This is a genomic window from Sphingobium sp. (assembly GCF_033795625.1).
Taxonomy (GTDB): domain Bacteria; phylum Pseudomonadota; class Alphaproteobacteria; order Sphingomonadales; family Sphingomonadaceae; genus Sphingobium.
Genome location: NZ_JARYGI010000002.1, coordinates 1 through 56,255 on the forward strand (window position 1 = coordinate 1; position 56,255 = coordinate 56,255).

The following is a 56,255-nucleotide window of genomic DNA, read 5'->3' on the forward strand; positions in this document are numbered from 1 at the left end:
ATGCTTGATCATCTCGTCGGTCTCCTGTTGCGAGCTCTAATCGCTCAGGTGACCGGCGCAAAACCGTTACAAGTCCATGGCAGCAGGTTTTTACCGGCGGCCGCGGCGTTACCTGGATCGAGCGCGCCGGCAACAAGGCCGTCGCTCTCTGGCCCATGGATCCCTCGCGCACCTCGGTACGCCGTCAGAGCGGCCGGAAGATCTACCGCTTCGACAACAAGGAATATCCGGCGGCCGACGTAATAGACGTCACATACATGTTAAAGCCAAACCAGCTGGATGCCTATGGGCCGATCGCAAAGGGCAAGAAGGCAATTGGTCTGGCTATAGCCATGGCCGATTTTGCCGGCACATTTTTCGCCGGCGGCGGCGTGCCACCGCTAGCGCTGGAAGGACCAATGCCGCAGGGACTCGACGCTTTCAAGCGCGCCCAGAGCGACATCCAACGTGCTATCGACATGGCGAAGAAGGCGGGAACGCCATTCTTCGGAATGCCGCCGGGGCACGCACTGAAGCAAATCGGCTTCGACCCTGCAAAGGGTCAGATGACGGAGGCGCGGCTTTTTCAGCTTCAGGAGATTGGCCGCCTGTACGGTCTTCCGCCCGTTTTCCTTCAGGATCTAAGCACCGGAACGCTCAGCAACACCGAGCAGCAAGATCTTCACCTGGTGAAACACAATATCGGGCAGCATGCCAAGGGCTTCGAAGACGAGCTCAACCTGAAATTGTTCGGCCAGCGCCGGCGCAGCCAACAGGTAAAACATAATCTCGACGGCCTGCAGCGTGGCGACTTCAAGAGCCGCACGGAGGGTCTCGCCCGTGGCATCCAAACGGGCCAGATCACGCCCAACGAGGCCCGGGCACTCGAAAATCGTCCACCCAAGCCGAAAGGCGACGTCCTCTATATCCAGGGCGCGACGGTACCGCTGGGGACGCAGCCGATCCTGAAGCCCGACAAGAACGATGGAGATACTGGCGATGCCGGCGACAAAACCACCGAAGAGTGATGGGCGCGAGACGCGTGCGGTGTCGCTTGGGCTCGAGGTGCGCGCTGCCGCAGTCGATGGCGATGCTCGCACCGCAAGTGGCTATGCGGCGTTGTTCAACAGCGAGACCGATATCGGCGGTTACTGGCGTGAAACTATCGCGCCAGGTGCTTTCACGAAGTCGCTCGCCGAGCGCGACGTGGTCGCACTGCATAGCCATGACAGCGGCCGCGTGGTCGGCCGGAAAGATGCCGGTACATTGACGCTCCGTGAGGACAGCAAGGGCCTCGCCTTCGAAAATGAGTTGCCCGATACCAGCGACGGGCGAGATCTGGCCGTGCAGATCGATCGCGGCGATATCCCCGGCATGTCGTTCGGCTTCGTGACGCGCAAGCAGGAATGGGATGAGACGGTAGACCCGCCACACCGCACTATCATCGAGGCGGATCTTTACGAGATCACTTACACAGCGTTCCCTGCCTATCCCGACACCACGGTCGGCCTGCGCTCGCTGGAGCACGTGCGCAACGAGCGGGACGGGACATGCAACGCCTGCCTCGTGACGCGCAACGCGCAGCGCCGCGCACGCCTGGAGCAGATCGAGCGCAATATCCGCTGAAATCCCGGCCTAGCCGGACCTGGCTCGGAGCATCCCGCTTCTCGCCTTTTGCTGCCCGCCACTGGCGGGCTTTTTCATGTCCAGGAGTATGACATGCCCACATTGACCGAACTGCAGGAGAAGCGGGGCACCCTGGTTACCCAGGCCCGCGACGCTCTTAACGCCATCACCGCCAACACTGACGAAAGCCGCACGGCCGAGCTGGAGCAGCGCCATGACACGATCATGGGCGAATTCGACAAGCTCGAGAAGGACATTGTTCGCGAAGAGCGCCTCGCCAAGATCGAAAAGGACGAGGAAGAGCGGCGCGCCAAGAATCGTCCGATCGGTCCGGACGGCGAAACGCGCGGCCAGGATCCCGGGGGCAACGGCGGTGGCAATGGCAACGAGGGTGCAGCAGCGGAATATCGCTCTGCCTTCGACGCATTCTGTCGTTCCGGTTGCGATGTCTCCGCCCTCGATGCCGAACAGCGCCAGCTGCTGCGCCGCGGCTATGACGCAGAAATTCGTACCCAGGTCGCGGGCACTGCCGCTGCCGGCGGCTACACCGTGCCGGTCGAGCTGGCTCGCGAGATCATCAAGTCGATGAAGGACTGGGGCCCGATGTACGATGGCAACATCGTACGCGAAATCGTCACCGGTTCCGGCAACGAATTCGACATCCCGACGAACGATGACACGGCGGGTTCGGCATCCTCGCTCGCGGAAGGTGCCGACGTCACCGACGACAACAGCGGTGACCTGACGTTTGGGCAGAAGCGCCTCGATGCATACGTCGATGCGACGCCTTGGGTAAAGATCAGCTTCGAGCTGATGCAGGACTCGGTCTTCAATCTCGAGGAATTCCTCGCTGAAGCCTTGGGCGAACGCCTCGGCCGACGCGCGAACTTGCGTCTCACGACCGGGACTGGCGCGAGCCAGCCCAACGGCATCGCCACCGCATCCAGCTTGGGTGTGACCGCAGCGAGCGCCACGGCGATCGCGGCTGACGAAATGTTCAACCTGCAACACTCGGTCAACGCCGCCTATCGCCGCAGCCCAAAGTGCCGCTGGATGTTCGCCGACACGACCCTGTTGGCACTGCGCAAACTGAAGGATGGTCAGGGCAATTTCCTGTGGCAGATGGGCGATATCCGCATCGGCGCGCCAGCAGTGCTGCTCGATAAGCCTTATTCAATCAACGATGACCTTGCAGCGATCGCAACTGGTGCTCGCGCCGTGCTCTTTGGCGACTTCGGCCGCTATTGGGTTCGCAAGGTGGGTAGCCCGCTCATTGGGACGGTCCGGGAGCGCTTCTGGCCAAAGATCGGCCTCGCTGGCCTGATCCGGTACGACGGCGAGCTCATGGACTCCGCCGCCATCAAGCATCTGAAGCTGGCGTAAACGATATCAGGGGGCGGGCGTCGGCTCGCCTCCCGGTTTCTTCAATGGGAGTTCTCAGCATGTCGAATCGACCAGCGCGCGCCCGCGCTCCTTCAGCTGCGCCTGCTCACCCGGCAGTCACTCCCGCAGAGGCACCGCTCGCGCAACAGCCGGCACCGTCTGCCCCCGTGGATGGCCCGAAGTATGCACCCGAAAAGGCGATGCAGGGTTGCGCCTGGTTACTGATGAAAACCGGGCTGACAGGGCCAGAAATCTGCCTGTCCAACGGCGACAAGCACCTGTTCGATGCCACGCCGGGGCCGGAAGGCGAGCCATCTGAGGCGCAGCGCCTCGTGGATGCTGGGTTCGCCGAATATTGCGACGCCCCGGAGGCATAAAGATGCTCAGCGAGCCTGTCACAGTTACTGCCCCCGTCGCGGCCGTGATGAATCTTGAGACAGTGAAGTTGTTCGTCCGCGTCGACGGCTCCGAGCTCGATGCCGAGATCCAGGCATACATGGATGCGGCCGTGGCGGATATTGAGCGGCTCACCAGCACACGCTTGGGCAATCAGGTCGTAGAGGTCCGTGCCGATTCCTTCGATGATCTTATGCACCTTCAGGTGGGGCCGGTGTCGTCGGTCGTTTCGATCAACTATGACGATATCGCGGGATCGCCGCAAATCGTCGCCGCGAACACCTATGAGCTCTTCGGGGCCGGGTTAGAGCGCGGTATTCGGCCGCGCTTCGGCGCTGCTTGGCCAAGTGCCCGTAATGCCCGCGGCGCAATCTCGGTGCAGCTGCAGGTCGGATACGCGACGTTGCCGGCGTCGATCGGGCTGGCGCTGCTGTTGGCGATCCGCGGTCGCTTCGACGGGAGCGCTGTCGATCTGCCAATGCTGCTTATCAACGACCGGATCTGGGGCTAAGCACATGAAGCCGCTCGCCAGCGAAGAGCTTCGCCTTCGTGTCCGGATTGAAGCAGAGACGCGTGGGCCCAATGGACGGGGAGGCTTTACGACCGCCTGGACGCCGCTGGTCGCCGTCTGGGCCAAGAAGGTTCCCCTTCGAGGCGATGAAATTACGCGCGAAAGCATTGTTCGCTCAGTTTCCACGGCGCGCTTCATCATCCGGTACCGGGCCGACGTCTCGCCCCTTCATCGGATTGTAGAGCTGCGCAGCGGGAGGATCTGGAACATCCGCAGTTCCGACGATCCTTACGGCAATCGAGATCGCCTGGAGCTTACCGCTGAGACGGGCGTGCCCACCTGATGGCGCGTCGGCGGAAGCTGGAAGGGACAGACACGATAAAGCGCCTGTTTCGCAACTTGCCGGATGCCGCCCGCTCCGAAATGGCCGAGGTGCTGGAAGATGGCAGCGCCGATATTCAGAAGGCGGTTTTGCGCGAGACGCCACGCCGTAAAGGTGCGCTGCAGAATGCGATCCGCACCAAGGTCCTAAAGCAGACACTTTCCGCCAAGATCGGCATCATCGGTCCGCCGGCAGAACGCCGCAGCGTGTTCTACGGCCGCATCCTTGATCTCGGCCGGCGCGCGCAGGTCGTAAAAGCGGTGCGTCGGGCACCAAGCGGCAAAGTCTCCCGCTACCTCATGAGGGTGCGGGGGATCGCCGCGAAGCGCTTCATCAGCGGCCCGCGCACGGACGCACGTGCGCTTATAGCAAATCGTCTTCGTGGCGTGTGGGACCGCATTCTGAAGCGGTTGTCGGGGGGCAACGATGGTTAGCGCGTCCGACGCGGTCGAAAAGGCCAGCTACGCCACGCTCAGCGCCGGCGGTGACATTGGGGCTCCGGTTTTCCAGCATGTGCCGGAAGACACAGATCCGCCCGTGATCATCATCGGCGATATCGAAGCGACGCCGATCGGCGGGAAGGATGATCCTGACAGGCGCGTAGCGTTGACGGTCATCACCGTCACCGAGGCGGAAGAGCGAAAGCCGCTCCTGGACTTGATGAATGCAGTCGAGACCAGGCTCGACGGCGCGCGCCTTCAGGAAAACGGCTGGAAGCTCAGCTTCACGTTCGTCGGCTCGAGTGCAGTGCTGACGCCTGAGGGCGACGGCTACGTCGGCGAAAGCCGCTTTGAAATTCTGGCGTTCGCCGCCTGACCGCCCCGCACGGTTGCGGGATATACACATAGGAGTGAAAAATGACCAAGCTACTTGGTAACGACTATCGGCTGTGGATCGAGAGCGCTGTCGCCGGCACGTACAACGAGATCAAGGGTGGCACGTCCACCAAGGTCAACAGGCAAGCACAGACCATCGATACGTCAACGAAGGACGACTTTCCTTATGGCACCCAGGCACCGGGGCTGAAGTCGCTCACCCTGGATTCGGAGAACTACCCTAACCTGCCTGATGCGACCGGATATGGCCGCCTTGAGACCGTATCTAAGGGAACTGTGCCTGTCGGGTTCCAGATTCGGAAGGGCGGCTCAGCCGGCGACACTGACGACGTCGTGTTTGAAGCGTCGATGTATGTCGGCAATTTCGATACCGACTTCGGCAAGAACGACGTTGTGAAGAGCACCTTCCAGCTCAGCTTGGCAGCGGCTCCCACGATCGACGAGTTGAAGTGATGGAGTTCGAAGCGGCCCGCGCGCCGGAACAGGCGCGCGGAGAACTTTCGCTACGCATCGATGGCGGCGAGATGGGCCTCCGACCGAGCTTCGAGGCGATCACCGCCTTCGAGCGTGAGACGGGCAAAGGATTGCTTCTGCTCGCGCGTGAGGCGCTGTCCGGCTCCTTGACCCTGGGCGAGACTGCGCAGATTGCATGCCAATGCATTCGCGCTTGGGGCCGTGACACCGGCAGCATCGGCGCGAAGGGCGCTCGAGCGGATCGTATCGCTGAGCTGATTCTCGAAAGCGATGGCGGCATCCGCGAAGCGCTCGCCACCGTTGCTGGCCTGCTCTCGCTCGCTGCAACCGGGGGATATTCCGCCAAGGGGGAAGCGAAGGCGGCGACGATGGAGACGGGGACGCCTCCCGACGCCGCCTGACCGGCCTCGCCAATGCTGCATTGGGCTGGCGCCCAGCAGAGTGGTGGGCAAGCACCCCGCATGAGTTCTGGACCGCCTTCGAAGTGTGGGAAGAACTGAACTGCAGCCAAGAAAACTGACGCCGCCCGCGCAAGCTCGCGGCGTCGTTCGTTCGGGAGCACCGTGTGGCAGATGACGTAAAGAGCCTGCTGATCCGCGTGGATGCCACGACGGAGCTTCTCCGTGGCCAGATGAAACAGGCCGAGGTAGCGGTCGGCGACTTCGACCAGGCCGTAGAGCAGAAGCTCAACAAGCTGGAGCAGCGCTTTTCAGGTCTGAACACTGGAAACCTCACCAACTCGCTGAAATCAGTCGAGAAGGAATTTCAGGCCAGCTTCACCACGATCCAGAAGATCGCAGCACAGGCGATTGAAGGACCACGGCTGAAAAGCGGCGATATCGATCTTGGCGCCGGCGCGGCCAGAGTAGCTGCCGAAAATGCGCGGAAGCAGGCGGCAGCTATCGGTCTGGTGGCAGATGCTGCGAAACGTGCCGCAGGATCCGAAAGCGAGCTCACGCGCGAAAACCAGATCTTCATTCAGGCGGCCGAGGCAGCGCGGACCAAGGCAAACCTGCACGCCGCAGCATTGGAAAAGGACGCCGGCGCATTGGAGCGCCTTCAGATCGAGCTTCGCGCCGCCGGTAATGCTCAGCAAGTCCTCGACGGCCATCAGCGCAACGGCATCGTCGTCAGCGGCCAGCAGCGTGCGGCGTTCCAGCAACTTAGTTACCAGGCTAACGACGTCGCGGTAGGGTTTGCAGCCGGGACGCCGGCAATGATCATATTTGCCCAGCAGTCTGGACAGGTTATCCAGGCGCTCGGCCTCATGACCGACGGAGCCAAAGGGTTCCTTGGCTTCCTGGGCGGCCCATGGGGGCTTGGGATCACGACGGCACTGGTAGTGTTGACGCCGTTCGTTGGCAAATTGCTGGAAGGCAACGATGCCCTTGGCAAGGCGGTTGAAAAGCTCAGGGAGGATGGCCGTGAGGCCGAAATCAGCCGCCAGGCGCATGCTGCGTTCACGAGGACCCTGGAAGGCCAGATTGCCGCGCAGCGCGAACTGAACAAGGAACTAGCGGAAGGGATTAAGAGCCAGCGTCAGCTCGCGCGAGAAAAGCTGGACTCTTCACGGTCCGCGCTGAAAGCTGAAGAAACCAGCAAGAATGCGCTCGAGCGTGAGCTCGCCACGGCGCGTGAGCGGGCGAAAAAGGCGGAAGATCGCGTCCGCAACCCTAGCGCGCTCGATGATCCCGAAGGCGCTCAGGCGAACCTCTACGCGGCTCAGGAGGCTGCCCGACGTGTCGCCGCGCTGGAGAGCCGTCTCAAGAAGATCAATGCTGATATCGCGGCAACACGCCAGGGCATACGCGATGCTCAGATCCCGATCGCCATCGATGCCGCGCAAGCCGCTGTGGATCCGATTGCCGCGGTAAATAAGAAATACGATGAGATGGTCGATAGGGCGAAGGCCGCGGCCAGCGCCAATGATCGGCTTACCGCCAGCCTCACCAAGACGCTGACTACGATCGAGCAGCAGCGCAAGGCCGCGCTGAAGAAGGTACAGGACGAAAAGTCAGCGGAACGTCATAGCGAGAGCGACAGGCGCAACGGCCGGTTGACAGCGAACGACGTCGGCGGCCTTCTCAAGGGCGAATTCGGCGGCACCATCACGTCGACGACCGGCGGAAAGCATGTTCCTGGTTCCTACCACTACAAGGGCGAAGCGGTAGACTTCGTGCCCAAGGGCGGCATGGGCTCCACCTCGAAGGCCGACGTCCGCAAGTTCCTTGAAGGGCAGGGCATAACCCTGAAGGAGCTACTCGGCCCGGGCGACAAAGATCACAACGACCACTTCCATGTTGCGTTCGGCAGGAGCAAGGCGAGCCCCGAGTCACTGGCCAAGCGTCAGGAAACTGCTCGGCAGCAGGTCCTGGCTGACGACGTCTCCTTCACTGAGGCAGAACGCCAAGCCCGTCATAAGCTCCTCGATGCCACTGCGCGCACGACCGCGAGCGAGACCGCGCGCGATGCGTTGATCCGCGAGGACATCGACGCGGAGGCGGATGCGCAAAAGACCAAGATCGGGCTTCAGCAGGCGCAGGGGAAAATTACCCAAGCCGAGGCAGATCATCTTCTCGACCTAAACGAACGCACCCGTGCTCAACGCCTGCAGAATGTCCAGGTCGAGCGGCAGTCCCAGACCATTGCCGACCAGGCGCAAGCACAGGACCGCAGCCTAACGGCCGATATCGCGCTTCTGCAGATTCAGCAGGATCTGGCCAAGACGACGGCCGAGCGCCGCCGCCTGGCGGAACAGATCCTCGCGAAGGAACAGGAGCAAGCTCGGCTCCGCCTTCAGCAGGTCCTAGACGATCCGAAGTCGAGCGATGGTGCTAAGGGACAGGCGCGCACTGACCTAGCCGCACGGCCTGCCATTGAGGCGGGCCAGCGGGCGCAAGTTGACCAGCAGAATGAAGGCCCGCTCGAAAGGTATAGACGCGAAATCGCTGACGTCGCCAACAATCTGGACGACAGCATAGCCGAGATCAAAGTTCGTGGACTGGAAAGCCTGACTGACGGGCTCACTGACGCAATCCTTCACGCCAAATCGTTTGGCGATGTTTTCAAGAACGTTGCACAACAGATTATAGGCGACCTGATCCGCATTGCCATCCAGCAGACGATCGTAAATGCGCTGGCAAAGTCCCTGGGCAGCATCTTCGGCGGAATCGGTGGCGGCGTTGGTGGCGGCGGTGGCGATATCGTCATGGGCGGTGCCTTTACCAAATTCGCCGGCGCCAGGGCAGGGGGCGGTCCGGTCGCCAGCGGCAAGACCTATCTGGTCGGGGAAAACGGCCCGGAGCTCTTCACCGCGCCGGGGAATGGAAACATCATTCCCAATCATGATCTTGCCGCTTTGCGCAGCGGCAATTTTCGCGCTCCTTCCGCCTCGCGCGCAACAGCCGCTGCAGCTGCTGCCACTCAGGGCGGTGGGGTGGTCAGGATCGAGATAGGCGAGGGCGGGCTGTTCGAGGCGCGTGTCACCGGGATCTCCGGCAGAGTTTCCGCGCAAGTGATGTCCACGACCGCGCCCGCCTTAATCGGCGCAGCGGCGAACAAGGCCGACGCAGGCGCTGCACGTAGGGCACGAGGGACAATACGTTAGTGGCATCGATCATACTGCCGGCGTCGCCCGGTGTCCGCAACGCGAAGCCGATGCAGCTTTCGTTCGGCGGGATCCTGACGCCTTTTCTCGGCGGTCCTACACAGCGGATCAACCGGCTCGGCACGCGTTGGGCAATGCGCTTTTCTATGCCGCCGATGGCGGCAGAACTTGCGCGTCGTTGGGTGGCGGCACTCGCACAGGGCGTTGACCGCGGCGCCGTGATGGCGATTCCGCAGGACATTGATGTCGGGGATCCGGGAGCACCGCTGCTATCGGCGAGTGTGACGGCGGGAACGACGCTGCCCCTGAAGGGGATGTCGGCAGGATATGGGGTTAAGGCCGGGCAGTACCTGTCCATAATCCACTCTGGGCAGCGCTACGTCCATATCTTCGGGGCCGACGCCAACGTGAGCGCTGGCGGCACCATCAATGCGAGCGTGTGGCCGATGATCCGGACAGGACTGTTTGTTAACGACGTGGTGGAAATCGCCGCGCCCAAGATCGAGGGCTGGCTCGACGCTCAGTTCGAATACGACATTCTTCAGCTGCCTTACGTGCAGCTGCCGGACTTCACGATCACCGAACGCGCCTGAGGGCACGATCACAATCGAATGCTGATGGGGCGGCCTGCGGGTCGCCTTTTTGTTGGGGGTTCCCTTGGACGCAACCTTGAAAGCCGCACTGGCCCAACCGGCTCCGTGGATGTTCGGCGCCGTGAAGATCGAATTTCCCGGCTACACCCTCCGTCTGCTGGATGGATCCGCGCAGCTGAATTTTGGCGGCGAAACCTATATCGGCATAGATCCCACCTTCGGCACGATCGATTCAATCTCCGAGATCGAGGAAGAGCTTGGCGATAGTGCGCCTGAGATCACGCTCAGCCTTTTTCCGCCCGATCTGAGCGCCACCGCCGCACTGTCGCATCCCGACATGCAGGGATCCACAGTCAACCTCATGCTTGGGGCGGTCGATCCGATATCCGGATCGGTCCTGGGCACACCGGAGCCGATGTTCCTGGGGGAGATCGATGTCCCGACGGTGACACTCGAAGAGAGCGGTCAGCGATCAGTGAGCTATAGCATCGTCAGCGTGTTCGAGCGCCTATTCGAGACCGAGGAAGGCCAGCGCGCATCCAACGGCTATCACCAGTCGATTTTCCCTGGTGAGCTCGGCCTGGACTTCATGACCGGCACCGACGTCAATCTCTATTGGGGATCCAAGCCGCCCGCGGCGAGCAAACCGTCCACTTCTGCTGTCCTCAAGCAGATCTTCCGATGAAGACGCCGCTCGAGCGCCGCCATGCCGCCATCGAGGCGACGATGGCGAAATATCGCGACCGGCCTTTCGCTTGGGGAAAGGTGGATTGTGCCCGGGTCGGCGCATTTCACCTCAAGCAGCTTGGTCACAAAATCAGCATCTCGAGAGGGGGCAGCTACACCAGCGCTCTTGGCGCGCAGCGGGCCATCAAGAAGTTCGGCGTCACCACCTTGCCCGAACTGATCGAAAGCCTGGGCCTTACCGAAATTCCCTATTCGCGCATGTTGCTTGGGGACCTGGCTCAGATCGAGGGCGATAGCCCGATCGGCACGATCGGCATCTACACGAGCAATGGTAACCTATTCGGTTTCCATCAGGACCACCCCGGCTTGGTGACTCTGCAGCCGCATAATATCTTGCGCGCTTGGTCGGTGCTATAATGGCGAAGGCCCTGAGAACCGCCGCACTCGTTGTCGGCGCCGTAGCTCTCGTTGCCACCGGCATCGGGGCCGCAGCTGGCGCAGGTCTACTTGGCACCGCGGCTGCCAGCGCGGGCGGAACGGTGCTCGGAATGTCAGTGGCCACTATATCCACGATCGGCACGTTCGCGTCCTTGGGAGCGGCCGCGCTCAGCCTAGGGGCGGCACTCGCCACCCCCAAGCCTGGCATCGGCGGTAATGCCACCACGTTCGCCACCAATCCGCAGTCAGGGCTTCCTTACGCGATGGGGCGGACCAGGATGTCCGGGCTGCGCATATTTGCCAAGACGAACACATCGCCGGGATACACAAAGTTCGACGACCTGCTCTGGTTCGGTGCGCTGCTGTCGATTGGCGGCCAGATCGAGGGCATCGAGAAATTCACGGTCGATAACGAGGTTGTAACGTTCAACGGCTCCGGTCATGCCGTGGGCCGCTTTGCGAATTATATGTCGCAGAAGGTCCACCTGGGCGGCCCACAGGCGAGTGGCCTCAACGTAAGCCTCAACGGAGGCACAGCGCCCGGCTGGACCGCAGCGCACCGTCTGTCCGGCATGACCCACGCCATGTGGGGCCTACGTTTCAACAAACAGGGCGAGCTATTCGGTGCAGGGCCTCCAGAACCGGCGTGGGTCGGGAAGTGGGTCAAGGTTTACGACCCCCGGCTGGACAGCACCCATCCTGGCGGGAGCGGATCATGCCGCCCATTGGTGGAGAGCAGCTATGTTTGGAGCCAGAACCCTGGCCTTCATGCCTTAACCTGGGCACTTGGCCGATGGGAGAACGGCAAGCGCACCTGTGGGATAGGCGCGCCCATTGCTAACGTCCGCGTCCATGAATTTGTAGAATGCGCGAACGTCTGCGACGCCAATGGCTGGAAGGTCGGAGGTGTCGAGTGGACCACCGATAGCAAGTGGGACACTTTCAAGAGGATCCTGCAGGCTGGCGGCGCGGTACCAACGAAGACCGGCGCGATGATCGGTTGCCTGGTCAGCATGCCCCGTACGGCGATCGCGACGATCGAAACACACCATCTCCTTGACCAATTCCGCTTCCCTTCGACCAAGAGCCGGCGCGACCGGATAAACACGGTCATCCCCCGTTATATCGACGAGGCAAGCGACTGGGCGACGATCAGCGGGTCGGCAATCTCGGTATCGCAGTTCATCACAGCTGATCGTGGACAACGCACAAAGGAAGTCGATTTCCCGCTCGTCCAGGTGTTTGAAGGTGAGGTTGCGACACAGCCGGGCCAGCTCGCCGCCTATGTGATCGTCAACAGTCGGGAGGCCGGTCCCTTCACATGGACTACCGGCCCGGAGTTTGCCGGGTTGAAGACGGGCGATGTGGTCTATCTGAACGTGCCCACTGAGGGGCTGGTGAATCAGCCAGTTCTCATCACTAGGCGTGCGCCGGATCCAGCTTCCGGGAAGGTAAGCTTTGCAGGCGAAACAGAGACATACTCGAAGCACGCATACGCGCTAGGGCAAAGCACGACACCGCCATCGCCGTTTTCGCTGACGGCGCCCGACCTTAAGCCTACCGCCCCCTTGCAAACCAGCTGGACCGTTTCGGGCGTCACTTCGGGGGAAGGTTTCCCGGCGCTTGTGGTATTAGGCACGAGCGAAATGCCTTCAGCCGATGCAGTAATCATCGATTACCGCAAATCCGGCGTGGAGACGTGGACCAATTCCGCAATCCTCTCGGCCATAGAGCCGGTCAGGCATGTCATTTCGCCCTTGGAGAGCGAGACCGCTTACGACGTGCGAATTAGCTACCGGGTAGGCACCATCGACGGAAATGCCACGCTTTTTGCCAACGTCATCACTGGCCGCGGCAAAATCACGGTTATCGAGGGGCAGCTGACCGACCTGCATGACGGGGCGCAGGAAGTTGTCGACGGCATGATCCGCAACTCGCTGACTATCGCAGAGGAGGCGTTGCGCGACGGCACCTGGCGTGCGCAGGCGGACGATATCCTGAAGCTTCCAGGAGGCGCGACGCTGCGGCAGCTGGTCGAGCAGCTGGGCGTCACCGTGGGCGGCGTGACTACCTTTGTCGATTTCCTCCGTTCCGTCGATACCGATGGCAACGCGGTGTGGGCACTGACCGCTCAGAACAGCAACGGCAAAGTGACAGGGGTTCGCAACCTTCTGACCGGCGAGGGACTCGGAACGCTTCAAATGGCGGCCGATACTTTGGAGATCGTCGACCCCGATGGTGGCAACGCGCGCTTCATTCTGCGCTACGGTCTCGATAACCGTCTCATCCTGAGCGATGTCTACGTCGAGAATCTGGAATTCGGATCGGTTACGACCGACAGTATCGCGTTCAACTCGGTTAATTACCCCTATTGGGTGTCGCTTCCAAGCGATGTGCCGATGACGAAGACCGTGGACAACTTCCCTCTCACCCTGAGCGTTCCTGGTGTAGCGGCTGGCGAGCTACTGAAAGTCGTTGGGGCGTTTTCGCTGTTCACGACCAACGATCTTACCGGCAATATCATAGTGCAGCACATTCCGCCCGGCGGCTCGGCCTATGACCTCAGGCGGCAACCCATGCAGCTAAACAGCGACCGCGACACGGCTTCCTCCCTGACGCTTCCAGTGGTCGCGCGCGTAATCGCCGCGCAGGCCGGAACTCACACCTTCAAGCTGGGATACAATCCGACTGGGGTGGGGACGTTTACAGCCAAGGCCGGCACAGAAATCGAAGTAACGCGGCAGCGGAGATAGGCAATGATCCAGGCAATCATCAGATATGCTGACGGCACGGACAAGGGCCGGTACTCCGTCGTGACCGTTGCCGACCTGGAAGCGCAGATCGACCACGAGGCGGGAGAAACCTACGAGATCGAAGTGGTCACGCCCAACGACCCGCAGGGGCCAGTCGCATGAGCTATTCACCCGACCAACTAGCCGATCTGATCGCCGAAATGGTGGGAAAGCTAGACACGGTAATTGATAGTGGATTGCTGGGGGCCACCTACGACATCGCTTTCAGGTTCATGAGCTCGCCCGATCCCAGCGAGGTTGTGGACTTCTGCGTCGTGGCGACCGCGTTCACGCTCAAAGCGGGGATGCCTGGATCGGTGGGCTTCGTCCATACCGTCCCGGTGGCCAATTATGTCCTGACATTGCGGGTAGGCGGTTCATTGTCACCCACGACCGGGACGGCGGTGGGCACTGTCACCATATCGCCTGCGGGCGTGTTCACCTTCGCCACGGCCGGGAGCGGCGACACCATCATACCCGCAGGCTCGCTCATCAAATTGGTTGCACCCGCTACCATCGATGTCGGGATTTCCGGCCTCGCCTTCACTATTAAGGCGTGACCCGATGCCCGCGATGAGAATGCTCGGGCCTCCGAGGCAGCAGTTGCGAAGAACCTACACCATTGCAGGACAGGAATTCCTCGTCCTCACCGGCAACCGGGTGAACACGCGAGAGACCATTTACGACGGTCGTCCCAAAAAGCCATATAACGTCCAGTACGCCCGCTATCTCGGGGAACCCGGATGGGTGCAGTTCGAGGTACGCCCCGGCGACCGCCCTTATGGCGATAGCCTATTGGTAAATCGCATCGGGCTCGACGGCTGGATCGACCCGATGCCGAATGGGGACCGGATATTCCATACAAAGTTTCAGGTCGTCTTCTTGTCCGGTTGCGCGGCTGTCGATTCATCTAACTGGTTGAACTTCTTCGAATTACACGCCTTCAAACTACCGGGCACGCACGAGTTTGAGGGGTCCGGCCCCCTTCGCCTCAGTTATGAATGGAATATCAGCGGCTCCCGGCCGATTTTCCGGGTCTACAATCAGGTCCAGACGTATGACGCAAACGGTCTCGCGACCGGCGGCGTGCAGGAAATCGTGTTCCAGTCCTCCACTCTCGTAAATCCCGCCCACGCGATTGTCGAAGGGGTGAAGTACGAGTTTGAGATCGACGTATATACTCATGAAACGAACGGGTATCTTCACGTCAGGAAAGACGGCGACCTCATCGTCAACATCAATAATCAGCATGTCGGCTATGGTATTGAGAGGCGGCAATATCCCCTATGGCGGATATACCGGGCCAACCGTGACAACATCGCCAAGATGCTTCTGAATATCCAAGAGGTCACCTACCCCAAGGTTCCCGATATGCCCGGCATCACGCGCGGACCGGAAATGATTAGGGACGGTATGTTCAACATCAACTCCGGTGCATGGACGGATGTCGACAGCGACCCAGGTTGCTCAATGCAATGGGAGAGCGACGCTGCCGGGGGCGGCTTGATGCGCGCGCAGACGGGCGGCGTGGCAGGCATTACCAACACCCGGTTCAAGCGGCGGCTGGATATTCTAGAGATCGGCGAAAGATACGAACTCAAGCACAGGGGCACCTTCGGGCTGGGGGCTGGCCGTACCGATGGCGGCTATTTCGGGACGGCAAATCGGTATCTGGAACCCAAATTCAACGTTGATGGGAGCGAGATCACGCGCCAGTTCGTCGCGACTTCGGAGACCCTGTTCTTAGGCTGCACGAACAGCACCAACGGGGCGACGCTCGACAGCGTGTCTCTAAAGCGAGTCATCGCACCCTAGAAACCTCATCGACACCGGTACCGAAAACACCGAGCGATTGCGCAGGCGATCGCTTGGCAGGCGTGCGCGCACGATTTCAATAGAGAGGCACTTCCGATGGCTGAGCAGCCCACCAGTACACTTCAATGGCTGCTGGGTGGCGGCGGCCTCGTGGCGATCGGCGGCGGCGTCAGCTGGCTTTGGACGCAACTTACGGGCTGGAACAGCAGTCGAAAAGCGGAGCTCGATGCTCGCGAAGCAAAACTGAATGAAGAGGAAGCGGCCGCGGTGAAGGATCTGAAGGAGCGGCTCGGCAAAGTCGAAGATACGGTAATGGCCCAGGGTAAGGCGCTGGAGGCGCATCGCATCGCGATCCACGTCCTGGTTGCCAAGGTTGCCCGCGACGACCCCCGCGCCCCGGAGCTGAAGCAAGTCGCTGACATTCTCGGTTCGGCTTTTCCGATCCACCTGCAGGTGCCCGATGACATGACGGCAACACTCCAGCGGACCGGCTGAACATAACCACCATCAAGATTTCACAGGCGCCGCGGGCGCCTTTTTTATTGGGAGAAGCTCATGGCTGACCGTTTCGCAACCTTCGCCGACAGCGTCGAGGATCCTTCCCGGCGACCGTTCGCCATCGTTCCTCATGATGTCAACGCGCTGGCGGATGTGCCGAAGGGCATTTATGTCGGCACAGGCGGCGATGTCACCTTGCGCGGTGTCGATGGCGCGGCCGATGTCACCTATAAGAACCTGCCTGACGCGAGCTACATAGCAGTGCGCGCCAGCCATGTGCGCGCCACCGGCACCACCGCAACCAACATGATCGCGGAGGCATAAGCCATGGGAAGACAATCCGGCGGGGCTGGCGGCGTCACCCGCGGCTCTCTCACGAAGCAAGGGCTCAGCTCAGTAACCTTCCTTCAGGCTAGCAGCGTTTATTTCGCGGCTGACGTGACGATGGTTCAGACAACCGGCTACTACGCGCCTGGGGATGGCGGTGGGGCATCGTACGAGCCTGTCGCGTCGCAGCCTGCGCACCCGGGCAAGTTCCAGGATGCGAGTGGCAGGTGGTTCGAAATCATCGGGCCGGTTTTCAATGTTCGTGCCTTTGGCGCTAAGGGAGACTGCCCGGACGTCTCTGCGATGACGCCTGTCAATCAGACTGCGATCCGCGCCGCCGTAACGGCAGCAACCAATGATATTGCGGCATTTCGCAGCGCCCTCATCGTTTGCAAATATAAAGGCGGCGGTATCGTCGAATACAGCGACGGCATATTCCGTATCGCTTTCTCGGCCGCCATTCCGGGGCTCGGCACACCCTCGAACGTCGAATGGCGTCCGGTCGGTGACGCTCGGCTCGAATTCGATCCGACCTTGCTCGCTGACATCAATACCTATCCCGGCGCTGGCGCGGCTCGTGCATGGCTTGAAAATGAGATTGGTGCCGGAGATCCTGAAACCTGCACGCGCTTTCTGCCGCGGGCCGCGAGCAAAGACGCCTGCATCGTGAGCCCGGGTGGCGCCACCCTTGCTGACTTCGTGCATGACATCACGTTCGAAAAGGTCAGGATTTATGCTCACATCCGAACCTACTGGAAGGCGCTTCCATCGCCGGCGCAACGATGGCGCATGTTCGGGATACGCACTCAGTATGCATACAACATCAAGTTCAATGATTGTTTCGTGCATGGTACGCCTAATGACGGCCTATCCCATGTCGGCGGCTGGAATATTGAGTATGTGAGCCCCAAGACAAGCCTCGTCGGCTATGGTGGCCAGAAGTCCGCAACTGCCAACGGCATAAGCGCCTATGGTATCATGTTCCGGGGATCGCCTGCCCTTAGCAGCCGCGACATTCGAGTAGATGCTCCTACAACGCACTTCACCAAAGACGAAGGCGTTGCAGTCGGAGGATGCGCGCGAGGCGTCTTCGTCAACAACCATTCGTCATTTGGCGATCACGACCGCGCCGTCGAAGGGCCGTTTCCGACGCTCGATACGGCCGCGATCTACGGCGAGGAGATCCCTAACCAGGTCACCATCGACTCTGTTGAATTGGATGGCATTCACGAAGTGGGCACCGGCTCCATCACCGTCGGCACCAATCAGCTGCTCATGCCGGATGCGTTTTACGTTCATCCGAATGATGAGGAAAATAAGCGGGTCGTGTACGTAGCTGGCTCAGGCGCTGGCGGCGTAGATGCGTTCTACACGATCGAGGCTACTGACTATGTGAACAACATAGTCACCTTGGGAACGAATGCACTTACGACGGTCGCCGGCGCGCGAGTTTACGTCAAGAGCATGGGCTTGGTGTCGCTTAACAACGCCAATGAAGGTGACTACAGAGTAACCGGCCTGCGCGGCCGGGACATGCATTGCCTGTATCCTCCAGTCGATATTACCCAGCGGTCCGGCGGCACGGCGACGGTCGATGATATTATTATCCGGGACAGCTACCTGCCGGCGGGCGCCGACGGAATTAGGCTGGCCGTCAAAGAGGCTACTACGGGCGATAGCATCAGCTTCATCAATGTAACCGGCGGCTCAGGTGCATCGGCAGTTCGGGTCGGCAACGCCGGCGCTGGCCTCCCTGGCGCTCAATTGGATACTGCCAGGATCGGCAATTTCTATTTCGATGGCTCTGGCTTCGACCATTATGTCAACGTCGGCAGCCTTGCGGCAGCCAAAGAGCTTAGCATTGGTGAGGTTCGCAGCACGCTGACCTCGACCGTTAATGCAGCGGCCGTACACATCAGCCACAAAGCGTATTGCGGGCGGGTGAGTGTGAAAAACGGCAAGATGCATGGCTTCAACAGCATAGCCTCGGCGACCAATGGGTATGTGTTCTTCAGTGCTGGCAATCTCGCTTCGTTCGGCGAAATAGATATCGGCCTGAATGAGGGAACACCCACTAACCCTCCCTACTGCCCTATTACCGCCAACCCGGCGTTTCCAGCTGGCGCGATCGGCCAGATCAAGGTTCAGCAGAATGACTGGGGTGACGGATATCAATTCCTAGACCCTGCAATCAACTTTACCACCATCTTCCCTGGGTCATTCGGCACCGCTATCTCCGGCGGAGTGTCGGGCGCGCTGATCGACGCGAATAATAACGTGCCTGGTCAGCGTGTGCGAACTTCTGCAGCTGTTCCCACCACGGGTACATTCGGCCAGGGCGATCGGGTCCGCAACACAGCTCCCACGGCAGGCGGCACCTTGGAGTGGGTTTGCGTGACGCCCGGAACGTTCGGTGCTCTGCCTTCTGGAACACCGACCGTCACGACCGTGAACAACCAGCGCGATGCCACGATCACGGACACGACCGGCATCAAGCCTGGCACATATTTGACGATCACCGGAATAGGCGTGCTGCGCGTCGCCAAGGTGCTATCTCCGACGTCTGTCCGCTTTTCGACGAATGCAGGTATAACCGCAACTGCGGCAGCGGTTGCTAATCGCCCCCCGGTCTTCAAAGCGGTGACCGGCGTAGCGCCTTAGTCCGGGCTCCTCAGCTCAGCGCTCGCCAGTTCTGTACGGGCTGGCGAGCCGACGGGCGTGCTTTGCGCTGCCATGAAGATGTTCACCAGCATCGCAATGCCTCCGATCTTGAAGGCAAGCATAGCACCGAAAACGACCTTCTTCATGGTTTCCCCCGAAACGCCCTACCAGATTCGCGGCTAGAGCCACACCCTTCATCTACGATGATACACTGCTCATCGCAACTATCCTCTCGCGAGCGACTGGATGCCTGCGCATCGATCTCTCGGTCGCCAGCGACCGATCATCCACTGCATTTATGGAGAGTGATATGGACCACGCTGGGCTGCAGCGGCGGCTAAACGCGCTTGGCTATGACACCGGCCTCCCTGGATGGGGAGCGAAATGCCGGGCGGCGACGCTGGCGGCGTTGTCGGATGGTCCAGACTGGCCGGTGACTGCCGATGACATAGACGAGGCCGCCGCGCACATAGGCGTCGAACCAGCCAAAATCTGGGCGATCTACGACGTAGAATCGTCGGGCGATCCTTTCATCGATGGGCGGCCCACGATTCTTTTCGAGCCGCACCGCTTCAGCCGATCCACAAACCACCGCTACGACGCCTCGCACCCGCGGCTCTCGTCCAGGAGCTGGAACAGGAAACTCTATCCTGGATCGCAATCTGCCCGATGGGAGCAGCTGCTCGACGCCGTGGGTCTGGACGTGAACGCGGCCTTCATGTCGGCCAGCTACGGCGGCTTCCAGATCCTTGGCGAGAACTTCGCTGTCTGCGGCGCGAACGATCCTTGGTCCTTCGCATGGAAGCAGGCGCAGTCCGAAGGCGACCAGATCGAGGCGTTCGTCCGCTTCGTCGGCGGCCGCGGCCTGAAGAGCGCCCTGCAGCGCGGCGATTGGGCTGCATTTGCCAAAGGATACAATGGCTCGGCGTACCGAGCCAACCGCTATGACGAACGTCTGGCGGCCGCTTTCACCAAGAGGAGTAGCACGTCATGAATATCGGTAAGCTGTTACGTAAGATCGCCACGATCGTCCTGCCCATGTTGCGCGATGCAATTGCCAAGAAGCTCGCGAAGAAGCGGCTCGAAAAAACCGTCGAGTAGGCGCCAAATCCTCGTCCCGGCTGCAAGCTCGGGGCGAGGTTCAACTTTAATCGAGCGGCTTCACGCCCTCCGTTCCGAGCAGATCCTCCACGAAGTCCTGCAGCGGTGAAACTCCGCGATAACCGATCTTTGGTCGGACGATGATGTAATCGTCCCAGCCCCGCGTCAGATGCTCCACGATTTTGCCCGTCTGATCGGGCTCAGGTCGCTTCCTGCCGGTGAGCTTGTCCAAATAGCGTCGATAGTAGACGATCAGCGTGACAGTCATGTTGTGACGGAGATCGTCGGCCGAAATGGCCTCCACCAGGTCATCAGCGCGAATCAGGATGTCCAGGTCCTCAGCAGTGAAGCTGTCCGGATCGTTGGATTGAGCGCGGGTGGGAAGCATATCGCGATAGCGCGCAGCGCGTTCCTTCGCGAGCTTCAGTTTGGTTGTGCTCATCATAAGAACGAAATGAGAACAGTTCGGTCGAGTCGGTCAAGAGCCTATGTTCAATCATGGGGTATGGCTTGGGGTACGGGGACAAAATAGCGCCCTCGAAAACGCCTGTAACACGGGCTTTTCGCTGCACCTCGACGGAGGGGTTGTCCGTCGTCCTTTAGGTTTTCCTCCCTCAGTCTAGCTCTCAAATCTTAAACGAGGCTTTCATGCTCAGTAACGCAGCGGTTAAATCCGCGCGGCCGATGGCGCGCGCCTATAAGATGTTCGATGAGCGCGGCCTCCATCTTTACGTCGCGCCGACCGGCCTTCGCGCTTGGCGCATGAAGTACCGGCATCAAGGCAAGGAGAAGCTGCTGACGTTCGGTCGCTGGCCGGACCTGTCGCTTGCGGAAGCGCGGGAGCATTGCACCGCGGCACGCGATCGTCTCGCCCTTGGCGAAGATCCTTCAGCTTCTCCCGCGACGCGGGCAGACGTGCAAATTTGCACGTTCGAATCGATGGCGCGTGCCTGGCACCAACATCATCGGTCGCGATGGACCGATCGCCACGCCGAGGACGTTCTCGATAGCCTGGTACGCGACGCCTTCCCATCGATCGGGAGCATGGCGATCGGCACGATCACGCCGCCCGACGTGCTCCGCGCGTTGCGCCTGGTCGAGGGACGCGGCAGCGTCGAGACTGCGCGCCGCCTTCGCCAGCGGATCTCGGCCGTCTTCGCCTATGCTATTTCCGTAGGAGAGACGACGCAGGATCCCGCCACTATCGTCGCAAAGGCGCTTCAGCCGCCGGCGATCAAGCGTCACCAGCCAGCGCTCATAGATCTCGACGAGGTGCGCGCGCTCCTCGATGCGGCCGAGCTGGTCGACGCCAAGCCGATCGTGAAACTTGCCTCCCGATTCCTGGCGCTGACGGCCGTGCGCATGGCGGCGCTTCGCGGCGCCACCTGGGACGAGTTCGACGATATCGATTGGGACGGCACATTCATCGGTCCGCTTCGGCCGACCTGGCGCGTGCCGGCGGCGCGCATGAAGCTCGCCAAGGCGAAGAAGGCCAATGCTTCCTTCGCGCACCTGGTGCCGCTCAGCCTGCAGGCGGTAGAGGTATTACGCGCAGCGCGCGCAATAGCCGGCGGGGGTGGACTAGTTTTTCGGGCCGGGGCGAAAAACCTTCCACTAGGTTCGGCGGCGGTCGGCGAGATCTATGTTCGAGCAGGCTTCGCCGGCCGACACGTTCCGCACGGCTGGCGCGCTAGCTTCTCCACCGTCCTCAACGAGAGATTTCCGGACGAGCGCGCAGCCATCGATCGGGCGCTGGCGCATGTGCCCAAGGATAAAGTGGAGGCCGCTTACAATAGGGCAGAGCAACTCGGACGACGCCGGCGTCTTTACCAGCGCTGGGCGGACCTGTTGGGGAAAGCGGCCTAGGCCGCGGGGCCGCTGAAGAGCGGGCACTTGTGCGAGAGGCAATCAGTCGCTGACGACGTAAAATCGATCGTCCAGAGCAGTACAAAGGCCGTGATCAGCGCCACTTTGGCTATATAAGCTAGTCTATCCTTGGTCACGATGCGCCTTCTACCCTCAGGCGCAATATCTAGCAGCGTGTCTGGCATCGAGCACGTGATTAAATGTGCTTAGGCCGAACTTGAGTCCAACCTCGAATTACCTGTGTTAGTGTGTGGTTTGCAGGCGAAGATAAGCCTTTGATATGGTTGACCCATTCAAGATCGAGCGCTTGCGCGAGCTTATACGTCGTGCGGAAGTTGCTCTAGAGCAATCCGACCTAGCCATAAAACGTAGCAAGCGGCGGCTCGAAGAATCCGTTGATCGGATCGGCTGCTTTGCTTCGGCTGAGCCGACGGATCCGGAGTAGCAAGCTAGGAATTCACCTTAAGAGATATTCGCTACTTACTTTCCCACACGTCGTGCATAACAATGCTCCCGTTCAGCGTGTTGCAAACGAGCGTGCGGAGTTTGTACGATGCGGAAATACGCGCGAGGCGAAGTGGTCTCGATCATGAAGATCAAAGCACGACTCGGTTCAGTGTTGGCGAGAGCGCGCTTCGTGAGGCTACAGGGCAGATTAATACGCGAGCTGCTCTACCCGTCATCCAGGCCGCGCAGGCTACGTGGCCCAGACCTGCCGTCAGAATAGGTGCAGCAACGCTCATTCATTTGTGAACGATACAAATTCGAGACTGCCTGAGCGTAAGATTATCAGGAAAGAAATGAGCAACCCGCAGGCGCCGCTGGCGCTGGGAGCGGGGGTGACCGGGCAGCAACCCGGGAACCGACGAGCAAGAGCCTCGCCGCGACACAGCTGGCCGACTGGCCGCCCCGCACCCGCGCATACGGGCGGGGTCTCTGGAGCGATTTCTGATGCACTCGTCAATCCAATCTTTGCAATTTTCCAGTGATATACAATCCGAAACGACAGCTTCCGCACCTCAGTATTGCGGCCGTAGAGCGGCTATCCGCTGCGCTGGCTGCCGCGCACTGCTCTTCAAGGCTGAGCCCGGCGCAATCGCAGGAGTTATCGAGATCAAGTGCCGCCGCTGCGGCCAGTTCAATTGCATGAGGCCACAGAGCCCACCTCGATCGCCAAGAGAGCGACTTTGAGGAGTATCGCCTTGTGGATCTACGTACCCAATCTGAGCCAATTTGCGGGCTCTCCCTCTGTGCCGGATATGGCGGGCTTGATCTTGGCCTGCACGTCGCAGAGCCGGGATATCGGACTGTGGCTTTCGTCGAGCGGGAAGCTCATGCGGCAGCAACTCTCGTGGCGCGGATGGAAGACTCGTCCCTGGCACAAGCGCCTATCTGGGACGATCTTAAATCGTTCAACGGCAAGCCTTGGCGCGGCCGCGTTCATATCGTCACTGCCGGCTACCCCTGCCAGCCATTCAGCCTCAGCGGCAATAGACGCGGAGCCGAGGATCCGCGACACCTGTGGCCTGATGTCGCCCGCGTCGTCGATGAAGTCCGACCCGAATGGGTGTTCTGCGAGAACGTCGAAGGACACATCAGTCTGGGACTTGCCGAGGTCGCGGAATGCCTTCGGGCCATGGGCTACACACCAAAGGCGGGCATGTTCTCTGCGCGAGAAGCAGGCGCTAGCCATCTTCGACGCAGGGTCTTCCTGCTGGCCCACGCCGACAGCGAGCGATGGCGGCTACTTCCCGGATCTGATGATCGAAGAGGGCCGGATGGGGCTGAGATCGCCGTTCGACGTGGCGGACAAGAGCGGCGGACAGTACGGGGCCTCGACGGCAGCGAGGAGCTGGACGGCGTTGTGGTTGACGATCAAGGCCCTCGGCCTCGGTGCGATCCAAGGCCAGCCGGGCTTTTCGCTCCCGGTCCGGGTGAGCTTCAAAAGTGGGAATGGCTCCTTCATGACGAGCCTGGTCTCCAACCCGCGGTTCCACGAGCTGCTGATGGGCTGGCCGACCGGGTGGAGCGATCCCGCGCAGCCGGCAACGGGGTTTGCAGCCTGGCTGCGGCGATCGCGTGGCGCACTCTCAAGGTTGACCACGTCCGAGACGCCATGATGGCTGCGGCCTGAGCCCCGACCTTTCGATCAATACTCGCTCCCGGCCGGTACGGTCGGGGGCGCTTTTCCGGACACGTTCTTACATGACTTTTTCTACAGTGACTGTACTACCCGGGCTTCAACCCGTCTCACCCGTAAGCCCGGCCGCCGGATATCAGGGCGGCAAGCGAAACCTCGCGCGCCGTATCTGCCCCATTATCGATCAAACCGAGCATGATGGTTATGCCGAGCCCTTCGTCGGCATGGGTGGTATCTTCCTGCGCCGATCGGCGCGGCCGCGCGCTGAAATCATCAATGATATCTCCGGGGACGTCGCGACGTTCTTCCGCGTGCTCCAGGAACATTATCCCTATTTGATCGACATGTTGCGGTGGCGGCTGTCCAGCCGGGCGGAATTCAATCGACTGCTGAACATGGAGCCGCGGCTGCTTACCGACCTGCAGCGCGCAGCGCGCTTCCTGTATCTGCAGCGCCTGGCGTTTGGCGGCAAGGTCAGCGGCCGGAATTTCGGTGTCGATACTCGCGCCGGCGGCCGGTTCAATGTGTCAAAGCTCGAGCCGATGCTGGCCGATATTCACGATCGCCTCGCCGGCGTCGTTATCGAGCAGCTGCCCTATGGGGATTTCATCAAACGATACGATCGGCCAGGCATGCTGTTCTACCTCGATCCGCCCTATTGGAATTGCGAAGGCGACTACGGCGCCGGCGTATTCGAGCGCGCCGATTTTGAGCGCCTCGCGGCGCAGTTGGCCGGGGCCGCGGGGAAGTTCCTGCTCTCGATCAATGACACGCCCGGGGTGCGCGCCTGCTTTGCCGGTTTCTCGATGCTCGAGATGGATACGACCTACACGATCGGCACCGCCACAGCGGCTGGGAGCAAGCGGGTAGGGGAGTTGCTGATCAGCAATTTCGACATCACTTAGCGGATTGGGATCGTCCCGCCCGATCGGCGCGGCATGAGCGTCGAGGGGAGGGCGATCCCAACCTCTTGGCCCCCTGGGAAGCCAAGCGGGGAGGCAAAGCCTCTCCGTCCCCTGACGCCGCTACTTGGGGCAGGGGTGCATCATTCTGCATCTTTGCGTGTGAGTGCCGCTAACAGCGCCTGCCGAAGGCAGTCCTTATCCTTCTATAATCCTACAGGGTCCCATTGTGACCGTCTGGTGGACTCGCACCCAACAAATGAAGGCGCATTCGTTCGAGCGTCTCAAAAAGTTCTGGATCGGTAAATTGGGCGGCCTGATCCTCGGGAGTCATGGCCTCGAATTCGGCTTGCACGGCCCGCTGGCGCGTAGCAGCGCGGCTCGCCTCGGTCGGGCGGCGGAAGATGCGGCGAAGCAGCTCAGCGGCCTTAGGGGGCAGCGTGAGGAAGTATGCGTTCGTGATCTGCTGGACGTATTGGCCGCCCGGTTCCGGATCCTCGACTGGCGCCGTGCGGCGCAGCCAATCGACGAAGCCGAGTTCCTTCAGCCGCTTCAGCGCTTCGATGACCGCGGATCGCGCGCGCCGGATGTCCTTCGCGATCGTATCGATCGCCATGTCGAGGCGCCCGTCGAGCTTGCCGCGGCGCCGAAGCATGTAGCGGTATGTCTCCATCTCGACATCGCCGACCAGGCCGCGGCGCTTGCCCTTCATCTTGGTCGATAGCTTGATGTGCTCCAGCGCGGACATGCGGGCGTTATGCTCGGATCGAGGGAACATGTTCGTCTGCCGCCAGCGCCGTCGCTCAAATTCGCTCGCATGGCGGCTGTTGCGCCGCACGTGCTGATCGGTGCGCGGCCGTTGGCTGCGCATCAGGCCGGCTACCAAGCTGCCGACGCTTGCCCCGTCGCGCGCCGTCATGCGCGGAAGTCCAAGTAGCAGGTTGCAGAAACGTCGCGTTTGTGGCGTATGAAGAGCACGGCATGCACTTTCAAACGCAGATCTGAGGGGCAGGTATCTTATAGTTGGTGCCGGCTGAGGGATTTGAACCCCCGACCTTCGGTTTACAAAACCGCTGCACTACCACTGTGCTAAGCCGGCATTACCTGACTCACTTAAGGTGAGCGGTCGGCGTAGATATGTCGGAAAATGGAAAAGCGCCAGCGTATATTTACCTCGTATGGACTGTAGCGGTCGCTCCTCAGGCTGAGCTATGGGGGGGAACTGAGCAGGTCCGAACGTTATTCATCCTGACCCATGATGCACGTTAGCCCCTTTATCCCGCTACATTCGCCGCCCGCGTGCGGTGAGGCGCGGAGAAATCGGCTCGGCGGGTGACTTGATGATCGGCTTTGGCCTGACGCACATGGCTGCCCGCGGGCACGCTTTCGGTGAGCCATACATTACCCCCGATGACCGAATCAGTGCCTACAATGATCCGTCCGAGCACCGTGGCCCCTGCGTAGATCACCACGTCGTCCTCTATGATCGGGTGGCGGGGTACGTCCCTCAGCATCTGGCCGCTCTCGTCTACGGGCAGGCTGCGCGCGCCAAGCGTTACGCCCTGATACAGGCGCACGCGGCTGCCGATGATCGTCGTCTCACCGATCACTACGCCGTTACCGTGATCGATGAAGAAGCCTTCGCCGATGGTCGCGCCGGGATGAATATCGATTCCTGTCTTGGAATGGGCGATTTCCGAAATGATCCGCGCCACGACTGGCGCGCCCAGACGATAAAGCTGATGCGCGAGACGATGGTGGATGATTGCAAGCATGCTGGGATAGCAGATCAGCACTTCGTCAACGCTACGTGCTGCCGGATCGCCGACGAACGCAGCTTCGACATCGGTGTCCAGAAGGACACGCTGAGCAGGGAGACTATCTGCAAAAGCCCCAATTATACGCGCGGCTTCGACATCGACGCTCTCTGCCATCACGTCGCGGACAGTGTAGCCGAGTTCCAGTCGGATCTGCCCATATAATCTGCTGAGCGAGGTCTGCAACGTCTCTGCGACGAAGGCATCCTCGTTATGGATCCTCACGAAACTAGGCCCCAGCCGTAGCGGGAACAGCGCGCCGCAGAGCGAAGCCATGATCTTTGCAAGATTGGCGCGTGAGGGAAAGCCCTCTGCACCATATTCGATATGCCGCTTCTGACTCTGTCGCCAGAGCGTGCGCGCCGTGCTGAGTTCGCCGACGATCCGGTCGAGATCCCAATACCCTTCCTTGGCCTCTGCTGCGTTGTCTCGTATGTCGGTCATGGCCGCCTCGGTTTGCCTCTGTTGCACTGGCTTACCCACACCCCCGATGGAACATGAAGTGCATTTTCCTTGAAAGGGTCAAAGGGATACTGTTCCCGATAATGCAAAAAACAAGCGCTTCTGGCACTTAGGAGAACTCGCCGCGCCTTCAGCACAGTTCATCATATGCGAGTTGTCTACTGCTTGAATAGAGATGATGTTGGATAACTATCCCGGCTTGAGGAGCAGCATCATGCACGAACGATCTTCGTCCACTTCGCCTACGATCCTGACTCTCGCTGGAATGGAACAGCCTGGTCCGTCTCACTGGCTTTCACGGTGGGAAACCGACCGGCCCTGCACGTCCCGCGTTCACCTTGGCATATGGGATCGGCCACACCGGAACAGCTGGGTTACGGCGATCAGCCATGCTGTATCCCATGTAGACGGACCCGTGATTTTGGTCGCGCGTGGGCTAGCTTGCATCGCGGTGGCATGGTGGGCGGCGCTCGAACGACCGGCTTATGGCAGCCCCGTCAGTGGCGCCCTCCTGGTAGCGCCGCCGAACGTAGACTCAGCGGGTGCTGACCTGCGGCTCATGAGCTTCGGACCAGCGCCCAAGACGTTGCTGCCTTTCCCCTCTGCCGTGGTCGCCAGCCGCAACGACCCGCGCATGGACTTCGGCGGCGCGCTCGCTCTTGCACGGTTCTGGGGCAGCTACTGCTTCGATGGCGGCGCGATTGGTTCCGCGAACGCAGCGGCCGACTTGGGCGAGTGGTCGAATGGCGCTGAAATGCTCGACTGGGTGATAGAGGAAGCACTGCCCTCTTCGGGAGCCAGTAAATTCCGCTCGCCCGCGTTGGTGCCTTTGTCGGCTTCTCACCGGCACGATTATGCGAAGGACATTTCGCTTTAGATCTTGCCACCATTCGGCACCGTTAATCCGAACGCATTCATCCTTTCTTGAGCCTCCGGAGCTATCTGCCGTCTGGAAACGGTAAGAGAATTCCGATGCCTATCCGCCTGTTCCTGCTCATATTGTTGAGCGTCGGCCTCTCCGCCGCAGTGCAGCTTTCGCTGAAAGTCGGCATTACGGCGGCGCGCACCGGCAGAGTAGCGGGCGTAGGCAGCGAGCTTTGGAGCATGCTGCTGTCGCCCATGGTCATCCTTGGCCTCGGCCTATATGGAGTTGGCGCGCTTCTATGGCTTTTCGTGCTTGGCCGTGTGCAACTGTCGCTGGCTTACCCTTTCGTCGGGCTTGGTTTCATCCTGACGATGCTGGCAGGCGCTTTGGTCCTCAACGAGCCGCTCGGCTTTTCGCGGGTAGCAGGCGCGTGCCTGATTATCGCTGGGTGCGTGCTGGTCGCGCGAACGGCGTGATCATTAGCGGCTGAGGCGTCCGATCAGGACATCCTTGCCATTGGCTCGCCAGATGCGATAGCCCGCCGGAAGGGGAAGTTCGCGTTGATCAACGCCCCATATCCAGATGCTGTCGAAACGATCACGACCCATTCCGTTCAGGCGCTCGATGAGGCCTTGCCGGTCCATTAGCCCGGCCGGACATAGCGCCTCCACATCCTCGGAAGTGTCGAACCAGACGGCGCGATCGTGAGGGTTGCGGATGGTCACGAGGTCTGCGCCCTCTACCTTGAACATCGTATTCGTAAAGGCGTCGCGGCGAACGCTTGCGAGACTGGGCATTTTCCGGTCGGGGCTGAGTGTCCACGGTGTCCGGCAATTCGAGTGTACCGCCACAAAGCCCATCCGGCTGCCACGCGGAACGCCGTCCAAGATCGTCAGACGGCGTTCCAGTACCGTGCTTGCCTGGCTCCAGCTTGTTGCGATACCCACAGCGCGAGTAACGAACAGCGCTGCTCCTGCCGCGAACAAGAGACGCTCCCGACTCGGATTGGATGCCGGAGTGATCGACAGGAGCAGCAATATCGCGGCCACAGGCGCAATGCGGAAATCCGCGCCCCAGCTTCCCAGTACCGTCGTCGGCACTATGATCGTCAGGAGGCAGAGCGCGAGCCCACCAGCCAGCAGACGCAGATCAAACCGCCGCTGTCCGGCCAAAAAAATGGCCATCATGCCCAGCAGGCCGATCAGCGCTGTCATCCCAAGGTCCGGATAGCGGGACCAGCCCTTCAGAACCATTACGAAGTTCATCGCCTTGGCCCAGATCAGACCCTGATCCAAATAAGCGAAAGCCGGACCGCTTGACGCGCCGCGCCATAGCAAAAGCGGTACGAGCGGGGCGGTGAGGGGGATCATCCGCCTGATGCTGTCGGTCACGGATTTAAACGATCGCCATCCGACGAGTTCGGCGCAGCCTGCAGCCACCACTAAGATCGCCCACCCGCCCAGATGAGCCGTCCACACGATAATGGCCGCAACCGCGAACAGCAGATAAGATAGCAGTGACCGAGGCGGCCATCTGAGAAACGCCGCAAGTGTCATCAGGGCAAGGCCGACGCCAAGGCAGTAATTCACGAAGCCGTAAAGATAGGCTTGATGAAAGGCGAACGGCAGCGCCAGCATCGCACCGGCACTCACGCGCCCGTGCACCACGCGGGACAACGACAAAATCGTCGCCACCATCAACGGAGCGATCACGGCCACCACCAGCCGCGTCGCCGTCTCCGCGTCCAGCCACCGCATCAACACCATGACCGGCAAATCCACACCAAGATTGCCGATCCAGCGCCATTGCACCTCAAAGAAGCGGTCCAGAGGCCCACCGCTTCCGAAGTGATACAGCACATGATGACGCGCAATGTGGTTGGGGAGATCCGCCAATCCCGGCACCCTCGACAACAGCACGGGCGATGCGGCCAAAGCGATCAGGCATCCGAAGAGTAAACGGGTTTGCCAAGTTGCGCGTGCGGAAGCCATTGGGCTTCTATCCTTCCAAACGGAGTAACCGGCGCCGGGGCCTCACCGCTCCATAAGCGGGGGAGCTTTATTTTTCCTTTCCCAAGCCACTCGGGCGCCGATTTGGAATTTAATCAGTCGGGCTTTAACCAAAGGCTCAGCAATGCAGCCTATGCCTCTTGGCCATGGATGCTTGGGATGCTCTTCGATACCGCTCGGGAAGGCCTTATACGCGGGCATATCAAGAGGGCACGCATAGCCATGCTGCATGAAAAGGCGCTTGCGGCGGACGAGGTCGTGCCTCTGTTCGTTGATGTAGACGGCACCCTCACCCATGCTGATATCTCTATCGAGAGCTTCGTTGCCTATGCGCGGAGCAGTCTCGCAAATGCCATTTGGTTGCTGTTCTGGCTGGTCTCCGGCCGGGCCGTCGCCAAGACCATGGCCGCTCGGTATCGCCCAGTCGATCCCGCTCGCCTGCCATATCGGCAAGATGTGCTTGATCTCATTGGTGCTGCGCAGTTGGAAGGTCGACCCGTCATCCTCGCCAGCGCCAGTCACTGGCGCAATGTTACGCGAGTGGCGAGGCACCTGGGGCTCTCTCCGCTGGTTATCGCCACGCGGGGCAGGTTCAATGTCAAGTCGCGCGCGAAACTTGAAGCAATCCGAAATGCGATTGGTAAAGGTGCACCTTTCGATTATATCGGCGATAGCCGCGCTGATCGCTGTCTTTGGGCCGTGGCCCGACAGGGGTGGTCTGTGGGAATTTGCCCCAGGGACATGGCAGTGACGCGACTTGGCACCAAGCCAGCGTCGCCCTGGAAGACTTCGTTGAAAGCTGCCCGACCGCATCAATGGGCCAAAAATGGCCTCGTGCTGGTTCCTGCACTGGCTTCGGGCATGATCTCGTCGCCTGCTATCGCCGGGAAAGCGATCCTTGCGATGCTGCTGATCTCGCTCATCGCATCATCCATCTATCTGCTGAACGATATTCTCGATCTGGATGCAGACCGGGCGCACAAGACCAAGTGGCGGCGCCCTATTGCGCGAGGCGATCTCTCGATCCCTGCGGCGCTTGGTCTCTCGCTGGTTCTCGTCGGCGCGGGGTTGATCGGTGGCTGGATTGTCGGGGGCTTGCCTCTACTGCTTTCGCTGCTCGTATATGTGGCGCTGACGTGCGCCTATTCGTTCCGGATCAAGTCGGCGATGGTGGCTGACGTCATTGCTCTCGCCGCACTTTATACCGTGCGGCTCTGGATAGGAGCGGTGGCGATTGGTGTGCCGCTGTCATTCTGGCTGCTGCTCTTTTCGATATTCCTGTTCCTCAGCCTCGCCTATCTCAAGCGCTATATCGAGCTGCGCGAAGCGATCGACCCGCACCGGCTTCTGAATGGCAGAGGCTATGTGCCGAGTGATCTGGATGTCGTGATGATGGCAGGCGTGGGAGCAGGCATGGTGTCCGTGCTGGTGCTCGCTCTTTTCGCAAACGATCTTGGCACGGCCCGAAGCTACGCTACGCCGCATCTTCTCTGGTTCATCTGCCTGCCGCTACTGTACTGGATCAATCGCATCTGGATGATGGCGCGCAGGGGCGAAGTGGATGGCGATCCGGTCGCTTTTGCCGTACGCGATCCTCGAAGCATCGCCATGGGAGCGGTCAGTGTCATGCTGTTCGTCGCGGCGCAAAAACTAACGCTGCCCTTGTGAAGCCATGGCGGCCATGCAGCATGTAACCGACGCGGACTCCCGCGACAGCAACTTCGGCTCTCGTATCCGTAGCGCCGTGTTCTGGCGCTCTGGCAGTCAGATACTGGCACAGATCGTGTCGTGGGCCGGGACGTTGATCGTCGTCCGGCTGCTCGATCCCGCGGACTACGGCCTGTTCGCCATGACGCTGGTCGTGCTGAACTTCATGAGCTTCATGAGTGGCTATGGCCTAATCAGCGCCTTGGTACAGGCACCTAGTTTGGATATCCGGCAAGTGCGCCAGGCCTTCGGGCTGATGCTGATGCTGAACGGAGGGCTTGCGCTGGCACAGATCGTTCTGGCGGGCTACGCGGCCGATTACTACGGCCAGCCCATGGTCGCCAACCTGCTGCGAGTGCAAGCGCTGATATATCTGGCGACGCCCTTCATTTCGCTGCCGGAGGTGGCGATCGGACGAAGCCTTGATTTCAAGCGTCCTGCGTTGATCAATATCCTGACCGCCATCGTGACCGCCATTGTCTCCCTGACCGGGGCGCTCCTTGGATGGGGCGTATGGACTCTCGTTTTTGCGCCGATCACCGGGTTCTGGGTAAAGGCTATCGGCAACATGATCGCCATGCGGTTCTTCGTCTGGCCAAGTTTCGACTTCAGGGGGACGGGCGGGATGATCGCCTTCGGTTCGTCGATATTGGGCTCCCAATTGCTCATCATGATACAAAGCCAGTCCGACATCCTGATAGGAGGGCGGGTGCTTAGTCCGCATGAACTCGGCCTCTATTCAGAAGCCCTGTTCCTGACGCAGATCTTCGTCTCCCGCTTCATTCCGCCTCTGAACGATGTCGCCTTTCCCGCTTACGCACGGATGCAGTCGGACAAGGACCTGCTCAACCGATCCTTCTGCAGGGCCGTACGGCTGATCCTGCTGGTGGCGTGTCCGCTCTATCTGGGGATGGCGGTGGTTGCCGAACCGCTGATAGAGATACTCTTCGGCTGCAACTGGGCGGGCATGGCACCGCTGGTTTCGATATTGGCCGCATCCATGCCCTGCTACGCGCTGCAAGTCCTGTTCAGCCCCGCGCTCAATGCACTGGGGCTTCCGCGAAAGACGGCCAGCATTTCAGCGATGGGAGCGCTAATCATGCCCACATCGTTCCTGATTGGTGTCAAATATGGCGTGACGGGCCTTGCCCTCGCTTGGGCGTTCGGGGTGCCTTTATTGACGCTGGCCACAATCCGGATTGCTGGAACCGCGATGGGCCTCCGGTTTGGCGATCTCCTGCGGGCAATCTTGCCGTCATTGCTATCGGCTTTGCCCATGACGCTGGTCGTATTTACCGTCGCGGCCGCCCTGCCGCCGATGTCAGCGCTGTTCCGGTTGGCGATCTTGGTGGCGGTGGGATTTGCCACCTATGTCACGATCCTGATGATCTTTTCTCGTGCCACGGTAATCGAGTTGACGCTACTGATCCGCGGACGCACGGCTTCGGCCTGACGCCCGGAGCCGCATCATGCGCTCTTCAGAGCTTGAATAGCCTCCAGAGCGCTGCGCTGATAGGTGAACCCCTGCCAGCGATAGGTGCCGATGTAATGGACGAACCGTACATCGTTCAGCGGGCTTCCCCAGTAGTTCGCGTATAAGACAGGCGGCAACACCTTGGCGCCTACATGATTAGCGATCACGAAGTTGGATGTGATTTGCTCGGTGCCCCATTCCGCCCATCTTCTACTGCCCAGAACCGCACTGGCCGCTTGTGAGAACGCTTCGGCAAGCCTCCGATCGCCGCCACGCATGAACCCGGCGAACCCGGAGCATCCGCGAACATAGGACGGCTGATCGAGCCCGGCCACGCGTAACTGGCACAGGACGGATTCGGTGGCGCCCTGTATGTGGCCTTCGCGATCTTCCTTGCTGGGCGCCCGTCCCTGGAAATGTTGCTGAGTGAACGTACGGACATCGAGGATGCTGTCGATCTGGGTCTCGGCTCCCAGCAGGGTGAAGCTCCGGTTTTCGTCGATGGCTCGCAGGACCTGCGGAATCGGCCCCACCGTTACAGTGTCGGAATCCAATTGGATGACGTAGTCGGCTGCGGACATGTCGAGGATCGTCAGCAGTCGTTCCCATGTGCCTCCCCTGGGGCAGGCGCCCACGTTGACATCGCGTATCGAAAGTATCTGCGGGTTGCCCAGATGCGTGTGCAGGATCAAACGATCCTGATCCGTCAGCGTGCCATCGTCCATGATGACAATGCGGCCACGGTTCAGATGATGATGCAGCGATTTTACTGCAACGAGGTAAGGCGTCATCACCGCCGTGCCGATCATCGAGAAGATCGCCAAGCCGTCATTGCGCGGCTGGATAGGTGGCGTCGCGTAAATGTCCGCACACTTGTGCTCGTACCAGCGGCGCTTCAGGCGTTGATTTATGCTGGACCACATGTCCTGCGACTCTCCTAATGGCCTGGCCCCAGAGGCAAGCAACTAGCGCTATCCTTCAGTCGTGAGATTTCGAGACAGCGCCAACCTGCGCCCTCATAGCCCGCGCCGCCTAAGCAACTCACCATGAATTATGGTTAACATCCGATCCTTTTGGACAGCGAGCGTGGCTGTGTCATCGCGCCACCGTTGATGTATGTAGGTGTGAGGCATGACGGCTATGAGGAAGACAATGGGTATGATCCGCGTCGGGATTGGAGGATGGACGTTCGAGCCATGGCGTGGAACCTTCTATCCACCCGGGCTGAAACAGAAGGACGAACTTGCCTATGCGACAGCGCACCTCACGACGATCGAGATAAACGGCACCTACTACCGCCTGCAAACTGAGAAGAGCTTTGCGCAGTGGGCGAAGGCCGCGCCCGACGGTTTCGTCTATGCTCTCAAGGCATCGCGATATTGCACCAATCGCAAGGTGCTGGCCGAGGCCGAAGAGTCTGTCGAGAAGTTCGTGAATCAGGGCATCGCTGAGCTTGGCGAGAAGCTGGGGCCCATTCTGTGGCAATTTGCGCCGACCAAAGTGTTCGACCAGGAGGACATGGGAGCCTTCATCGCCCTGTTGCCGTCTGCGGTTGCTGGCGTTCCCCTCCGCCATGCACTCGAAGTGCGTCACGAAAGCTTTCGCGATCCGGCTTTTGTCGCGCTTGCCAAAAAAGCGAATGTCGCGATCGTGCGGGCGGACCACGGTGAATATCCCCTGATCGAAGCCGATACCGCAGATTTCACATATGCGCGTCTCATGCGTTCGGTCGAGGAGGAACGGACAGGCTATGCGCCTGAGGCTATCGAACGCTGGGCCGATGAGGCACGCAGATGGGCTGCCGGCGGCGACGCCTTCGTCTATTTCATCAGCGGGGCCAAGGTTCGGGCGCCTGCCGCCGCGCAGGCGTTCATTGCCAAGCTCAAGGCAGACTGACGGAGGTCATACGCTGGCGAGTTTACCGATCATCTTGTCCAGCGTGAGCGGATATTCGCGCAGGCGAATGCCCGTGGCGTTATAAATAGCGTTGGCGATCGCGGCGCCCGCTCCGCAAATGCCCAATTCTCCGACGCCCTTGGCCTTCATCGGCGAAGATTTGTTGTCCAGCTCATCTATGAACAGCACTTCCTGCTCTGGAATGTCTGCGTGAACCGGCACGTGATACTCGGCCATGTCGTGATTGACGAAATAGCCAAAGCGCGTGTCGACGACGAGTTCTTCCATCAACGCAGCACCAACGCCCATCGTCATGGCCCCGATCACCTGACTACGGGCGGTTTTCGGATTAAGGATGCGGCCGGCAGCAAAAGCGCCGCTCATCCGACGTACGCGGGTTTCGCCTGTGTAGATGTCCACGCCGACTTCGGCAAAATGCGCGCCGAAGGTCGCCTGAGCATAGCGCTTGGCCAAGTCCCCAAACTCGATCTTGTCTTCCACGGTCAGGCCGTCGCGTCCCGCGGCCTCGCTCAAAGGTACGGCTCTGCCGGCAGCCTTGATCATTCCCCCCTCGAACAGTGCGTCCTCTGCATTGAAGCCCGCACGCTGTGCCAGCTGACCGCGCAAGGTCTGGCAGGCGGCGAAGACGCCAGCCGTAGAGCTGTTCGCTCCCCACTGTCCGCCTGAACCTGCCGAAGTTGGAAAACTACTATCCCCAAGGTTTACAGTCACCTGTTCGATCCCGACGCCCATCATTTCCGCAGCGGTCTGAGCGATGATGGTATAGCTGCCAGTGCCGATATCCGTCATGTCGGTGGAGACAGTGATCCGACCCTGTCGGTCGATGCTTATCCGTGCGCCCGAACTCATCGTAAGGTTGTTTCGGAAGGCCGCCGCGACACCCATTCCCACGAGCCATTGCCCGTCGCGGACCTGCCCCGGTTTCGGATTCCGTTTTGCCCAGCCAAATTGCGCCGCGCCCTTACGCAGGCACTCGACGAGCTTTCGGCTGGAAAAAGGGCGATCAGGCCCCACCTCGGGATCGAATTGCACGTCGTTCTTGATGCGCAGTTCCACGGGGTCGATCCGGCAAGCCTCCGCCAGTTCGTCCATCGCCACTTCAAGAGCGAGTAGCCCCACGGCTTCGCCCGGCGCGCGCATGGCGTTGCCCTCGGGGAGATCCAGAACTGCCAGGCGATGCTTGGTCATGCGGTTCTTGCCCGCATAGAGAAGCCGCGTCTGCATGGCCGCGCTCTCGACATCGCCACCGGGAAGGTCTCCGGCCCATACTTCATGCCCGATGGCCTGGATCAGGCCGTCCTGCGTGGCTCCGATGCGCAGCCGCTGGATCGTCGCGGGGCGATGGGTGGTGTTGTTCGGGATCTGCGGGCGAGCCAAAGCTACTTTAACTGGTCGTTTAGCCGCACGTGCTCCCAGCGCAGCCAACAGTGCGTCCGCCCGCAGAAACAGCTTGGAACCGAATCCGCCACCTATGTATGGCGATACGACCTGCACATTTTCAGGAGCAATGTTCAGCGTCTTCGCAAGTTCCTTGACACCCCATCCGACCATCTGGTTCGATGTCCAGATCGTCACTTTGTCGCCTGACCACGCCGCAGTCGTCGCGTGGGGCTCCAGCATTGCATGGCTCTGGTCTGGGGTCGTGTAGGTCTGGTCGATCTTGACTTCGGCACCCTTGAACGCGCCCTCGAAATCTCCGACTGCGGTATCCGTCGGAGAACCCTGAACTTTTTTCGGTGGAGCGGCCGACGTTTTTTGCGCCTCCAGGTCGAACTTGCCATCCGCCAGGGCATAGTCGATCCGGATGAGCTTTGCGGCGGCACGCGCTTGCTCGAACGTTTCAGCGACCACGAGGGCCAAGGCTTGGTCATAATGCTGGATTTCCGGTCCGCCCAAGAGACGGGCGGTGTTCATCTGACCTTTGCCAAGTTTGCCAGCGTTGGCATGCGTTACCACGGCAAGCACTCCGGGCGCAGCCTCCGCCTCTTGGGTATCCATGGCGCTGATGGTGCCTTTGGCGATGGCCGATCCCACCATCCAGCCATAAGCCGCGCCGGGTGCTACATCATGCCGCTCATAGGCATAGGGCGCCGCGCCGCTGACTTTCAACGGACCGTCGATACGGTCTACCGGCTTTCCGACAATGCGGCTGCGGTCGATCGGGTTGAGAGTGGCTGGTTCCTCGAATTTCATGCTGCCGCTCCCTTCTGGGCAAAGGTCGAGGCAAGCGTTCTTCGCGTGAGGTCGACTTTATAGGCGTTTTGCGGAGTGGTCTTCGCGCCTGCCAGCGCTGCCTCGGCAACCGCTGTGGGACCTTGCGAAGCTGCGGCATCCGCAGTTTCGATCCGCCAGGGCTTGTGGGCAAGGCCCCCAAAGGCGAAGCGCCCGCCGCCGCTCGCATCGAACACGGCCGCTACGGACACCACCGCAAAGGCGTAGGATGCTCGATCCCGCACCTTGCGGTAGAAATGGGTTCCCCCCAGAGGCTTGGGAAGCACCACGGAAGTGATGAATTCCCCCGCCGCCAGATTGGTGTCGATGTGGGGGGTATTTCCTGGCAGGCGGTGGAAGTCCGCCATGGGAATGGCGCGTGTGCTTCCGTCCGGCGATACGGTTTCTACCGTTGCGTCCAGCAGCCGCATGGCGACCGCCATGTCCGAAGGATGCGTCGCGATGCAGTCGGCGCTGGTGCCCAATATTGCAAGGTTGCGATTATATCCCGAAAGCGCGGCACAGCCTGCACCGGGTTTGCGCTTGTTGCACGGCTTGGTCGTGTCATAGAAATAGGGGCAGCGTGTCCGTTGCAGCAGGTTCCCGGCAGTGGTCGCCTTGTTGCGCAACTGCCCGGATGCACCCGAGAGCAAAGCGCGGCTCAGCACCGCATAATCGCGACGAACAAGCTTGTGCGCGGCAAGATCGGTGTTTCGAACCAGCGCTCCGATGCGCAAGCCACCATCCTTGGTGGTCGCGACCTCGTCTAGGCCAAGGTGATTTACGTCGATCAGGTGAGTGGGCGTCTCGATCTGCAATTTCATCAGATCGAGCAGGTTCGTGCCGCCTGCAATGAACTTGGAAGCCGGATTGCTTGCTGCCGCAGCGGCTGCCTGCGCAGGACTCTTCGCCCGTTCGTAGGTGAATGCCTTCATGCCTTGCCTCCATCGGCCACATCCCGGATTGCGGCGATGATGTTGGGATAGGCGGCGCAGCGACAGATGTTCCCGCTCATCCGTTCCCTGACCTCCGCATCCGAAAAGCTCACCTGGTTCAAATCAGCCGTGACGTGGCTCGGTATACCCGCCTTGATCTCATCCAGTACGGCAACGGCGGAACAGATCTGCCCCGGCGTACAATATCCGCACTGGAATCCGTCCTGAACAACGAACGCCTGCTGCATCGGATGCAGCTTTTCGGCTGAGCCAAGTCCCTCGATCGTGGTGACTTCATCGCCATCATGCATGACGGCAAGCGTAAGGCAGCTGTTGATGCGCCGACCTTCGACGATGACCGTGCAAGCGCCGCATTGTCCGTGGTCGCACCCCTTCTTGCTACCGGTCAGGTGGAGATGCTCCCTCAGGGCATCCAGCAGGCTTGTGCGCGAATCAAGCGTCAGGCGTACATCCTTGCCGTTGACCTTCAATTTGACTGGAATAGCGTTCATCTTGTCCTCTGGTGGACGGGGCGCAGCGGCTGCGGCGCTTATTTGAGGCAGTGCGCAAATGGCAGCGCTACCACCCAGGATGGATCGGCGTGACACTTTCAAGGGATCATCCACCACTTTCATTGTTCCTTGGCCATGACCTGAAACGCCCATCCACTACATACAGCAGGCTGGGCGGCATTTCCGGGACATTCGATGCTCATGCCAGCATCGGTCATTCCGCTTCCTCAGTCTGCTTGATCTTGTCTGCTTCTTCAAGCCGCATCGAGAATGTTGTGCGCCACCAGGAAACATCCTGTTCCTCAACGGATTTCATCATGCCAACCCACCGGCGTTTTCGCTCTTCGAGCGGCATGCGCAGTGCCTTGCCTATCGCGTCGGACATTTCTTCGGGCGAATAGGGATTGATCAGCAAAGCGTCTTTCAACTGATTGGCGGCTCCGGCGAAACGGGAGAGAATAAGGACGCCGGGATCTTGCGGGTCCTGCGCCGCTACATATTCCTTGGCAACGAGGTTCATCCCGTCACGCAGCGGCGTTACGAGGCCGATCCGGGCTGCCCTATATATCCCGGCCAACTTTTCACGCGGATATCCCTGGTTCACATAGCGGATGGGCGTCCAGTCCACGTCGCTATATTCGCCGTTGATCCTCCCGGCGAGAGAGTCGAGCGTCGCCCGGATTTCCTGGTAGCTCTCAACGTCACCGCGGGAGGGCGGCGCGATCTGGACGAGTACCAGCGTCCCGTGCATTTCGGGATTGTCCTTCAGGAACCGCGCATAGCCCGTGAACCGCTCCTCCAGCCCCTTGCTGTAGTCCAGCCGATCTACGCCGACGATCATCGCGCGGTCCTGAAGCGAATCGCGGACGCGCTCCTGCATCTCGGCGGCAACTTCGCCCTTGCTGGCTGCCACGAATTCGGGGGTATCGATTCCTATCGGGCAGGCAATTGCCTGGATGGTCCGTTGGCCAACGGTGACGAAGTCGCCATTGACGGTACCTCCCATCTCCTTCTCGACATAATGCCGGAAGGATTCGAGCCACTCCTCAGTGTGGAAACCTACCACATCATAGGCAAACAGCGTCTCTACCAGCTTGCTGTGGTGCGGCAGCGACACGAGGAGGCGCGTCGGTGGCCAGGGGATGTGCAGGAAGAACCCTATGCGATTCTTCAAGCCCTTCTTCCGCAGCATCTGGCCCAACGGTATCATGTGGTAGTCGTGTATCCACACGATATCGTCAGGCTCGATCAGAGGGCTTGCGGTATCGGCAAAGCGCTGGTTGACGCGATTGTAGCCGCCTTCGAAGTCCCGCGCATATTCTGCGATATCGATGCGAAAGTGAAATAGCGGCCACAGCGTCTTGTTGGCATAGCCATTATAGTATTCATCGACGTCCTGTTCTTCGAGGTCGATGGTCGCCGTCTTGACGCCCTGGTCCTCATTAAACGCGATCTGGCCGGTAAACTTCTCCGTCGTCTCTCCGGACCACCCGACCCAAATGCCCCGGCTTTGGCGCAGCGCGGCGGCTAGAGCGACAGCCAGTCCACCCTGTTCGCCGCCTTTGGTGGGTCGACTGACGCGGTTGGAAATGATGATCAAGCGGCTCATCGGCACTCACTCCAGGGCTTGCTGAGCAGAACAGCGCAATTGATGATTCCGACAAGCGAATAGGTCTGCGGATAGTTGCCCCACAATTCGCCGGTATCAGGGTCGATGTCTTCAGAAAGCAACCCTGCAGGGGTCCGCCGCGCCAGCATCTCCTCGAACAGAGAGCGCGCTTCATCCCGGCGGCCCGTGCGATGCAAGGCTTCGATCAGCCAGAAGGTGCAGACGTTGAAGGCGGTAACTGGCGCGCCGAAGTCATCTGGCGCGCTGTAGCGCAGCATGTTGGAGCCGCGGCGCAGATCGGCCTCCAGCGCACTCAAGGTGCCAAGAAACTTATCGTCCTCAGGAGCCAGGAACCGCAAATCGAGCAACTGGAGAAGAGAAGCGTCCCGCGCATCATCTTCGAAGTTCGCTGACAGAGCGTTGCTTTCAGGCCGCCATGCCGCTTCCAATATGTCGTTGCGCATGATCTTCGCGCGCTCGGACCAGTATGTTTCACGCGCGCTTAACCCCAGCGCTGCCGCTGCATGCGCCAGCCGGTCGCAGGCCGCCCAGCACATCACCGCGCTATAGCTGTGCACATGGGTTCGGTTCCGCAGTTCCCAAAGCCCGGCGTCGGGTTTGTCGTGCACGGCCCAGGCTCGCTCGCCTACAGCCTCCAGCGCCTCGAAATCGGGTTTTCCTGCCATGCGCAGCAGGCGATGATCGATGAAGCCTTGCACCGACGAGAGCACGATCTGTCCGTACGCATCGTGCTGTACCTGTTCATAGGCCGCATTGCCCACCCGGACGGGCCCCATGCCGCGATAGCCGGGGAGCGCCTCGGCTTCCCATTCATCCAGACGCGCATTGCCACGGACGTCGTAAAGCGGCTGGATGTGACCGCCCTTCGCGCCGTCGACGATGTTGCGAAGATATACCAGGTAGCTTTCCAGCACGTCGAGAGCGCCAAGCCGGTTGAGCGCCTCAACCGTGTAGTAAGCGTCGCGTATCCAGCAATAGCGATAATCCCAGTTCCTGCCGCTGTCGGCATGTTCGGGGATGGACGTGGTCAGTGCGGCGACGATCGCGCCGGTTTCCTCATGCTGGCAAAGCTTCAGGGTAATGGCGCTACGGATCACCGCTTCCTGCCATTCGGGGGGAATGGCAAGGCCCCGCACCCACATCTGCCATTCGAGGATCGTGTCTTCCAGCATCCGCTGCACGGCCGGGCGCAGGGCGTCTGAGAAGCTCTCGTCCGGCCCGAGGAAGAAATGCGCATCCTGTTCCAGTCGGAACCAGCTTTCCTGACTGATGAGTCCGATCGGCGCATCCGTGGTAAGCCGCATCGCCATATAGGACAGGACCATGCGCACATGGTTCGAGCCATAGCTCATCGGCACGCGTTCGCTGTTCCAGGCGGTGGTAGGCCGCAGCCGCACGCGAATACGCGGGCTTCCCGATACGACGCGCACGACCCGCGCAAACGCCACCGGCCGGTACATGCGACCTTTGTGCTTATATCGAGGGCAGAAATCGAGGGTCTCTATCGCGTTCCCAGCAGCGTCGGTCTGGCGCGTCACCAGGACCGCCGTGTTCCGCAGATAGGATTGCTCGACGGCGACGCAGCCTTCCAATTCGATGGCCCAGAAGCCAAAAGCATCCGGTGCGTCCCAGTCTTTATCGTCCAGCAACGCGGAAAAGACCGGATCGCCATCGACGCGGGGAACGCAGGCCCATACGAATCGGCCCTTGCTGTCCACCAACGCAGAGGCTTGGCAATTGCCAATCGGCCAAAGATTAAGATCGCGGTCGTTCATGGTCCCCCCGTGTTGGGAAAGCGCCGCGCATCAAAAAGGCGTGAGGGCACCTTCTCCGTTCAGGTGCGCGACACTCTCGGAAAGGTAATGCCTGACCGAGCCAGTATGTTCCAATCGCCACTGCGCCGCAGTGCGGCGAGCAGGGCCGATCAAGATGCCGGCGCCGCCGAGTTCGGCGGCGGCTGCAAACCCATCCTCATCCGTGACATCGTCACCCATGAACAGCGGAACCCCCGCAGATAGGGGGCTTTGAAACATCAACTGGCGAATGGCGCTGCCTTTGTCCGCGCTGCCTGGGCGAAGCTCGAAAAGCATCTTTCCGGTCTGGAGAAACAATCCCGTTCGATTTGCCAACGCTTCGGCCACTTCGCTGCACGCCTCGGCCCAGACTGGCGCCTGCCGGAAATGCAGGCCCACGCTCAAGGTTTTCCGTTCGACCAGTAAGCCGGGCTTATCAGCAACGAAAGCGTGGAGAGCCGCTTCCGCTTCATCCACTTCGGGTTGACGCGGAGGCGTATGGCTTGGCTCACCCGGACGAGCGAATTCCAACCCATGGCTACCCGCCAGCACGAAGTCCTTGAGATGAAACAGAGTCCGCAGGACCTCAACGGATCGGCCACTGACAATGGCGAGACGGCCGCCAAGCACCTCCCTCGTCCGCTGCAATAGCGCATGCAACTTCGGATCGACGACCACATCCTCGGGCGTGTCGGCAAGCGGGACGAGGGTGCCATCGAAGTCCAGGAACAGGCTTGCATCCTTCATCAAGCTTAAAGGAGGAGTGGGGAGGGGGCGGTTTTCGGTGTCGTCCATGCAATCATAATGGGCGTCACGACCAAGATCGCAACCCTCCGCCCCTGTTTATCGACATGGTCCCTTGTGCCAGGGCGCCGACCACGAGATACAATGGAGTACATGAAACCCCTGCATAATACTGGATAGCAACCGTCTTACTTCGGCTGCAAATGCGTGGCGGTTCTGTTCCCACATCCGTATTTCCTGTTCGTCTTTCATATTCCTATCCTTTGTCCGGCATGACATGATCATCGCCGTACCTACTTGGCGGGAATGGCGGCTCCAGGCCAACAAAGAGATGGACGCAAACATAAGCTTGCCTTATTGATTTGCGAGTGCCGTCTCTTCCTCCTCTTTCCTCAGTCCGAGTGTTCGAGGCTGCAGCGCGGCTGGAAAACTTCACGGCTGCGGCACACGAACTGGGGATGACGCAGGCGGCCGTGAGCTATCAGATCAAGGCGCTGGAAGATCGGCTTGGCGTTTCCCTGTTCCACAGAACGGGAAGGCGTATCTTGCTGACGGACAAGGGTCGCTCCCTTGCACCTATAATCTCTCGCGCTTTCAATGATATGCGTGACGGCTTTTCGGCACTTGCCAGGGAAGATTCGCGGGTGCTCACCATAAGCACCACCAATAGTTTTGCGACGATGTGGCTGGCGCCGCGTTTGGGTGTTTTCCAGATACGCCATCCCGATCTAGCGGTCCGTCTGCACAGTTCCGATCAATGGATCGACTTTGCACAGGACGGCATAGATCTGGCGATCCGTGGCGGGCAGGACGGCAAATGGCCCGGCGTTGATAGCCGGAAGCTTATATCGGTGAGAGTTGCGCCCCTGTGCAGCCCCGCATTTCTGACGCAACATGGCCCCTTTGGTAATGCACAGGAGCTTCACGACCAGCCGCGCCTTACACCCGACGATAATTGGTGGCATCACTGGTTTGCGGAAATGGGCGCGCCACTGCCGAGCACCGGCGCCCGCGGCGGCATCAGACTGGATTCCCAGATCATGGAGGGACGGGCAGCGCTGGCCGGGCAGGGGATAGCAATTCTGAGCCCGTTTCTCTGGCAGGCTGAGATCGAAGCAGGGCTCCTCGTCGAAGCCATGCCTTCGGATGTCACCCACCCGATGAGTTATTGGATAGCCCACCCTTCGCACAACCGGAACGTGCCGAAGGTAAAAACATTCCGCGACTGGATTGCAGCAGAATTCGCAAAGTCCGCTTGACCACCTGTCTCGCCAACCTCTCTAGCGGTGGCGATAATTCTCCTTATGGTGGAGGGCAGCAAGGGAGACTCATCATGAAGCGCATCGTCACGGCCATTGCGGCAGCCATCCCGCTTGTGCTCGGCACTGCCGCGACGGCGCAGAACATTACGGCCACTATTCAGGCAGACGCGCCGGAGATGATGAAGCTGTATCGGGACTTGCACGCGCATCCCGAACTCAGCGGTCAGGAGGTCAATACCGCTGCCAAGTTGGCCGCCAGGGTCAAGGCTCTCGGCTTCTCGGTAACGGAGAAGATCGGCGGCACGGGCGTAGTCGCCGTCATGAAAAATGGCACCGGACCTGTGCTGCTCGTTCGGGCCGACATGGACGGGCTTCCCGTGATTGAACAGACGGGCCTGCCGTTCGCATCGAAGGTTCGCGCCACCAGCAATGACGGGATCGAAGGCGGGGTAATGCACGCTTGCGGGCACGACACGCACATGACGGCTTGGGTCGAGACGGCAAAGGTGCTGGCGGCGCGCAAGGCGCAATGGTCCGGCACGCTCGTCATGATCCTGCAGCCGGCGGAGGAAACGGGCAAGGGTGCGCGGATGATGCTGGAAGACGGCTTGTTCTCGCGTTTCCCCAAACCCACGCACGCCATCGCGTTTCACGACGCGGCCAATCTGGAGGCCGGGCGGATCGCCTGGACGCCCGGCTTTGCGCTTGCGAATGTCGATAGCGTCGATATCCTTGTGAAAGGCGTGGGCGGGCACGGCGCTTATCCGCAGACCACCCGTGATCCCGTCGTGCTGGGTGCAAAGATCGTGACATCACTGCAAACGTTGGTCAGCCGCGAGCGTGATCCGCAGGACCCCGCCGTCGTCACGATCGGCAGCTTTCGCGCAGGAACCAAACACAACATCGTGCCCGATGAGGCGATGCTGCTGCTGACGGTTCGCAGCTATTCAGATCAAACCCGCGCACAGCTGCTGGAGGGCATAAAGCGGATAGCGCGAGGCGAAGCGATCGCGTCGGGCATTCCAGAAGACCGGATGCCGGTCGTGACGATCAAGGATGAGTTCACGCCGGCCACGTACAACCCTCCGGAATTCGCACGGGAGGTGGCGAGCTTGTTCACCAGCCATTTCGGCCCGGCACGAGTGGCGCAGGTGCCTGCAGTCATGGGCGGAGAAGATTTCGGCCGGTTCTATCGACAAGACAAGTCCATCAAGAGCTTCATCTTCTGGGTGGGTGGCGTTCCTGCGGCTCAGATGGCGAAGTCCGCAAAAGGGGAAGTTGCCTTGCCATCCCTGCACAGCCCCTTCTGGGCGCCTGACGCGGAGAAGGTCGTGACGACCGCCGCCGAAGCGCTAACCGTGGCGGCGCTCGATATCCTCAAGAAGCCGGGCGCTTAGGCTGGGCCGTCCACGGCAGCTTCGGAACCAGGCAACTCTGCTTCTCCAGTTGAAGCAGGAGCCGACCACTGGGGCGTGGGCTCGATGCCTTTGGGGTCGATCATGGGCTGGCCGACAATTGCGCTGCTGTCGGTCGATGGCGATGGATCGACCTCTGTCATGCTTGCGGGATTTTGGACAGGCGGCGGCGCTTCCTGTTCCACCATGGGCGAGGGTTCGGCGGCTGGCGCAACGCCATCCTGAATGTGATGCTGAGACATGGAGGGCGTGAGGTTTTCCGCCAGCGTCACGAGGACGGGCGACAGGATCAGTACGAAAAGCGCTATATATTTGTACATGCCAACTCGCTCGACGATCTTCGGAGCGCATAGCATGTCATGCTTAACAGATTCTTATTATGTCCATGAACAAGCCCGCTGCAGCGCCTTTCGGGGCTGCAACGGGCTCGCCTTCCTCCCCAGGAAGATGATGGCGCAGGGCTTCAGCCCAAACGGCCGAGCCGATGATAGAGGTTGCTGAACTTGGAAGATTCGGGCTTGTCCTGAATCTTCTTGATGTAGTCGGCAATAGCTTCCTTCATCAGGGCGAAATCCTCGGTCGAAAAGACTGCGCGTGAACGGGTGGGTTCGGTCATTGGTCGTCTCCTCAATGGCGTTGCCTCACTACTACGTGTCATGAGCGACTGCGGCCACTTGAATTGTAAAAATTTGAAGTTGAGACGTGTGGATCTGCGGCGGAAGCATTGTCATTCTGTCAATTCTGTGACAATGTTCGAACGATGGCAGACAAACTCCTCGCCGGGCACGCGATACGGCGGCTTCGTCGCGGCGCTGGATTGACGCAAGTGGCTCTTGCGGCGGCGCTGGACATTTCACCCAGCTATCTCAACCTTATCGAGCGCAACCAGAGGCCGCTGTCGGCGGGTCTTATGCTGCGCCTCGCGGAGCGGTTCGACTTCGATCCGCGAACGCTTGGAGCGGACGAGCCGGGGGGCGGCATGGACGGACTTCGCCGTCGCCTTGGAGATCCGCTCTTTGCAGATCTGGCCATAGATCGCACGGAAATCGAAGAATGGCTGGCCGCCGCGCCTCGTGGAGCCGAAGCCTTCGCCCGAGCCTTCGACAGGGCGACGGAACGCGAAGGCGGCGCTTCTGCAAGTGAAGTGGCTCCGGTCGCCATGGTTCGGCGAGAAATCGAGCGATGGCGCAATTACTTCGCCGATCTGGACGCCCAGGCGGAGGAACTGGCAGACGAACTGCGCCTGAGTTCAGGTGATCTTTATGGCGCGATCGCTGAGCGTCTGCGAGTCAAGCACCAGTTCGCCATCCGCATCCTGCCTGCTGATGTAATGCCGGATCGTGTGCGAAGGCTGGATCTGCATGCTCGGCAACTTCAGATTTCGGAGATGCTCGACGGGGCGTCGCGCTGCTTTCAGGTAGCCTATCTTCTTGGGGATCTCGAAGCGATTTCGGAGATCAATGCACTGGTCGCCGGTGCGGCTCTTGCCGACCGCACGGCCGAGCGATTGTTCCGCCGTCACCTCACGGGCTATTTCGCGGCCGCGCTGATGATGCCTTATGCTCGTTTTCTGCGCGCTTGCGAGAGTAGCGGCTATGACCTGCTTTTGCTCCAGCGCCGTTTCAATGCCGGTTTTGAACAGGTTGCGCATCGCCTGACGACTTTGCAGCGGGTGGGATCAAGGGGTCTGCCGTTCTTCATGCTGCGGATCGACCGCGCGGGGCAGGTTTCCAAGCGCTATGCGGGCGCAAGTGCGTCGCTCCTGGTCGAGGCTGAAGGGCGGTGCCCCTTATGGGATGTTCACGCCGCTTTCGGACGACCAGGTGAGATCGTGCGGCAGTTGGTTTCTCTGCCCGACGGCGACCGCTGGTTCACTGTCGCGCGAACGGTGGCGGCGCAGGGTGCTGCGCTGCAGGGGGGCCGTGCGATGTTCTCCGTAGCTCTGGGCCTCAAGGCAGAATTCGCGGCGCCCTTGCTCGCTGCGCGCGGTCTCGACCTGATCAAGGGGGAGGCGCAGGCTGTGGGACCTGGATGTACGTCCTGCGAACGGGAACTCTGTGCCCAGCGAAGTGCGCCGCCGCGCGGTCGCGCCCTGCGCTTCAACGACCGCGAGCGGGGCCTGTCGCCGTTCACCTTCGCCAGCGACTGATACATCGCTACTTTTCCGATGGAACGCCTTGCCTCCTCCGCCGTTGATTGAAGGGCGTAAGGGACATGGATGATGAACAAGCATCGCTTGCACATGGGCGGCATCACCGAAGCTGACACGTCGCTGGCGGGTCAGCGAGGTTCCGGTCGATTGGTCATCCCCGGCATTATCGCTTTGGCGCTGTCGCTGGCCGTCGGCTATTCGTTCCTCGTTTCCGATGGTGGCAAGGATGCTACAGGTGATGCGGCAGTTCGGACAGTGACCCCCGCGCAAACGCTTCCTGAAGGACGCTGATCCGGCAAACCTCTCTTCCGGGTTGTAAATCCCGTTCAGTAAATATTTGCGATTTTGCGCCACAGTGCCTCCCATGTCGGGAATATTGACACTCCGCTGTAAGGCGCAGTGCTGATATGCCCCGTCGTTCCTTACCGGAGATCAGTTCCGGGCGGAGGTGAGCAGGGAAGCGCGGCGCAGATGGTCCGGTTGTTCAAGCACTATGTCCCGCACGCGGTCCTGTTGCTCGGCGTCCTCGACTTTGTGCTTCTTCTTTGCGCCGCAGAGGCAGGCTGGGTTCTTCGCGCACAACAGATCGGCATGAGTGTCGACTATGTCTCGACGCGCGCTGCCCCGCTGGCCAGCTTTGCGTTGGCACTACAGATCGCGATGATCGCGGTCGGCGTGTACGGGGTGGAGGCATTGCAGTCGCTGCGTTTCGCCTTGGCCCGCATCGTGGTTGCCATTTCTTTGGGCGTGATCTTCCTGTCGGTCATGCATTTCCTGCTGCCGGCGTTCACGCTTTGGCGCTCGAATTCGCTGTACGCCATGGGTTTCGCAGTCCTGTTCCTTACACTCGTGCGCATGTTGCTTGGCTCGATATTGGGGGGCGAGGGATTCAAGCGCCGTCTGGTCGTACTTGGCGCAGGTAGCCGCGCGGACCGCATTCGCCAGCTGGAACAGCGCAAGGGCGCTGGATTTCTGGTCGTCGGCTACATCGGCATGAACGACGGCCCGCAATTGATCCCGGAAGCCATAAACCGCAGCGCCATCTACAATCTGGCGGACTTCGTGATGCGGCTCGCTGCCACCGAAGTCGTGCTTGCCCTGGAAGAGCGCCGCAACGCGGTTCCCATGTCCGATCTGTTGAGGATCAAGACGACCGGCGTACACGTCAATGACCTATCCACATTCCTTGAGCGGGAAACCGGGCGCGTCGACCTGGACAGCGTCAATCCCAGCTGGCTCATTTTCTCGGACGGCTTTTCGGCAGGGCGGCGCTTGTCGTCCATGGCCAAGCGGCTGTTCGACGTGATCGCCAGCGCTCTGCTGCTCATCCTGACCGGGCCCGTCATCGCGCTGGCCGCCCTGGCCGTCAAACTCGACAGCAATGGTCCGGCATTTTACCGGCAGCAGCGTGTCGGGCTTTATGGCCAGGAGTTCTGGATTCTGAAGTTGCGCACCATGCGACAGGACGCAGAAGTCGGGGGCCTCGCGCAGTGGGCGGCAGAGGATGATCCTCGCGTGACGCGCCTCGGCTATTGGCTGCGCAAGCTGCGCATCGATGAACTTCCCCAGACCTGGACAGTGCTGAAAGGAGAGATGAGCTTCGTCGGCCCCCGCCCTGAGCGTCGTCAGTTCGTCGAGGATCTCGAACAGCACCTGCGCTATTACGCGGAACGCCACATGGTGAAGCCCGGCATCACGGGCTGGGCTCAGATCAATTACCCTTATGGAGCGTCCATCGAGGACAGCCGCCACAAGCTTGAATATGATCTTTATTATGCCAAGAATTATACCCCGTTCCTCGATCTCCTGATCCTGATCCAGACGCTGCGTGTCATTTTGTGGCCCGAGGGTGCGCGGTAAGCCGGCATGGGAACAGCGTTCCAACTGATCGGAAATGGAGGCCACGCAATGGCGGCAGCGATGTTCGCTGCCTTGACCATCTACGTGCTGCGCAGCCATGGCGCGGCGCCGGAACGTGACCTGCTATGTACTGCGCTTTTCTTCACTGCCTTCTGGGGGCTTCACACCGCGTTTCGCGGGGTAAGCACGGCGCCGTCGGGCATCTCGGAAAGTCTGCGCAACGGCGGATGGTTGCTCTTCATGTTCGTGATGCTTCGGCGGGGTGAAGGTCGCCGCTCGGACCATCCCGCATCGATTACGATCATCTACGCGATTCTGGGCACGCTGTTGCTGGCTCAGATTGCGACGGATGAAGTGGAGCCCTTCATAATTTCGGGTGATCCCGATGCGTCGGCAATGCTCGGCGTGCTGTTGCGGATGATGTTCGCTGTCGGTGCGCTGGTGCTCGTCCACCATCTTTTCACGATCTCCGCGCCGGAGGGACGCTCGCGCATCGCACTGGTGATGGCGGCCCTGGCTGCGATGTGGACATACGATCTCAATCTCTACACTTTGGCTGCCTTGGCGCGTGGCAGCTTTGGCGAACTATATGCCATGCGGGGCATCTGGATGGCGCTGCTCGCTGTGGTCCTGGCGATCGGCGTGCGTCATGGCGGGGAGTGGCGCCTTCGCGTGTCCCGCACGGTGGCGTTCCGGTCTTTCTCCTTGGTGGCCGTCAGCCTGTACCTGATCGTCATGGCAGCCGGCATTTCGGTGATAGAATGGCTGTTCGGATCGCATGCACGCGTGGTCGAAACGGGCATATTGTTTGCGACCTTGGTCGCCTCGCTGGTGTTGCTGCCCTCGAACCGCTTTCGCTCCGCTCTGAAGGTGCAGATCTCCAAGCATTTTTTCCAGCATCGGTACGACTATCGGATCGAGTGGATCCGTTTCATCGATACGATCGGCGCGCCCGGCAGCTCTGCCGCGCCCCTCAATGAACGCGCGGTGAAAGCTGTCGCGGATCTTACCGACTCGTCCTGCGGAATGCTGCTGCTGCATGACGGTCAAGGGGGTCTTGGCGTCGATCGTATCTGGAGTTGGCCCACGACTTCGCCTTCTCATGAGCCTTTAAACGCCGAGGATGCGTCGGCATTGGAACGCAGTGGCTGGATCATTGATCTTGACGAAGCGCGTAGCGGTCATGGCCCCACAAACGTGCCATCGTGGATGCTTGCCGACACGACAGCCTGGGCTCTGGTGCCGCTGATCCATTTCGGGCGACTAACAGGCGCGATCGTGCTGGGCCGCCCGAGCGTGAACCGCCGGTTAGATTGGGAAGACCTGGACATGCTGCGCGCCGCCGGGCGTCAGGTCGCAAGCTACATCAGCGAAGCACAAGGCCAGCAGGCGCTGGAGGATTCCCGCCGTTTCGACGAGTTCAACAGGCGCTTCGCCTTCATCATCCACGATGTGAAGAACCTCGTCAGCCAGCTTTCGCTGCTGTCACGCAACGCCGAGCGCCATGCTGACAATCCCGCGTTTCGGAAGGACATGATCCTGACGCTTGGAGATTCAGTCGGTAAGCTCAACGATCTGCTTGCCCGTTTGTCCCAGCATAACAAGGCCCGCAAGCAGGAGCCAATACCCGTCGATCTCGAGCCCATCGTACGCAAGGTCGCCGCGACGCAAAGGCATCACCATCCTGTGGAAGTTACTGGCATGGCAGCCTGCGCTCTCGCCGACCCGCAACGTCTGGAACAGATATTGCTGCACCTCGTGCAAAACGCGATAGACGCGAGCAGCCAAGGCGAGCCAATCCGCATAGACGTGGAGGAGTCGTCCGACTTTGCCGTCGTGACTGTCTCAGACTCCGGCTGCGGCATGAGTGCGGAGTTCGTTCGCCGCGACCTGTTCAAACCTTTCAACTCCACCAAATCGGGAGGCTTCGGGATCGGCGCCTTCGAGGCACGCGAACTTGCACACGCCATGGGTGGCCGTATCGAGGTGGAAAGCCGCCTTGGCCAGGGAAGCAGTTTTGCTCTGCATCTGCCGATCGCGCCGGAAAACAAGGGCGCTGGTAGGCTGCCTAACAAGCAGGAAAAGGCAGCCTGATGGCCGACACCCGACCCAAATTGCTCATCGTGGAGGATGATCCGGGCCTTCAGCGGCAACTGCGCTGGGCTTATGAGGATTACCAGCTGTTCATTGCCGGGGACCGAGAGGAAGCCATTGAGTTTCTACGGGCGGAAGCGCCTGCCGTCGTAACTCTCGACCTCGGGTTGCCGCCGGACCCGAATGGCACCACCGAAGGCTTTGCGACGCTGTCCGAAATCCTGCGCATCAAGCCGGACACGAAGGTTATCGTCGCTTCCGGACATGGCGCCCGCGAAAGCGCGCTTTCCGCCATGTCGGGCGGGGCCTATGATTTCTACCAGAAGCCCGTCGACATCGATGAATTGGGCCTGCTTGTCCGCCGGGCTTTTCACGTGCACGCACTGGAGAGCGAGAACGCCCGCCTGCTGGAACAGCCTGCTGCCGACAGCCGGGTCCTGGGCCGTCTGATCACCGCCGCGCCTGAAATGCTGAAGGTCGCGCGTACCATCGAAAGAGTGGCGACTGCCAATGTCTCGGTCATGCTGCTAGGCGCCAGCGGCACGGGCAAAGAGCTGCTGGCGCGGGGGCTGCATGAGGCAAGTCCCCGTGCGCGCGGGCCGTTCGTGGCGATCAACTGTGCAGCAATACCGGAAACGCTGCTTGAAGCGGAGCTGTTCGGCCATGCGAAGGGCGCGCTCACCGGTGCTATCAAAGCTACACCGGGTAAGATCGAAAGCTCCGAAGGTGGAACGCTCTTCCTCGATGAAGTCGGGGATCTGCCGCTACCCATACAGGTGAAGATTCTACGCTTCCTGCAGGAGCGCGTGATAGAGGGAATCGCGGTGGACACCCGCATCGTTTGCGCGACACACCAGAATCTGGAAGCAATGATCGCGGCGAACAGCTTTCGCGAAGATCTGTATTATCGCCTTGCCGAGATCGTGATCCCCATTCCAAAGCTAAAGGATCGCTCCGGAGATCCTGCATTGCTGGCGAAGCACTTCCTCTCGCGATTTGCGCGAGAGATGAACCCGGCGGTCAAGGGGCTGGCGCCTGATGCGCTGGCGGCGCTGGACGCATGGGCGTGGCCCGGCAACGTCCGGGAACTGGAAAACCGAATGAAGCGGGCCGTCATAATGGCTGACGGCAAGTTGATCACGGCGGCCGACCTCGACCTGCCGGGCGATGGTGAAGGGTTCGAGCTCATCAACCTGCGGGCGGCCCGAGAAGTGGCCGATCGCCGCGCCATCCGCCGTGCCATCGCAACCTCGCAGGGCAACATATCGAATGCTGCCAAGCTGCTGGGGATAAGCAGACCCACGCTTTACGACCTGCTGAAGCAGTACGAGATGCAGGCGTGAAAAGGGCTAGATTAGCGCTCTGCATCGGCGTTGCAGTAGCGGGATGCCTCGCCATCGCCATGCCGGTGCAGCAATTGCTCGCGGGAAGCCGGGAGGATGCGCGGCCGATGCTTCAGCGCGGGCTGGCTGCCTTGGCGAAAGGGGACCCGCGGGCAGCACGCGTCGAACTGATGAACGCGATCCGCGCCGATCCGTCATGGCCCGCATCCCGCACTGCCCAAGCGCGGGTGATGCTGACGCTGGGCGACGGGCGAGGGGCGCGCGCCGAACTGGAGCGGGCACGCGAGTTGGGCGCGACGCCGGGAAGCACTCGGCACCTCATGGCGCACGCTCTCCTCCTGAGCGGGGAACCGGCTCTCGCCCTATCCGAGGCGCGCGCTCCCGACGTCATAGGAGAGCAGGCGGGTTACGCGGCACGGATCGAAGCTTGTGCACAGGGCGAACTGGGACGCACGCAGGAGGCGGCCGCCGCATTTGATCGCGCCGTCGCCCTTGCACCTGAAGATGCCGCGACGTGGATCGATCTCAGCCGGTTCCAGCTTGGCGCTGGGAACCGCGCGGCAGCGTTGGTGGCCAGTGATCGCGCCATCGCACTCGCGCCACGCAGCCCGGAAGCCATCCTGCTGCGCGCCGAACTTATCCGCAGCCAATATGGGCTGAAAGCTTCCCTGCCCTGGTTCGAACAGGCACTGGCGATCGATCGGAACTACCTGCCTGCACTCATCGAATATGCCGCAACATTGGCCGACTACGGACAGGCGGGCCGGATGCTTTCCCTGACGCGCCGTGTTCTGGCGCTTGACGCCAACAACCCGCGCGCCTTCTTGATGCAGGCCGTGATGGCTGCGCGTGCGGGGAATATGGATCTTGCGCGGCGGATGCTGGCAAAGGTCGGGAACAGACTGGACGGGCAGCCTGCAACCCTGCTGCTGCGTGGCATTCTGCATCTCGACGGCGGCAATGCGACATTGGCGGCTGAGGCTCTTGCAACATTGGTCGAGCGTCAGCCCTTCAATTTTCAGGCCCGCCTGTTGTACGGACGTGCGCTGCTCCAGTCCGGACAGTTGCCAGAGGCGCGGGCAGCGCTGGTCCCGCTTGCTGGGCTGCCAGATGCCGATGCCTATACCCTGCAGATCACAGCCCGTGTTTATGAAGCGCTAGGCGACAGGGAGGCTGCCGAAGTTCTGCTGGCACGCGCCGCGACCCCTCAACTGGACGCCACGGCGTTGCTGCCGCTGGACCCCGACCCGAATGCTCTTGGAGCCGTTGCCGATGCCTCTCCTGATGCTGCCGGGCCGAACATTTCCTATATCCGGGCTTTGCTGGCGCGGGGTCGTGCCGATACCGCGCTTGCCCGCGCTTCCAGCTTGCGCGACGCGAACCGCGGCGCGCCGGAAGCCCATGTGGCCCTGGGGGACACGCTGGCACAAGTGGGGCGCTGGGACCGGGCTGCGCAAAGCTATGCGGCCGCGGCAAATCTCAGTTATTCGCAGAGCACTGCCCTGCGGCTGTCGATCGCCTGGAACAGAAGCGGTCAAACGGCGCAAGCCGAAGAAGCGCTTGCCTTGTATCTGGAGCAGAATCCGAACAGCGTGGCGGCCAATCGGCTGGCGGCGACGGCATGGATGCGCAGCGGCGACTGGAAACGCGCAGCCGAGGCGCTGGAAGTCGTGCGGGCGAGAATCGGGAATGGCGATGCTTTGCTGATTGCCGATCTGGCCTGGGCTTATCTGGGACTAGGCGATGTGCGCCGCGCAGTCGCTTATTCAGCACACGCCTATAGGCTCATGCCTGCCAGCCCGATAACCGCGGATGCCTATGGATGGATGTTGTTCAAGGCTGGTGGGCGACATCAGGCGAGCATCGATCTTCTTGAGAAAGCGGTTAGCCTCGCACCGGCAAATAGCCTGTTGGCTCATCACCTGAAGGTTGTGCGCGTGGGGCAGGGTACCCTAAGCTAAGCGTCTTCCTCAATAGTGAGGTCGTTCAGCGACACGCCAATGCGCCGCATCTGCGCCGCAACCGGCGGCCATATGTTTTCGAGAAAATGTGCACGCTCCGCTCGGCGAAGCCGCCGCGATGCGCCTTCGGCCACGAACATGCCAACTCCGCGCTTGACGGTGATCAGGCCATCGTCCTGAAAACTCTGGTACGCTTTGGCGACCGTCAGGGGGTTGGCCCCCTGTTTGGCGGCAAAGGCGCGGACGGAGGGCAGCATGTCGCCGTCCTGATATTCGCCGTCGAGAATCGAGGCAGATATTATGTCGCGCAAGCGCAGATAGACGGGTCTGGTTTCGTCGGCCATGACTGATGCAGTGCCATAATACAGCCGCTCACGTCAAGGTACTCTTAGGCAAGCGCTGCCCTATCTTGAGACGTTATATTTCCCATTCCGAAACGATTCTATTATAATCAGGGCGCGGGCGCTCCTCCAAAGGTCGGCCTGGGGTGCCGATGAACACGAACCCTGCAATCCGTTCATTCGCTGATCCGAATGCGTCACGCACCATGCTGTTGTAGGTTGGCCATCCGGTGAGCCAGCCTCCGGCATAGCCACTTGCATGCGTCGCATTCAGGAGATTCATGATGGCCGCGCCCACGGACAATTCCTGTTCCCAGACGGGAATCTTGCTCTCCGATTTGGGGCTGGAAATCGCCACTACCAAAGTCGGCGCCTGTATGGCGAATTGTCGCATGGAGTCGAGCTCCAGCCTCCCGGCGGCAGGATTCTCCGACTTGTACGCACGCTCCAGCAGGGCCGCCAACGCATCGCGCTGATCGGAACGCACGACTACGAACCGCCAAGGAGCAAGCTTGCCGTGATCCGGAGTTCGCGCCGCGACTTCGAGGATCACACGCAATTGCGCGGCGTCTGGGCCGGGCGCGACGAGATCACGCGGCTTACCGGATCGCCGGGTACGTAGCAGGGTCAGGGGAGAAGACAGGTCATTGAACATGGTGGCTAAATGGAACACGTATTGAAGGTGCGCAAGCATTCCCGAGAACGCTTGGAACAATATTCCCAATCGCAGCAACATT

54 protein-coding genes, 1 tRNA gene and 2 pseudogenes are annotated in these 56,255 nt (G+C 60.7%); 40 read left to right on the forward strand and 17 right to left on the reverse strand.

The annotated features are described in order from the left end of the window. Window positions 1–92: 92 nt before the first annotated feature. The 21 genes and pseudogenes from QHC67_RS01150 to QHC67_RS01250 all read left to right on the forward strand — a co-directional run. Window positions 93–1,007, forward strand: a pseudogene (locus QHC67_RS01150) (phage portal protein); the annotation flags it as partial. Beyond that, window positions 979–1,605, forward strand: a complete 627-nt coding sequence (locus QHC67_RS01155) for an HK97 family phage prohead protease (protein ID WP_319290068.1) — start codon at window positions 979–981, stop codon at window positions 1,603–1,605. The pseudogene QHC67_RS01150 and the gene QHC67_RS01155, both read left to right, overlap by 29 nt. Window positions 1,606–1,698: 93 nt before the next feature. Continuing rightward, on the forward strand, window positions 1,699–2,988 hold the full coding sequence (locus QHC67_RS01160; RefSeq protein ID WP_319290070.1) for a phage major capsid protein: 1,290 nt from the start codon (window positions 1,699–1,701) through the stop codon (window positions 2,986–2,988). A 59-nt stretch (window positions 2,989–3,047) separates the two neighbouring features. Then, window positions 3,048–3,365, forward strand: a complete 318-nt coding sequence (locus QHC67_RS01165) for a hypothetical protein (RefSeq protein WP_319290072.1) — start codon at window positions 3,048–3,050, stop codon at window positions 3,363–3,365. A gap of 2 nt (window positions 3,366–3,367) precedes the next feature. Beyond that, window positions 3,368–3,895: a head-tail connector protein gene (locus tag QHC67_RS01170; protein WP_319290074.1), complete on the forward strand. Its 528-nt coding sequence runs from the start codon at window positions 3,368–3,370 to the stop codon at window positions 3,893–3,895. Between the two features lie 4 nt (window positions 3,896–3,899). Further along, complete coding sequence (locus QHC67_RS01175) at window positions 3,900–4,238, forward strand: phage head closure protein (protein ID WP_319290076.1); 339 nt, start codon at window positions 3,900–3,902, stop codon at window positions 4,236–4,238. Next, window positions 4,238–4,711: an HK97 gp10 family phage protein gene (locus tag QHC67_RS01180; RefSeq protein WP_413818465.1), complete on the forward strand. Its 474-nt coding sequence runs from the start codon at window positions 4,238–4,240 to the stop codon at window positions 4,709–4,711. Before QHC67_RS01175 ends, QHC67_RS01180 begins: the two co-directional genes overlap by 1 nt. After that, window positions 4,704–5,093, forward strand: coding sequence for a tail completion protein gp17 (locus tag QHC67_RS01185; protein ID WP_319290080.1), 390 nt, complete (start codon window positions 4,704–4,706; stop codon window positions 5,091–5,093). The genes QHC67_RS01180 and QHC67_RS01185 overlap by 8 nt, the downstream gene beginning before the upstream one ends. A 41-nt stretch (window positions 5,094–5,134) precedes the next feature. Next, a complete protein-coding gene (locus QHC67_RS01190) occupies window positions 5,135–5,566 on the forward strand; it encodes a phage tail tube protein (RefSeq protein ID WP_319290083.1) in 432 nt (143 codons plus the stop codon). Further along, entirely contained in the window at window positions 5,566–5,988 is a 423-nt protein-coding gene (locus tag QHC67_RS01195) for a GTA-gp10 family protein (RefSeq protein ID WP_319290085.1), read from the forward strand. Before QHC67_RS01190 ends, QHC67_RS01195 begins: the two co-directional genes overlap by 1 nt. Before the next feature lie 164 nt (window positions 5,989–6,152). Further along, window positions 6,153–9,194, forward strand: coding sequence for a phage tail length tape measure family protein (locus tag QHC67_RS01200; RefSeq protein ID WP_319290087.1), 3,042 nt, complete (start codon window positions 6,153–6,155; stop codon window positions 9,192–9,194). Between the two features lie 50 nt (window positions 9,195–9,244). Beyond that, on the forward strand, window positions 9,245–9,787 hold the full coding sequence (locus tag QHC67_RS01205; RefSeq protein WP_319290089.1) for a hypothetical protein: 543 nt from the start codon (window positions 9,245–9,247) through the stop codon (window positions 9,785–9,787). 76 nt (window positions 9,788–9,863) lie between these two features. Further along, window positions 9,864–10,472 carry a hypothetical protein gene (locus QHC67_RS01210; RefSeq protein ID WP_319290091.1) on the forward strand — a complete coding sequence of 203 codons (609 nt, stop codon included), beginning with the start codon at window positions 9,864–9,866 and terminating at the stop codon, window positions 10,470–10,472. Beyond that, window positions 10,469–10,891: a DUF6950 family protein gene (locus QHC67_RS01215; protein ID WP_319290093.1), complete on the forward strand. Its 423-nt coding sequence runs from the start codon at window positions 10,469–10,471 to the stop codon at window positions 10,889–10,891. Before QHC67_RS01210 ends, QHC67_RS01215 begins: the two co-directional genes overlap by 4 nt. Continuing rightward, window positions 10,891–13,665 carry a hypothetical protein gene (locus tag QHC67_RS01220; protein WP_319290096.1) on the forward strand — a complete coding sequence of 925 codons (2,775 nt, stop codon included), beginning with the start codon at window positions 10,891–10,893 and terminating at the stop codon, window positions 13,663–13,665. Before QHC67_RS01215 ends, QHC67_RS01220 begins: the two co-directional genes overlap by 1 nt. Window positions 13,666–13,668: 3 nt before the next feature. After that, on the forward strand, window positions 13,669–13,827 hold the full coding sequence (locus QHC67_RS01225) for a hypothetical protein (protein WP_319290098.1): 159 nt from the start codon (window positions 13,669–13,671) through the stop codon (window positions 13,825–13,827). Next, window positions 13,824–14,264: a hypothetical protein gene (locus QHC67_RS01230; protein ID WP_319290100.1), complete on the forward strand. Its 441-nt coding sequence runs from the start codon at window positions 13,824–13,826 to the stop codon at window positions 14,262–14,264. Before QHC67_RS01225 ends, QHC67_RS01230 begins: the two co-directional genes overlap by 4 nt. After that, entirely contained in the window at window positions 14,224–15,519 is a 1,296-nt protein-coding gene (locus QHC67_RS01235) for a hypothetical protein (protein ID WP_319290102.1), read from the forward strand. The genes QHC67_RS01230 and QHC67_RS01235 overlap by 41 nt, the downstream gene beginning before the upstream one ends. 96 nt (window positions 15,520–15,615) lie before the next feature. Then, on the forward strand, window positions 15,616–16,014 hold the full coding sequence (locus QHC67_RS01240; RefSeq protein WP_319290104.1) for a hypothetical protein: 399 nt from the start codon (window positions 15,616–15,618) through the stop codon (window positions 16,012–16,014). Window positions 16,015–16,074: 60 nt separating this feature from the next. Next, on the forward strand, window positions 16,075–16,341 hold the full coding sequence (locus QHC67_RS01245) for a spike base protein, RCAP_Rcc01079 family (protein ID WP_319290106.1): 267 nt from the start codon (window positions 16,075–16,077) through the stop codon (window positions 16,339–16,341). A gap of 114 nt (window positions 16,342–16,455) precedes the next feature. Continuing rightward, a complete protein-coding gene (locus tag QHC67_RS01250) occupies window positions 16,456–19,005 on the forward strand; it encodes a hypothetical protein (protein ID WP_319290108.1) in 2,550 nt (849 codons plus the stop codon). On the opposite strand, the gene QHC67_RS01255 is transcribed toward QHC67_RS01250, so the two are convergent. Further along, complete coding sequence (locus QHC67_RS01255; RefSeq protein WP_319290110.1) at window positions 19,002–19,151, reverse strand: hypothetical protein; 150 nt, start codon at window positions 19,149–19,151, stop codon at window positions 19,002–19,004. The genes QHC67_RS01250 and QHC67_RS01255 overlap by 4 nt on opposite strands. Before the next feature lie 164 nt (window positions 19,152–19,315). Between QHC67_RS01255 and QHC67_RS01260 the strand changes: the two genes are divergently transcribed. Continuing rightward, window positions 19,316–19,999, forward strand: coding sequence for an N-acetylmuramidase family protein (locus QHC67_RS01260; protein WP_319290112.1), 684 nt, complete (start codon window positions 19,316–19,318; stop codon window positions 19,997–19,999). Window positions 20,000–20,152: 153 nt separating this feature from the next. Here the strand turns inward: QHC67_RS01260 and QHC67_RS01265 are convergent, their stop codons facing one another. Further along, entirely contained in the window at window positions 20,153–20,548 is a 396-nt protein-coding gene (locus QHC67_RS01265) for a hypothetical protein (protein ID WP_319290114.1), read from the reverse strand. Window positions 20,549–20,754: 206 nt separating this feature from the next. Here QHC67_RS01265 and QHC67_RS01270 point away from each other — a divergent pair, with 206 nt between their 5' ends. The 5 genes and pseudogenes from QHC67_RS01270 (at window position 20,755) to QHC67_RS01280 (ending at window position 25,017) form a co-directional block, all read left to right on the forward strand. Next, entirely contained in the window at window positions 20,755–21,972 is a 1,218-nt protein-coding gene (locus QHC67_RS01270; protein WP_319290116.1) for a tyrosine-type recombinase/integrase, read from the forward strand. Window positions 21,973–22,923: 951 nt separating this feature from the next. Beyond that, window positions 22,924–23,163, forward strand: a complete 240-nt coding sequence (locus QHC67_RS19155) for a Com family DNA-binding transcriptional regulator (RefSeq protein ID WP_413818466.1) — start codon at window positions 22,924–22,926, stop codon at window positions 23,161–23,163. A 13-nt stretch (window positions 23,164–23,176) separates the two neighbouring features. After that, a pseudogene (locus QHC67_RS19160) lies at window positions 23,177–23,713 on the forward strand (DNA cytosine methyltransferase); the annotation flags it as partial. A 37-nt stretch (window positions 23,714–23,750) separates the two neighbouring features. After that, window positions 23,751–24,092 carry a hypothetical protein gene (locus tag QHC67_RS01275; protein ID WP_319290118.1) on the forward strand — a complete coding sequence of 114 codons (342 nt, stop codon included), beginning with the start codon at window positions 23,751–23,753 and terminating at the stop codon, window positions 24,090–24,092. An 85-nt stretch (window positions 24,093–24,177) separates the two neighbouring features. After that, window positions 24,178–25,017 (forward strand): DNA adenine methylase, encoded by an 840-nt coding sequence (locus QHC67_RS01280; protein WP_319290120.1) that lies wholly within the window; start codon window positions 24,178–24,180, stop codon window positions 25,015–25,017. A gap of 211 nt (window positions 25,018–25,228) precedes the next feature. On the opposite strand, the gene QHC67_RS01285 is transcribed toward QHC67_RS01280, so the two are convergent. The 3 genes from QHC67_RS01285 to epsC all read right to left on the reverse strand — a co-directional run bounded on the left by QHC67_RS01285 (window position 25,229) and on the right by epsC (window position 27,275). Beyond that, complete coding sequence (locus QHC67_RS01285) at window positions 25,229–25,933, reverse strand: hypothetical protein (RefSeq protein WP_319290122.1); 705 nt, start codon at window positions 25,931–25,933, stop codon at window positions 25,229–25,231. Window positions 25,934–26,038: 105 nt separating this feature from the next. Continuing rightward, a tRNA-Thr gene (locus QHC67_RS01290) sits at window positions 26,039–26,113 on the reverse strand. Window positions 26,114–26,288: 175 nt separating this feature from the next. Next, window positions 26,289–27,275, reverse strand: a complete 987-nt coding sequence (epsC, locus tag QHC67_RS01295) for a serine O-acetyltransferase EpsC (protein WP_319290124.1) — start codon at window positions 27,273–27,275, stop codon at window positions 26,289–26,291. A 232-nt stretch (window positions 27,276–27,507) separates the two neighbouring features. On the opposite strand from epsC, the gene QHC67_RS01300 reads away from it, so the two are divergent. Both QHC67_RS01300 and QHC67_RS01305 read left to right on the forward strand, forming a co-directional pair. After that, a complete protein-coding gene (locus QHC67_RS01300; protein WP_319290126.1) occupies window positions 27,508–28,170 on the forward strand; it encodes an RBBP9/YdeN family alpha/beta hydrolase in 663 nt (220 codons plus the stop codon). Between the two features lie 95 nt (window positions 28,171–28,265). After that, window positions 28,266–28,634 carry an EamA family transporter gene (locus tag QHC67_RS01305; protein WP_319290128.1) on the forward strand — a complete coding sequence of 123 codons (369 nt, stop codon included), beginning with the start codon at window positions 28,266–28,268 and terminating at the stop codon, window positions 28,632–28,634. 3 nt (window positions 28,635–28,637) lie between these two features. Here the strand turns inward: QHC67_RS01305 and QHC67_RS01310 are convergent, their stop codons facing one another. Next, a complete protein-coding gene (locus QHC67_RS01310) occupies window positions 28,638–30,149 on the reverse strand; it encodes a hypothetical protein (protein ID WP_319290130.1) in 1,512 nt (503 codons plus the stop codon). Window positions 30,150–30,389: 240 nt separating this feature from the next. On the opposite strand from QHC67_RS01310, the gene QHC67_RS01315 reads away from it, so the two are divergent. After that, on the forward strand, window positions 30,390–31,835 hold the full coding sequence (locus QHC67_RS01315) for a UbiA family prenyltransferase (RefSeq protein ID WP_319290132.1): 1,446 nt from the start codon (window positions 30,390–30,392) through the stop codon (window positions 31,833–31,835). A 13-nt stretch (window positions 31,836–31,848) separates the two neighbouring features. Continuing rightward, window positions 31,849–33,327, forward strand: coding sequence for a lipopolysaccharide biosynthesis protein (locus QHC67_RS01320; protein WP_319290135.1), 1,479 nt, complete (start codon window positions 31,849–31,851; stop codon window positions 33,325–33,327). 14 nt (window positions 33,328–33,341) lie between these two features. Here the strand turns inward: QHC67_RS01320 and QHC67_RS01325 are convergent, their stop codons facing one another. After that, window positions 33,342–34,271, reverse strand: coding sequence for a hypothetical protein (locus QHC67_RS01325; RefSeq protein ID WP_319290137.1), 930 nt, complete (start codon window positions 34,269–34,271; stop codon window positions 33,342–33,344). A gap of 229 nt (window positions 34,272–34,500) precedes the next feature. Between QHC67_RS01325 and QHC67_RS01330 the strand changes: the two genes are divergently transcribed. After that, a complete protein-coding gene (locus QHC67_RS01330; protein ID WP_319290139.1) occupies window positions 34,501–35,244 on the forward strand; it encodes a DUF72 domain-containing protein in 744 nt (247 codons plus the stop codon). A 6-nt stretch (window positions 35,245–35,250) separates the two neighbouring features. On the opposite strand, the gene paoC is transcribed toward QHC67_RS01330, so the two are convergent. From paoC to otsB, 6 genes are all read right to left on the reverse strand, one after another. After that, window positions 35,251–37,458, reverse strand: a complete 2,208-nt coding sequence (gene paoC, locus QHC67_RS01335) for an aldehyde oxidoreductase molybdenum-binding subunit PaoC (protein WP_319290141.1) — start codon at window positions 37,456–37,458, stop codon at window positions 35,251–35,253. Beyond that, complete coding sequence (locus tag QHC67_RS01340) at window positions 37,455–38,411, reverse strand: xanthine dehydrogenase family protein subunit M (protein ID WP_319290143.1); 957 nt, start codon at window positions 38,409–38,411, stop codon at window positions 37,455–37,457. The genes paoC and QHC67_RS01340 overlap by 4 nt, the downstream gene beginning before the upstream one ends. Continuing rightward, window positions 38,408–39,046 (reverse strand): aldehyde dehydrogenase iron-sulfur subunit PaoA, encoded by a 639-nt coding sequence (gene paoA, locus QHC67_RS01345; protein ID WP_319290145.1) that lies wholly within the window; start codon window positions 39,044–39,046, stop codon window positions 38,408–38,410. Before paoA ends, QHC67_RS01340 begins: the two co-directional genes overlap by 4 nt. 91 nt (window positions 39,047–39,137) lie before the next feature. Beyond that, window positions 39,138–40,532, reverse strand: coding sequence for an alpha,alpha-trehalose-phosphate synthase (UDP-forming) (otsA, locus tag QHC67_RS01350; RefSeq protein WP_319290148.1), 1,395 nt, complete (start codon window positions 40,530–40,532; stop codon window positions 39,138–39,140). Continuing rightward, window positions 40,529–42,328 carry a glycoside hydrolase family 15 protein gene (locus QHC67_RS01355; protein WP_319290150.1) on the reverse strand — a complete coding sequence of 600 codons (1,800 nt, stop codon included), beginning with the start codon at window positions 42,326–42,328 and terminating at the stop codon, window positions 40,529–40,531. Before QHC67_RS01355 ends, otsA begins: the two co-directional genes overlap by 4 nt. A 30-nt stretch (window positions 42,329–42,358) precedes the next feature. After that, the gene (gene otsB / locus QHC67_RS01360) at window positions 42,359–43,141 is read right to left on the reverse strand and encodes a trehalose-phosphatase (RefSeq protein WP_413818467.1); all 783 of its coding nucleotides are present in this window, start codon (window positions 43,139–43,141) and stop codon (window positions 42,359–42,361) included. 317 nt (window positions 43,142–43,458) lie between these two features. On the opposite strand from otsB, the gene QHC67_RS01365 reads away from it, so the two are divergent. Further along, window positions 43,459–44,349 carry a LysR substrate-binding domain-containing protein gene (locus tag QHC67_RS01365; RefSeq protein WP_319290154.1) on the forward strand — a complete coding sequence of 297 codons (891 nt, stop codon included), beginning with the start codon at window positions 43,459–43,461 and terminating at the stop codon, window positions 44,347–44,349. Window positions 44,350–44,423: 74 nt separating this feature from the next. Then, window positions 44,424–45,749, forward strand: coding sequence for an amidohydrolase (locus QHC67_RS01370; protein WP_319290156.1), 1,326 nt, complete (start codon window positions 44,424–44,426; stop codon window positions 45,747–45,749). Here QHC67_RS01370 and QHC67_RS01375 read toward each other — a convergent pair. Continuing rightward, window positions 45,746–46,087, reverse strand: a complete 342-nt coding sequence (locus tag QHC67_RS01375) for a hypothetical protein (RefSeq protein WP_319290158.1) — start codon at window positions 46,085–46,087, stop codon at window positions 45,746–45,748. The two genes, QHC67_RS01370 and QHC67_RS01375, sit on opposite strands and share 4 nt — an antisense overlap. A 143-nt stretch (window positions 46,088–46,230) precedes the next feature. Further along, on the reverse strand, window positions 46,231–46,383 hold the full coding sequence (locus QHC67_RS01380; RefSeq protein ID WP_319290160.1) for a hypothetical protein: 153 nt from the start codon (window positions 46,381–46,383) through the stop codon (window positions 46,231–46,233). Window positions 46,384–46,527: 144 nt separating this feature from the next. On the opposite strand from QHC67_RS01380, the gene QHC67_RS01385 reads away from it, so the two are divergent. The 6 genes from QHC67_RS01385 to QHC67_RS01410 all read left to right on the forward strand — a co-directional run bounded on the left by QHC67_RS01385 (window position 46,528) and on the right by QHC67_RS01410 (window position 55,177). Continuing rightward, the gene (locus QHC67_RS01385; protein WP_319290162.1) at window positions 46,528–47,916 is read left to right on the forward strand and encodes a helix-turn-helix domain-containing protein; all 1,389 of its coding nucleotides are present in this window, start codon (window positions 46,528–46,530) and stop codon (window positions 47,914–47,916) included. A 69-nt stretch (window positions 47,917–47,985) separates the two neighbouring features. Further along, complete coding sequence (locus QHC67_RS01390; protein ID WP_319290164.1) at window positions 47,986–48,210, forward strand: hypothetical protein; 225 nt, start codon at window positions 47,986–47,988, stop codon at window positions 48,208–48,210. 180 nt (window positions 48,211–48,390) lie between these two features. After that, complete coding sequence (locus tag QHC67_RS01395; protein WP_319290166.1) at window positions 48,391–49,779, forward strand: TIGR03013 family XrtA/PEP-CTERM system glycosyltransferase; 1,389 nt, start codon at window positions 48,391–48,393, stop codon at window positions 49,777–49,779. Between the two features lie 6 nt (window positions 49,780–49,785). Beyond that, window positions 49,786–51,873 carry an XrtA/PEP-CTERM system histidine kinase PrsK gene (gene prsK, locus QHC67_RS01400; protein WP_413818468.1) on the forward strand — a complete coding sequence of 696 codons (2,088 nt, stop codon included), beginning with the start codon at window positions 49,786–49,788 and terminating at the stop codon, window positions 51,871–51,873. Then, on the forward strand, window positions 51,873–53,216 hold the full coding sequence (gene prsR, locus QHC67_RS01405) for a PEP-CTERM-box response regulator transcription factor (protein ID WP_319290169.1): 1,344 nt from the start codon (window positions 51,873–51,875) through the stop codon (window positions 53,214–53,216). The genes prsK and prsR overlap by 1 nt, the downstream gene beginning before the upstream one ends. After that, window positions 53,213–55,177, forward strand: coding sequence for a tetratricopeptide repeat protein (locus tag QHC67_RS01410; protein WP_319290171.1), 1,965 nt, complete (start codon window positions 53,213–53,215; stop codon window positions 55,175–55,177). Before prsR ends, QHC67_RS01410 begins: the two co-directional genes overlap by 4 nt. On the opposite strand, the gene QHC67_RS01415 is transcribed toward QHC67_RS01410, so the two are convergent. Both QHC67_RS01415 and QHC67_RS01420 read right to left on the reverse strand, forming a co-directional pair. Then, on the reverse strand, window positions 55,174–55,521 hold the full coding sequence (locus QHC67_RS01415) for a GntR family transcriptional regulator (RefSeq protein ID WP_319290173.1): 348 nt from the start codon (window positions 55,519–55,521) through the stop codon (window positions 55,174–55,176). The genes QHC67_RS01410 and QHC67_RS01415 overlap by 4 nt on opposite strands. A 73-nt stretch (window positions 55,522–55,594) precedes the next feature. After that, window positions 55,595–56,173, reverse strand: coding sequence for a nitroreductase (locus QHC67_RS01420; RefSeq protein ID WP_319290419.1), 579 nt, complete (start codon window positions 56,171–56,173; stop codon window positions 55,595–55,597). Window positions 56,174–56,255: the final 82 nt, after the last annotated feature.

Bases quoted from the DNA above. Each gene is read 5' to 3' on its own strand.
- QHC67_RS01155 (WP_319290068.1), top strand. From the start codon at position 979: ATGCCGGCGACAAAACCACCGAAGAGTGATGGGCGCGAGACGCGTGCG.
- QHC67_RS01160 (WP_319290070.1), top strand. From the start codon at position 1,699: ATGCCCACATTGACCGAACTGCAGGAGAAGCGGGGCACCCTGGTTACC.
- QHC67_RS01165 (WP_319290072.1), top strand. From the start codon at position 3,048: ATGTCGAATCGACCAGCGCGCGCCCGCGCTCCTTCAGCTGCGCCTGCT.
- QHC67_RS01170 (WP_319290074.1), top strand. From the start codon at position 3,368: ATGCTCAGCGAGCCTGTCACAGTTACTGCCCCCGTCGCGGCCGTGATG.
- QHC67_RS01175 (WP_319290076.1), top strand. From the start codon at position 3,900: ATGAAGCCGCTCGCCAGCGAAGAGCTTCGCCTTCGTGTCCGGATTGAA.
- QHC67_RS01180 (WP_413818465.1), top strand. From the start codon at position 4,238: ATGGCGCGTCGGCGGAAGCTGGAAGGGACAGACACGATAAAGCGCCTG.
- QHC67_RS01185 (WP_319290080.1), top strand. From the start codon at position 4,704: ATGGTTAGCGCGTCCGACGCGGTCGAAAAGGCCAGCTACGCCACGCTC.
- QHC67_RS01190 (WP_319290083.1), top strand. From the start codon at position 5,135: ATGACCAAGCTACTTGGTAACGACTATCGGCTGTGGATCGAGAGCGCT.
- QHC67_RS01195 (WP_319290085.1), top strand. From the start codon at position 5,566: ATGGAGTTCGAAGCGGCCCGCGCGCCGGAACAGGCGCGCGGAGAACTT.
- QHC67_RS01205 (WP_319290089.1), top strand. From the start codon at position 9,245: ATGCAGCTTTCGTTCGGCGGGATCCTGACGCCTTTTCTCGGCGGTCCT.
- QHC67_RS01215 (WP_319290093.1), top strand. From the start codon at position 10,469: ATGAAGACGCCGCTCGAGCGCCGCCATGCCGCCATCGAGGCGACGATG.
- QHC67_RS01220 (WP_319290096.1), top strand. From the start codon at position 10,891: ATGGCGAAGGCCCTGAGAACCGCCGCACTCGTTGTCGGCGCCGTAGCT.
- QHC67_RS01225 (WP_319290098.1), top strand. From the start codon at position 13,669: ATGATCCAGGCAATCATCAGATATGCTGACGGCACGGACAAGGGCCGG.
- QHC67_RS01230 (WP_319290100.1), top strand. From the start codon at position 13,824: ATGAGCTATTCACCCGACCAACTAGCCGATCTGATCGCCGAAATGGTG.
- QHC67_RS01235 (WP_319290102.1), top strand. From the start codon at position 14,224: ATGTCGGGATTTCCGGCCTCGCCTTCACTATTAAGGCGTGACCCGATG.
- QHC67_RS01240 (WP_319290104.1), top strand. From the start codon at position 15,616: ATGGCTGAGCAGCCCACCAGTACACTTCAATGGCTGCTGGGTGGCGGC.
- QHC67_RS01245 (WP_319290106.1), top strand. From the start codon at position 16,075: ATGGCTGACCGTTTCGCAACCTTCGCCGACAGCGTCGAGGATCCTTCC.
- QHC67_RS01255 (WP_319290110.1), bottom strand. From the start codon at position 19,151: ATGAAGAAGGTCGTTTTCGGTGCTATGCTTGCCTTCAAGATCGGAGGC.
- QHC67_RS01260 (WP_319290112.1), top strand. From the start codon at position 19,316: ATGGACCACGCTGGGCTGCAGCGGCGGCTAAACGCGCTTGGCTATGAC.
- QHC67_RS01265 (WP_319290114.1), bottom strand. From the start codon at position 20,548: ATGAGCACAACCAAACTGAAGCTCGCGAAGGAACGCGCTGCGCGCTAT.
- QHC67_RS01270 (WP_319290116.1), top strand. From the start codon at position 20,755: ATGCTCAGTAACGCAGCGGTTAAATCCGCGCGGCCGATGGCGCGCGCC.
- QHC67_RS19155 (WP_413818466.1), top strand. From the start codon at position 22,924: ATGCACTCGTCAATCCAATCTTTGCAATTTTCCAGTGATATACAATCC.
- QHC67_RS01275 (WP_319290118.1), top strand. From the start codon at position 23,751: ATGGGGCTGAGATCGCCGTTCGACGTGGCGGACAAGAGCGGCGGACAG.
- QHC67_RS01280 (WP_319290120.1), top strand. From the start codon at position 24,178: ATGACTTTTTCTACAGTGACTGTACTACCCGGGCTTCAACCCGTCTCA.
- QHC67_RS01285 (WP_319290122.1), bottom strand. From the start codon at position 25,933: ATGACGGCGCGCGACGGGGCAAGCGTCGGCAGCTTGGTAGCCGGCCTG.
- epsC (WP_319290124.1), bottom strand. From the start codon at position 27,275: ATGACCGACATACGAGACAACGCAGCAGAGGCCAAGGAAGGGTATTGG.
- QHC67_RS01300 (WP_319290126.1), top strand. From the start codon at position 27,508: ATGCACGAACGATCTTCGTCCACTTCGCCTACGATCCTGACTCTCGCT.
- QHC67_RS01305 (WP_319290128.1), top strand. From the start codon at position 28,266: ATGCCTATCCGCCTGTTCCTGCTCATATTGTTGAGCGTCGGCCTCTCC.
- QHC67_RS01310 (WP_319290130.1), bottom strand. From the start codon at position 30,149: ATGGCTTCCGCACGCGCAACTTGGCAAACCCGTTTACTCTTCGGATGC.
- QHC67_RS01315 (WP_319290132.1), top strand. From the start codon at position 30,390: ATGCTGCATGAAAAGGCGCTTGCGGCGGACGAGGTCGTGCCTCTGTTC.
- QHC67_RS01320 (WP_319290135.1), top strand. From the start codon at position 31,849: ATGCAGCATGTAACCGACGCGGACTCCCGCGACAGCAACTTCGGCTCT.
- QHC67_RS01325 (WP_319290137.1), bottom strand. From the start codon at position 34,271: ATGTGGTCCAGCATAAATCAACGCCTGAAGCGCCGCTGGTACGAGCAC.
- QHC67_RS01330 (WP_319290139.1), top strand. From the start codon at position 34,501: ATGGGTATGATCCGCGTCGGGATTGGAGGATGGACGTTCGAGCCATGG.
- paoC (WP_319290141.1), bottom strand. From the start codon at position 37,458: ATGAAATTCGAGGAACCAGCCACTCTCAACCCGATCGACCGCAGCCGC.
- QHC67_RS01340 (WP_319290143.1), bottom strand. From the start codon at position 38,411: ATGAAGGCATTCACCTACGAACGGGCGAAGAGTCCTGCGCAGGCAGCC.
- paoA (WP_319290145.1), bottom strand. From the start codon at position 39,046: ATGAAAGTGGTGGATGATCCCTTGAAAGTGTCACGCCGATCCATCCTG.
- otsA (WP_319290148.1), bottom strand. From the start codon at position 40,532: ATGAGCCGCTTGATCATCATTTCCAACCGCGTCAGTCGACCCACCAAA.
- QHC67_RS01355 (WP_319290150.1), bottom strand. From the start codon at position 42,328: ATGAACGACCGCGATCTTAATCTTTGGCCGATTGGCAATTGCCAAGCC.
- otsB (WP_413818467.1), bottom strand. From the start codon at position 43,141: ATGGACGACACCGAAAACCGCCCCCTCCCCACTCCTCCTTTAAGCTTG.
- QHC67_RS01370 (WP_319290156.1), top strand. From the start codon at position 44,424: ATGAAGCGCATCGTCACGGCCATTGCGGCAGCCATCCCGCTTGTGCTC.
- QHC67_RS01375 (WP_319290158.1), bottom strand. From the start codon at position 46,087: ATGTACAAATATATAGCGCTTTTCGTACTGATCCTGTCGCCCGTCCTC.
- QHC67_RS01380 (WP_319290160.1), bottom strand. From the start codon at position 46,383: ATGACCGAACCCACCCGTTCACGCGCAGTCTTTTCGACCGAGGATTTC.
- QHC67_RS01385 (WP_319290162.1), top strand. From the start codon at position 46,528: ATGGCAGACAAACTCCTCGCCGGGCACGCGATACGGCGGCTTCGTCGC.
- QHC67_RS01390 (WP_319290164.1), top strand. From the start codon at position 47,986: ATGATGAACAAGCATCGCTTGCACATGGGCGGCATCACCGAAGCTGAC.
- QHC67_RS01395 (WP_319290166.1), top strand. From the start codon at position 48,391: ATGGTCCGGTTGTTCAAGCACTATGTCCCGCACGCGGTCCTGTTGCTC.
- prsK (WP_413818468.1), top strand. From the start codon at position 49,786: ATGGGAACAGCGTTCCAACTGATCGGAAATGGAGGCCACGCAATGGCG.
- prsR (WP_319290169.1), top strand. From the start codon at position 51,873: ATGGCCGACACCCGACCCAAATTGCTCATCGTGGAGGATGATCCGGGC.
- QHC67_RS01415 (WP_319290173.1), bottom strand. From the start codon at position 55,521: ATGGCCGACGAAACCAGACCCGTCTATCTGCGCTTGCGCGACATAATA.
- QHC67_RS01420 (WP_319290419.1), bottom strand. From the start codon at position 56,173: ATGTTCAATGACCTGTCTTCTCCCCTGACCCTGCTACGTACCCGGCGA.